This is a genomic window from Marinibaculum pumilum (assembly GCF_042646425.1).
GTDB lineage: Bacteria > Pseudomonadota > Alphaproteobacteria > Ferrovibrionales > Ferrovibrionaceae > Marinibaculum > Marinibaculum pumilum.
In genome coordinates this window covers 90495-148165 of record NZ_JBHRTR010000005.1, presented here as the reverse complement: position 1 = coordinate 148165, position 57671 = coordinate 90495, and the positions used below count along the sequence as shown (strand labels likewise).

47 protein-coding genes (1 of these 47 only partly in view) are annotated in these 57671 nt (G+C 69.9%); 13 read left to right on the top strand and 34 right to left on the bottom strand.

The features are described 5' to 3' along the window. The 12 genes from ACFOGJ_RS01655 to tpiA form a co-directional block, all read right to left on the bottom strand. A protein-coding gene (locus tag ACFOGJ_RS01655) for a type II toxin-antitoxin system RatA family toxin (protein ID WP_379897657.1) crosses the window boundary here: on the bottom strand, window positions 1–26 show its beginning. The gene continues 466 nt to the left of window position 1, outside the view; 26 of the gene's 492 nt are visible here — the first part of the coding sequence; its start codon is at window positions 24–26; its stop codon lies off the left edge, out of view. A 29-nt stretch (window positions 27–55) separates the two neighbouring features. Continuing rightward, window positions 56–1000, bottom strand: coding sequence for a lipoyl synthase (gene lipA, locus ACFOGJ_RS01650; protein ID WP_449288565.1), 945 nt, complete (start codon window positions 998–1000; stop codon window positions 56–58). Between the two features lie 113 nt (window positions 1001–1113). Continuing rightward, on the bottom strand, window positions 1114–2517 hold the full coding sequence (gene lpdA / locus ACFOGJ_RS01645; protein WP_379897656.1) for a dihydrolipoyl dehydrogenase: 1404 nt from the start codon (window positions 2515–2517) through the stop codon (window positions 1114–1116). A gap of 15 nt (window positions 2518–2532) precedes the next feature. Then, a complete protein-coding gene (locus ACFOGJ_RS01640; RefSeq protein WP_379897655.1) occupies window positions 2533–3876 on the bottom strand; it encodes a pyruvate dehydrogenase complex dihydrolipoamide acetyltransferase in 1344 nt (447 codons plus the stop codon). A gap of 11 nt (window positions 3877–3887) precedes the next feature. Continuing rightward, entirely contained in the window at window positions 3888–5324 is a 1437-nt protein-coding gene (locus tag ACFOGJ_RS01635) for a pyruvate dehydrogenase complex E1 component subunit beta (RefSeq protein WP_379897653.1), read from the bottom strand. Window position 5325: 1 nt separating this feature from the next. Then, window positions 5326–6456 carry a pyruvate dehydrogenase (acetyl-transferring) E1 component subunit alpha gene (gene pdhA / locus ACFOGJ_RS01630; RefSeq protein WP_379897652.1) on the bottom strand — a complete coding sequence of 377 codons (1131 nt, stop codon included), beginning with the start codon at window positions 6454–6456 and terminating at the stop codon, window positions 5326–5328. A 271-nt stretch (window positions 6457–6727) separates the two neighbouring features. Continuing rightward, window positions 6728–7048: an FtsB family cell division protein gene (locus tag ACFOGJ_RS01625; protein WP_379897651.1), complete on the bottom strand. Its 321-nt coding sequence runs from the start codon at window positions 7046–7048 to the stop codon at window positions 6728–6730. A 128-nt stretch (window positions 7049–7176) separates the two neighbouring features. After that, window positions 7177–8457, bottom strand: coding sequence for a phosphopyruvate hydratase (gene eno / locus ACFOGJ_RS01620; protein ID WP_379897650.1), 1281 nt, complete (start codon window positions 8455–8457; stop codon window positions 7177–7179). Window positions 8458–8626: 169 nt separating this feature from the next. Continuing rightward, window positions 8627–9475 (bottom strand): 3-deoxy-8-phosphooctulonate synthase, encoded by an 849-nt coding sequence (gene kdsA / locus ACFOGJ_RS01615; RefSeq protein WP_379897649.1) that lies wholly within the window; start codon window positions 9473–9475, stop codon window positions 8627–8629. A 56-nt stretch (window positions 9476–9531) separates the two neighbouring features. Then, window positions 9532–11163, bottom strand: a complete 1632-nt coding sequence (locus tag ACFOGJ_RS01610) for a CTP synthase (protein ID WP_379897647.1) — start codon at window positions 11161–11163, stop codon at window positions 9532–9534. Window positions 11164–11288: 125 nt separating this feature from the next. Continuing rightward, window positions 11289–11729 carry a preprotein translocase subunit SecG gene (gene secG / locus ACFOGJ_RS01605; protein WP_379897646.1) on the bottom strand — a complete coding sequence of 147 codons (441 nt, stop codon included), beginning with the start codon at window positions 11727–11729 and terminating at the stop codon, window positions 11289–11291. A 167-nt stretch (window positions 11730–11896) separates the two neighbouring features. After that, window positions 11897–12676, bottom strand: coding sequence for a triose-phosphate isomerase (tpiA, locus tag ACFOGJ_RS01600; protein WP_379897798.1), 780 nt, complete (start codon window positions 12674–12676; stop codon window positions 11897–11899). 169 nt (window positions 12677–12845) lie between these two features. Between tpiA and ACFOGJ_RS01595 the strand changes: the two genes are divergently transcribed. Continuing rightward, the gene (locus ACFOGJ_RS01595) at window positions 12846–14744 is read left to right on the top strand and encodes a peptidylprolyl isomerase (RefSeq protein WP_379897645.1); all 1899 of its coding nucleotides are present in this window, start codon (window positions 12846–12848) and stop codon (window positions 14742–14744) included. 162 nt (window positions 14745–14906) lie between these two features. Here ACFOGJ_RS01595 and ACFOGJ_RS01590 read toward each other — a convergent pair whose 3' ends face one another. Further along, on the bottom strand, window positions 14907–16211 hold the full coding sequence (locus ACFOGJ_RS01590; protein WP_379897644.1) for a divergent polysaccharide deacetylase family protein: 1305 nt from the start codon (window positions 16209–16211) through the stop codon (window positions 14907–14909). 271 nt (window positions 16212–16482) lie between these two features. Between ACFOGJ_RS01590 and trpD the strand changes: the two genes are divergently transcribed. The 5 genes from trpD to lexA all read left to right on the top strand — a co-directional run bounded on the left by trpD (window position 16483) and on the right by lexA (window position 21167). Further along, window positions 16483–17544: an anthranilate phosphoribosyltransferase gene (gene trpD / locus ACFOGJ_RS01585; RefSeq protein ID WP_379897643.1), complete on the top strand. Its 1062-nt coding sequence runs from the start codon at window positions 16483–16485 to the stop codon at window positions 17542–17544. 1 nt (window position 17545) lies between these two features. Next, on the top strand, window positions 17546–18373 hold the full coding sequence (gene trpC / locus ACFOGJ_RS01580; protein WP_379897642.1) for an indole-3-glycerol phosphate synthase TrpC: 828 nt from the start codon (window positions 17546–17548) through the stop codon (window positions 18371–18373). An 11-nt stretch (window positions 18374–18384) separates the two neighbouring features. Continuing rightward, the gene (moaC, locus tag ACFOGJ_RS01575; RefSeq protein ID WP_379897641.1) at window positions 18385–18867 is read left to right on the top strand and encodes a cyclic pyranopterin monophosphate synthase MoaC; all 483 of its coding nucleotides are present in this window, start codon (window positions 18385–18387) and stop codon (window positions 18865–18867) included. Further along, window positions 18864–20117 carry a molybdopterin molybdotransferase MoeA gene (locus ACFOGJ_RS01570; protein ID WP_449288563.1) on the top strand — a complete coding sequence of 418 codons (1254 nt, stop codon included), beginning with the start codon at window positions 18864–18866 and terminating at the stop codon, window positions 20115–20117. Before moaC ends, ACFOGJ_RS01570 begins: the two co-directional genes overlap by 4 nt. A gap of 231 nt (window positions 20118–20348) precedes the next feature. Next, a complete protein-coding gene (gene lexA, locus ACFOGJ_RS01565) occupies window positions 20349–21167 on the top strand; it encodes a transcriptional repressor LexA (RefSeq protein WP_379897640.1) in 819 nt (272 codons plus the stop codon). Here lexA and ACFOGJ_RS01560 read toward each other — a convergent pair. After that, window positions 21161–22030, bottom strand: a complete 870-nt coding sequence (locus tag ACFOGJ_RS01560; protein WP_379897639.1) for an AraC family transcriptional regulator — start codon at window positions 22028–22030, stop codon at window positions 21161–21163. The genes lexA and ACFOGJ_RS01560 overlap by 7 nt on opposite strands. Before the next feature lie 101 nt (window positions 22031–22131). Between ACFOGJ_RS01560 and ACFOGJ_RS01555 the strand changes: the two genes are divergently transcribed. Together ACFOGJ_RS01555 and ACFOGJ_RS01550 are read left to right on the top strand one after the other, a co-directional pair. Beyond that, complete coding sequence (locus tag ACFOGJ_RS01555) at window positions 22132–23328, top strand: MFS transporter (protein WP_379897638.1); 1197 nt, start codon at window positions 22132–22134, stop codon at window positions 23326–23328. 122 nt (window positions 23329–23450) lie between these two features. Then, complete coding sequence (locus ACFOGJ_RS01550) at window positions 23451–25283, top strand: cation:proton antiporter (RefSeq protein ID WP_379897636.1); 1833 nt, start codon at window positions 23451–23453, stop codon at window positions 25281–25283. Here the strand turns inward: ACFOGJ_RS01550 and ACFOGJ_RS01545 are convergent. After that, window positions 25280–27442, bottom strand: a complete 2163-nt coding sequence (locus ACFOGJ_RS01545; RefSeq protein ID WP_379897635.1) for a ComEC/Rec2 family competence protein — start codon at window positions 27440–27442, stop codon at window positions 25280–25282. The two genes, ACFOGJ_RS01550 and ACFOGJ_RS01545, sit on opposite strands and share 4 nt — an antisense overlap. A gap of 203 nt (window positions 27443–27645) precedes the next feature. Here ACFOGJ_RS01545 and gltX point away from each other — a divergent pair, with 203 nt between their 5' ends. The 3 genes from gltX (at window position 27646) to ACFOGJ_RS01530 (ending at window position 31158) form a co-directional block, all read left to right on the top strand. Then, complete coding sequence (gene gltX / locus ACFOGJ_RS01540) at window positions 27646–29058, top strand: glutamate--tRNA ligase (protein WP_379897634.1); 1413 nt, start codon at window positions 27646–27648, stop codon at window positions 29056–29058. Between the two features lie 451 nt (window positions 29059–29509). Further along, window positions 29510–30826: a citrate synthase gene (gene gltA, locus ACFOGJ_RS01535; protein WP_379897633.1), complete on the top strand. Its 1317-nt coding sequence runs from the start codon at window positions 29510–29512 to the stop codon at window positions 30824–30826. Window positions 30827–30930: 104 nt separating this feature from the next. Then, complete coding sequence (locus ACFOGJ_RS01530) at window positions 30931–31158, top strand: hypothetical protein (protein ID WP_379897632.1); 228 nt, start codon at window positions 30931–30933, stop codon at window positions 31156–31158. 77 nt (window positions 31159–31235) lie between these two features. Here the strand turns inward: ACFOGJ_RS01530 and lpxB are convergent, their stop codons facing one another. From lpxB to dnaE, 16 genes are all read right to left on the bottom strand, one after another. Then, the gene (lpxB, locus tag ACFOGJ_RS01525; RefSeq protein ID WP_379897631.1) at window positions 31236–32498 is read right to left on the bottom strand and encodes a lipid-A-disaccharide synthase; all 1263 of its coding nucleotides are present in this window, start codon (window positions 32496–32498) and stop codon (window positions 31236–31238) included. Then, the gene (locus tag ACFOGJ_RS01520) at window positions 32482–33348 is read right to left on the bottom strand and encodes an LpxI family protein (protein WP_379897630.1); all 867 of its coding nucleotides are present in this window, start codon (window positions 33346–33348) and stop codon (window positions 32482–32484) included. Before ACFOGJ_RS01520 ends, lpxB begins: the two co-directional genes overlap by 17 nt. After that, on the bottom strand, window positions 33338–34141 hold the full coding sequence (gene lpxA, locus ACFOGJ_RS01515) for an acyl-ACP--UDP-N-acetylglucosamine O-acyltransferase (protein ID WP_379897629.1): 804 nt from the start codon (window positions 34139–34141) through the stop codon (window positions 33338–33340). Before lpxA ends, ACFOGJ_RS01520 begins: the two co-directional genes overlap by 11 nt. Window positions 34142–34202: 61 nt before the next feature. Beyond that, window positions 34203–34709, bottom strand: a complete 507-nt coding sequence (fabZ, locus tag ACFOGJ_RS01510; protein ID WP_379897628.1) for a 3-hydroxyacyl-ACP dehydratase FabZ — start codon at window positions 34707–34709, stop codon at window positions 34203–34205. Next, window positions 34706–35734 (bottom strand): UDP-3-O-(3-hydroxymyristoyl)glucosamine N-acyltransferase, encoded by a 1029-nt coding sequence (lpxD, locus tag ACFOGJ_RS01505; protein ID WP_379897626.1) that lies wholly within the window; start codon window positions 35732–35734, stop codon window positions 34706–34708. Before lpxD ends, fabZ begins: the two co-directional genes overlap by 4 nt. Further along, window positions 35734–36348 carry an OmpH family outer membrane protein gene (locus ACFOGJ_RS01500; protein ID WP_379897625.1) on the bottom strand — a complete coding sequence of 205 codons (615 nt, stop codon included), beginning with the start codon at window positions 36346–36348 and terminating at the stop codon, window positions 35734–35736. Before ACFOGJ_RS01500 ends, lpxD begins: the two co-directional genes overlap by 1 nt. A gap of 1 nt (window position 36349) precedes the next feature. Next, entirely contained in the window at window positions 36350–38761 is a 2412-nt protein-coding gene (bamA, locus tag ACFOGJ_RS01495) for an outer membrane protein assembly factor BamA (RefSeq protein ID WP_379897624.1), read from the bottom strand. 20 nt (window positions 38762–38781) lie between these two features. Further along, a complete protein-coding gene (gene rseP / locus ACFOGJ_RS01490) occupies window positions 38782–39915 on the bottom strand; it encodes an RIP metalloprotease RseP (protein ID WP_379897623.1) in 1134 nt (377 codons plus the stop codon). 52 nt (window positions 39916–39967) lie between these two features. Then, on the bottom strand, window positions 39968–41260 hold the full coding sequence (locus ACFOGJ_RS01485; protein WP_379897622.1) for a 1-deoxy-D-xylulose-5-phosphate reductoisomerase: 1293 nt from the start codon (window positions 41258–41260) through the stop codon (window positions 39968–39970). 124 nt (window positions 41261–41384) lie between these two features. Then, complete coding sequence (locus ACFOGJ_RS01480) at window positions 41385–42284, bottom strand: phosphatidate cytidylyltransferase (protein WP_379897621.1); 900 nt, start codon at window positions 42282–42284, stop codon at window positions 41385–41387. A gap of 52 nt (window positions 42285–42336) precedes the next feature. Further along, window positions 42337–43077, bottom strand: coding sequence for an isoprenyl transferase (locus ACFOGJ_RS01475; protein WP_379897796.1), 741 nt, complete (start codon window positions 43075–43077; stop codon window positions 42337–42339). Between the two features lie 165 nt (window positions 43078–43242). Next, window positions 43243–43803 (bottom strand): ribosome recycling factor, encoded by a 561-nt coding sequence (gene frr, locus ACFOGJ_RS01470; protein WP_379897620.1) that lies wholly within the window; start codon window positions 43801–43803, stop codon window positions 43243–43245. Between the two features lie 98 nt (window positions 43804–43901). Continuing rightward, a complete protein-coding gene (pyrH, locus tag ACFOGJ_RS01465) occupies window positions 43902–44660 on the bottom strand; it encodes a UMP kinase (protein WP_449288562.1) in 759 nt (252 codons plus the stop codon). 111 nt (window positions 44661–44771) lie between these two features. After that, window positions 44772–45689 (bottom strand): translation elongation factor Ts, encoded by a 918-nt coding sequence (tsf, locus tag ACFOGJ_RS01460; RefSeq protein WP_379897619.1) that lies wholly within the window; start codon window positions 45687–45689, stop codon window positions 44772–44774. Between the two features lie 48 nt (window positions 45690–45737). Continuing rightward, window positions 45738–46562 (bottom strand): 30S ribosomal protein S2, encoded by an 825-nt coding sequence (gene rpsB / locus ACFOGJ_RS01455; protein ID WP_379897617.1) that lies wholly within the window; start codon window positions 46560–46562, stop codon window positions 45738–45740. 512 nt (window positions 46563–47074) lie between these two features. Further along, window positions 47075–50545, bottom strand: a complete 3471-nt coding sequence (gene dnaE, locus ACFOGJ_RS01450) for a DNA polymerase III subunit alpha (RefSeq protein WP_379897616.1) — start codon at window positions 50543–50545, stop codon at window positions 47075–47077. Between the two features lie 310 nt (window positions 50546–50855). Here dnaE and ACFOGJ_RS01445 point away from each other — a divergent pair, with 310 nt between their 5' ends. After that, a complete protein-coding gene (locus ACFOGJ_RS01445; protein ID WP_379897615.1) occupies window positions 50856–51674 on the top strand; it encodes a hypothetical protein in 819 nt (272 codons plus the stop codon). 251 nt (window positions 51675–51925) lie between these two features. Here the strand turns inward: ACFOGJ_RS01445 and ACFOGJ_RS01440 are convergent, their stop codons facing one another. From ACFOGJ_RS01440 to ACFOGJ_RS01430, 3 genes are all read right to left on the bottom strand, one after another. Next, the gene (locus ACFOGJ_RS01440) at window positions 51926–52348 is read right to left on the bottom strand and encodes an acyl-CoA thioesterase (RefSeq protein WP_379897614.1); all 423 of its coding nucleotides are present in this window, start codon (window positions 52346–52348) and stop codon (window positions 51926–51928) included. Between the two features lie 126 nt (window positions 52349–52474). Next, the gene (locus ACFOGJ_RS01435) at window positions 52475–54655 is read right to left on the bottom strand and encodes a TRAP transporter permease (protein WP_379897613.1); all 2181 of its coding nucleotides are present in this window, start codon (window positions 54653–54655) and stop codon (window positions 52475–52477) included. Window position 54656: 1 nt separating this feature from the next. Beyond that, entirely contained in the window at window positions 54657–55703 is a 1047-nt protein-coding gene (locus tag ACFOGJ_RS01430) for a TAXI family TRAP transporter solute-binding subunit (RefSeq protein WP_379897612.1), read from the bottom strand. 237 nt (window positions 55704–55940) lie between these two features. Between ACFOGJ_RS01430 and ACFOGJ_RS01425 the strand changes: the two genes are divergently transcribed. Then, the coding region (locus ACFOGJ_RS01425) for an FUSC family protein (RefSeq protein WP_379897611.1) at window positions 55941–57671 on the top strand (1731 nt) is incomplete at its 3' end.

Below are 57671 nucleotides of genomic sequence, written 5' to 3'. Positions count from 1 at the left end.
CTGCGGCGTTCCTTGTGGACAGGCATGGGCGGCGGTCGAACTCGTGCTCTTGCGTCTACTCGGCGGCGGCGGCCAGACGTGCCTGGCGGGCGGCACGAAGGCGGGCAAAATCCTCGCCCGCATGATGGCTGGAGCGGGTCAGCGGCGAGGCGGAGACCATCAGGAAGCCCTTGGCATAGGCGGACTTCTCGTAGGCGCCGAACTCCTCCGGCGTTACGAAGCGATCGATGGCGGCATGCTTGGCCGTCGGCTGCAGGTACTGGCCGATGGTGATGAAATCGATCTCGGCGCTGCGCATGTCGTCCATCACCTGGCCGACCTCGCCCTTGTCCTCGCCCAGGCCGACCATGATGCCGGACTTCGTGAACATGCCCGGATCGAGCTCCTTCACCCGCGCCAGCAGGCGCAGGGAATGAAAATAGCGGGCCCCGGGACGGATCGCCGGATAGAGCCGCGGCACGGTCTCCAGGTTGTGGTTGAACACGTCGGGCCGTGCCGCCACCACCTTTTCCAGCGCACCGGGCTTGCGCATGAAGTCCGGCGTCAGGATCTCGATCGTCGTGTCCGGGGATTCGCGACGCACCGCCTCGATGGTGCGGACGAAATGGGCCGCGCCGCCATCCTCCAGGTCGTCGCGGTCGACGGAGGTGATGACCACATGCTGCAGGCCGGTATGCGCCACCATGGTGGCGACATGCTCCGGCTCCAGCGGGTCCAGCGCGAAGGGCCGGCCCGTCGCCACGTTGCAGAAGGCGCAGGCCCGGGTGCAGATTGCCCCCATGATCATCACGGTGGCGTGCTTCTTCGCCCAGCACTCGCCGATATTGGGGCAGCCCGCCTCTTCGCAGACGGTGGTCAGGTCGAGCTCCCGCATCAGCTTGCGGGTCTCGTTATAGGCGGGCGAAACCGGCGCCTTGACCCGGATCCAGTCCGGCTTGCGCTGGATCGGGTTGTCCGGGCGGTGCGCCTTCTCCGGGTGGCGCCGCGCCGGATCCTTCAGACGGTCTGGGTCCTTCAGGCGATCCGGGTCCCTCAGATGCTCCCGATCCTGCAAGATCTTCTCCCGGAAGGATGCACATGCGGCGCCCGCAACGGGCCGGCGCCGCCTCTGCCCTAGAAGTGTATGACCCGCCCGTAGGCGTCAAGCACCGACTCGTGCATCATTTCCGACAGGGTGGGATGCGGATAGATGGTCTCCATCAGCTCCGCCTCGGTGGTTTCCAGAGTCTTTGCCGTGACATAGCCCTGGATCAGTTCGGTCACCTCCGCCCCCACCATATGCGCGCCCAGAAGCTCGCCGGTCTTGGCGTCGAACACCGTCTTCACCATGCCTTCCGGCTCGCCCAGGGCGATCGCCTTGCCGTTGCCGATGAAGGGGAAGCGGCCGACCTTCACCTCGTGGCCGGCCTCTTTCGCCTTCGCCTCGGTCAGGCCGACGGAGGCGACCTGCGGCATGCAATAGGTGCAGCCCGGGATATTGCCGAGGTTCAGCGGATGCACCTCGTTGCGGCCGGCGATCTTCTCGACGCAGATCACGCCTTCGTGGCTCGCCTTGTGGGCCAGCCAGGGCGGCCCGACCAGGTCGCCGATGGCATAGACCCCGGGCTCGCCGGTGCGGCAATACTCGTCGATCACCACATGGCCGCGATCGACCTTCACGCCGGTGCCGTCCAGGCCGAGATTTTCCACATTGCCGGTGATGCCGACCGCCAGAATCGCCCGATCGACCTTCAGTTCCGCGCTCTTGCCGTCCTTGCCCTTCAGCACGGCGGTGACGGCATTCCCCTTCGCCTCCAGCTTCTCGACCGTGGTGGCGGTGTGGATCTTCATGCCCTGCTTCTCGAACTGCTTGCGGGCGAAGGCGGAGATCTCCTCGTCCTCCACCGGCAGCACCCGGTCCATTACCTCCACAACCGTCACTTCGACACCCAGGGTGCGGTAGAAGCTGGCGAACTCGATGCCGATCGCACCGGAGCCGATGACCAGGAGGCTCTTCGGCATCTCCTTCGGCACCATCGCCTCCTTGTAGGTCCAGATCAGCTTCCCGTCCGGCTCCAGGCCCGGCAGGGTGCGGGCGCGGGCACCGGTGGCCAACACGATATGCTTGGCCGACAGGCTGGCGACGTCCTTGCCGTCCTTGGTGACCGCAAGCTTGCCCTTGCCGGCCAGCGCCCCCTGCCCGTCGAACACCGTGACCTTGTTCTTCTTCAGGAGGTGCTTCACGCCGCCGGACAGCTGGCCGGCCACCTTGCGGGAGCGGTCGACGATCTTCCCCAGGTCCATGCTGGCGCCCTGCACCTTGAAGCCGAAGGCATCGGCATGCTGGATCAGGTGCCAGACCTCGGCCGAGCGCAGCAGCGCCTTGGTCGGGATGCAGCCCCAGTTCAGGCAGATGCCGCCCAGATGCTCGCGCTCCACGACCGCGGTCTTCAGGCCCAGCTGCGCCGCCCGGATCGCCGCCACATATCCGCCGGGGCCGCCACCCACGACGATCAGGTCGAAGCTTGTCTCCGCCATCGCGCGCCCCTCCGCTCAGAGCATCATCGTCATCGGGTCTTCGACGAAGCCCTTGAACGCCGCCAGGAGCTGGGCGCCGAGGGCCCCGTCCACCACCCGATGGTCGGTAGACAGGGTGCAGGTCATGACGGTCGCCACCGCCAGGGCGCCATCCTTCACGACGGGCCGCTGCTCGCCCATGCCGACGGCGAGGATACCGCCATGCGGCGGGTTCACCACCGCGGCGAAGTCCTTGATGCCGTACATGCCCAGGTTGGAGATCGCGAAGCCGCCGCCCTGATACTCCTCCGGCTTCAGCTTGCGCTCGCGGGCGCGGCCCGCCTTCTCCTTCACCTCTTCGGAGATCGCGGCCAGGCCCTTGGTATCGGCCTTGAAGACGATCGGCGTGATCAGCCCGTTGTCCGGCAGCGCCACCGCCACGCCGATATCGGCATTGTGGTAGCGGATGATGCGGTCGCCGGCGAAGGAGGCATTGGCATCCGGCACCCGTTTCAGCGCCAGCGCCATCGCCCGGATGACGAAGTCGTTGACCGACAGCTTCACCCCCTCCGGCGCCTTCGCGTTCAGCTCCTTGCGCAGGGCCAGCAGGGCGTCCAGTTCCACGTCCACCGTCAGGTAGATATGCGGGATCGTCTGCTTCGCCTCGGTCAGGCGGCGCGCGATGGTCTTCCGCATCGACGACAGCGGGACCTCGTCGTAGCCGACGCCTTCGGGGATGACGATCTCCGCCGGCGCGGCGGCGGCCGGCGCCGCGGCCGCCGGCTTCGCGGCGGCAGCCTGTTTCGCGGCCGGCTGCGCCTCGGCGCCCTCGACGTCGCGCTTCACGATCCGGCCATGCGGGCCGGAGCCCTTGATGCCCGAAAGATCCAGCCCGGCCTGCTTCGCCAGGCGACGGGCCAGCGGCGAGGCGAAGATCCGGCCATCGCCCTTCGGCGCGGCCGGCGCCTTGCCGTCGCCGCCAGACGGGGCGGCGGCCGGTGTCGCCGCCGCGGCCTTCGCCGGCTCCGGGGCCTTCTCGGCCTGGGCGCCGCTATCGCCCTCTTCCGCCGGCGGCGGGCCGACCGGCGCGCCCTCTCCCGCCTTCATGGCGTCCAGGTCGACATCCTCGATCTTCTCGCCCTCCTCCAGGAGGACGGCGATCGGGGTGTTCACCGCGACGCCTTCGGTGCCCTCGGCCACCAGGATCTTGCCGAGCACGCCTTCGTCGACCGCCTCGAACTCCATGGTGGCCTTGTCGGTCTCGATCTCGGCCATCACGTCGCCGGCGCTGACCGTATCGCCCTCCTTGATCAGCCAGGCGGAGAGCTTGCCTTCCGTCATCGTCGGCGACAGCGCCGGCATCAGGATCGGGATCGCCATCTCCGCCTCCCTCAGCGGTAGCAGACGGCGCGCGCCGCCTGCACGATTTCGTCGACGCTGGGCAAAGCCAGCTTCTCCAGGTTCTCCGCATAGGGCAGCGGCACGTCCTTGCCGCTGATCCGGGTCACCGGCGCGTCCAGATAGTCGAATGCCTGTTCCATCAGGATCGCCGAGATCTCCGCACCCACGCCGCAGACCGACCAGCCCTGTTCCACCGTGACGCAGCGGTTGGTCTTCTGCACCGAGGCGACGATCGCCTCCCGGTCCATCGGCCGGATCGTGCGCAGGTCGATCACCTCCGCGTCGATGCCGTCCTCGGCCAGGATCTCCGCCGCCTGCTCCGCCATGCCGACGCACAGCGAGTAGGAAACGATGGTGACGTCCTTGCCCGGCCGGGCGATCCGCGCCTTGCCGATCGGCACCAGGAAGTCGTCCATCTCCGGGATCTCGAACTCGCGGCCGTAGAGAATCTCGTTCTCCAGGAAGATGACCGGGTTCGGGTTGCGGATCGCGGATTTCAGCAGGCCCTTGTAGTCGGCTGCCGTGTAGGGGGAGATCACGGTCAGCCCGGGCACATGAGCATACCAGCTCTCGTAGCACTGGCTGTGCTGGGCGGCGACCCGGGCGGCGGGCCCGTTCGGGCCGCGGAAGACGATCGGGCAGCCCATCTGGCCGCCGGACATGTAGAGGGTCTTCGCCGCCGAGTTGATGATCTGGTCCATCGCCTGCATGGCGAAGTTGAAGGTCATGAACTCCACGATCGGTTTCAGCCCGCCGAAGGCCGCGCCGACGCCGAGGCCGGCAAAGCCATGCTCGGTGATCGGCGTGTCGATCACCCGCTTCGGCCCGAACTCGTCCAGCAGGCCCTGGCTGACTTTGTAGGCGCCCTGATATTCGGCGACCTCCTCGCCCATCAGGAACACCGTCTCGTCGCGGCGCATCTCCTCCGCCATGGCGTCGCGCAGCGCGTCGCGGACATGGATCTTCACCAGCTTCGCGTCGTCCGGCCAGTCGGGCGCGACCGGTGCGGCCTTGGCCTTCGGCGGCGCCGGCTGGGAGGAGGCAGCGACATCGGCGGCATCGTCCGGCGCCGGATTCTGCGGCGGTTCGGCCGGCTGTTCGCGCGGCGCTTCCTCCTCCGCCGCGGCAGGCGCGGCCGGCGCGGCATCGCCGAGCCTGTCGAGATCGACATCCGCCATGCTCTCGCCGTCCTCCAGCAGGACCGCGATGGGCGTATTCACCGCCACGCCTTCGGTGCCTTCCGACACCAGGATCTTGCCGAGCACGCCTTCGTCGACCGCCTCGAACTCCATCGTCGCCTTGTCGGTCTCGATCTCGGCCATGATGTCGCCGGCGGCGATCTTGTCGCCTTCCTTCACCAGCCAGGCGGACAGCTTGCCCTCGGTCATCGTCGGCGAGAGCGCCGGCATCAGGATCGGGATCGGCATCTCAGGCGTGCTCCTCTACCGGCCGCAGCACATCGGTCCAGAGCTCCTCGGGGTCGGGCTCCGGGCTCTCCTGCGCGAACTTGGCCGCCTCCGCGACCAGGTCCTTCACCTCGCGGTCGATCTCCTTCAGGTCGTCCTCGTTGGCCAGCTTGTCGTGCAGCATGCGGTTGCGCACCTGATCGATCGGATCATGCTCGGTGCGCATCTTCTGCACCTCTTCCTTGCTGCGGTACTTCGCCGGGTCCGACATCGAATGGCCGCGATACCGGTAGGTCTTCAGCTCCAGGATGATCGGCCCCTTGCCCGACCGGCAATGCTCGACAGCCTCGCGGCCGGCGTCGCGGACCGCCAGCACGTCCATGCCGTCGACTTCCATGCCGGGGATGTTGAAGCTGGCGCCGCGCTTGTAGAAATGCGTCTCCGCCGAGGCCCGCTTCACCGAGGTGCCCATGGCGTACTGGTTGTTCTCCACGCAGTAGACCACGGGAAGCTGCCAGAGCTCCGCCATGTTGAAGCTCTCGAAGACCTGGCCCTGGTTGGCGGAGCCGTCGCCGAAGAAGGTCAGGGTGACGTTGTCGGTATCGTTGTACTTCTGCGCGAAGGCCAGCCCGGTGCCGATCGGCACCTGGGCGCCTACGATGCCGTGGCCGCCGAAGAACTTCCGCTCCTTGCTGAACATGTGCATGGAGCCGCCCTTGCCCTTGGAATAGCCGCCGGCGCGCCCCGTCAGCTCCGCCATCACCCCCTTCGGATCCATGCCGGTGGCCAGCATGTGGCCATGGTCGCGATAGGAGGTGATGACCGCGTCCTCGCCGGCGCGGATCGCCGCCATCATGCCGACAACCACCGCCTCCTGGCCGATATAGAGGTGGCAGAAGCCGCCGATCAGGCCCATGCCGTACATCTGGCCGGCGCGCTCCTCGAAGCGGCGGATCAGCAGCATCTCGCGGTAGTAGGTCTTCAGTTCCTCGGCGCTGGCCTTGCGGATCTCGCCTTCCGGCGTCACGCCGGCCGTGGCTTCCGGCGCCGGCGTCGCGGCGCTGCGTTTGCGGCCGCCGCCGCTGCGTCTCGCGGTGCCGCCGGCTGTCCCCTTTCGGCTGGAACCGCTACCGCTGGTGGCCTTTTTCGCCATGGATCCCCTCCCGGTCAGCACATTCGCAACTGCATCCCGGAGTATACGCGGCTGCGTATGCACGACCATGCGGCCGCCATCGGGATGCCGGACGGGCAACAGGCCGGACTGCGCCTGCACTGCCGTCGCGACCGGACCCTAACGCGAAATGCACGCCTCGTCTTCACTGCATGATGACGGCATCGGCGGCATGACGGCCGCAGCGACCCTCACTCGAGGCCGCGACGGGCGGAGCATGGCGCGTGGCGGCGGGCAGGCCGGAAGCAGGGGATCAGTTCTGTTGCGGCAGGAGGATCACGACCTCGTTCTCGCGCACGAGACCGAGCATCAGGCGCGCCTCTTCCTCCAGCAGATCCGGATCCAGGCCATCGGCATGGAACAGGTTCACCCGCCGCTCGAGGCGTTCGCGTTCGGCCACCGTCTTGGCAAGGGCCGCCTCGGCAATCTCGATCTCCGTCTCCAGCTGGCGATAGCTGTGGACGCCGCGGTCACCCACGACGGCGTGGTAGCCGAAATAGGCAATGGCACCCAGGCAGACCACCGGCATGACAGCCTGTGTGGCACGGCGGCGGATATCGTCGAGAAAGCGCATGACCGAATCGAATCACGGGCGAGTCGGCCGGTCAATGCGAATCGTCGGGAATCAGAAGGGGCATGCGGCCCGCCCGCATGCCCTTCCGTAAAATCAAAAGCTTAGAGAGAAAGTTCTCAGATTCCGCCTCAAGCCTGCGCGAAGGCGCGGATGCCGGGATAGCGTGCGGAGGGGCCCAGAGCCTCTTCGATTCGCAGCAGCTGGTTGTATTTCGCCAGCCGATCGGAACGGGCAAGCGAACCGGTCTTGATCTGGCCGCAGCCGGTCGCGACCGCCAGGTCGGCGATGGTGGAATCCTCCGTCTCGCCGGACCGGTGGGACATCACCGCCCGGAAGCCGGCCCGGTGCGCCATGTCGACCGCCTCCAGCGCCTCGGTCAGGGTGCCGATCTGGTTCACCTTCACCAGGATCGCGTTGCCGGCATTGCGGTCGATGCCGTCGGCCAGGCGCTTCGTGTTGGTGACGAACAGATCGTCGCCGACCAGCTGCACCCGGCCGCCCAGCGCCGCCGTCAGGGCGGTCCAGCCGTCCCAGTCATCCTCCGCCAGGCCATCCTCGATGGAGCGGATCGGATAGTCGCGGACCAGTTCCTCGTAATAGGCGACCATGCCGGCGGCATCGAGGCTGCGCCCCTCGCCCGCCAGGGTGTAGCTGCCCTCGGCGAAGAACTCGGTCGCCGCGGCGTCGAGCGCCAGCACCACATCCTCGCCCGGCTTGCGGCCGGTATCGGCGATCGCCTGCATGATCAGGTCGAGCGCGCTGCGGGTATCCTTCAGGTTCGGCGCATAGCCGCCCTCGTCGCCGACATTGGTGGCGTGGCCGGCCTTCTTCAGGCGCTTGCCCAGCGCGTGGAACACCTCCGCGCCGGCACGCAGCGCCTCGCCGAAACTCTCGGCGCCGACCGGCATGATCATGAATTCCTGGATGTCGATCGGGTTGTCGGCATGGGCGCCGCCGTTCAGGACGTTCATCATCGGCACCGGCAGCACCCGGGCGGAGACCCCGCCGACATAGCGCCAGAGCGGCTGCTCCAGGTCCGCCGCCGCCGCCCTGGCCGCCGCCAGCGACACCCCCAGCAGGGCATTGGCGCCCAGCCGGCCCTTGTTGTCGGTCCCGTCCAGGGCGATCAGGGTGCGGTCCAGGTGCAGCTGGTCGGCAGCGTCGAAGCCGGAGATCGCGTCGAAGATCTCCCCGTTCACCGCCGAGACCGCGCGCAGCACGCCCTTGCCGCCGAAACGGCCGGCATCGCCGTCGCGCAGCTCCACCGCCTCATGCGCGCCGGTGGAGGCGCCGGAGGGGACGGCCGCCCGGCCGGTGATGCCGCTCTCCAGGACGACATCGACCTCCACCGTCGGATTGCCCCGGCTGTCCAGGATCTCGCGGGCGCAGATGTCGATGATGGCGGTCATGGCTCACTCCTGCATCGGTCGCACGGGTCCGCAGCCGGGCAGTGCCGGCGCCTGGACCGCTGGCATGCGGTTCGGTCGGGATGGTGCCGGTCCTTGGCCGGCCCGGCGGGTCAGGGTTTAGCCGGTCCGGGCCGGAATTGCATCCCCGGATCGCACCGGCAGCGGCGGGTCACGTGGCGCTGGACTTGGCGACCCGGTCGAAGGCGATCAGCCGCCGCAGCAGGCCTTCCATCTGGTCCAGCGGCACCATGTTGGGGCCGTCGGACGGGGCATTGTCCGGGTCCTGGTGTGTCTCCATGAAGACCGCCGCCACACCCACCGCCACGGCGGCGCTGGCCAGCACCGGCACGAACTCCCTTTGGCCGCCCGAGCGGTCGCCCTGCCCGCCCGGCTGCTGCACCGAATGGGTGGCGTCGAACACCACCGGATAGCCGGTCTGGCGCATGATCGGCAGGCCGCGGAAGTCGGTCACCAGGGTGTTGTAGCCGAACGAGGCGCCGCGCTCGCAGAGCAGGATCCGCTCATTGCCCGCATCGGCCAGCTTCGCGGCCACGTTGCGCATGTCCCAGGGGGCCAGGAACTGCCCCTTCTTCACGTTCACCGCCCGCCCGGTCCGCGCCGCGGCGACCAGCAGGTCGGTCTGCCGGCACAGGAAGGCGGGGATCTGCAGCACGTCGACCGCCTCCGCCACCTCCGCGCATTGCTCGGGCAGGTGCACGTCGGTCAGCACCGGCAGGTCCAGTTCCCTGCGCAGGTCCTGGAAGATCGGCAGCGCCGCCTCCAGGCCGATCCCCCGCTCGGAACCGGCGGAGGTCCGGTTCGCCTTGTCGAAGGAGGTTTTGTAGACGAGGTTCAGGCCCAGCCGGCCGGTCAACTCCTTCAGCGCGCCTGCCATGTCGAAGGCATGGTCGCGGCTTTCCAGCGCGCAGGGCCCGGCGATCAGCGCGAACGGCCGGTCATTGCTGACCTCGAAGCCGGGACCGCCGGCCGCGCCGATGCGGACATGCTTGTCTGTCATCGAAGGATTCCTTCCTGGAAACATCCTTGCGGCCCGGCGGCAGGGCCCATGGCCGGTCAGACCAGGCGCGACTGCTCGATCGCGGCGCGGATGAACGAGCTGAACAGCGGATGCGGGTCGAACGGCTTCGACTTCAGCTCCGGGTGGAACTGCACCCCGATGAACCACGGATGGTCCGGCCGCTCGACGATCTCCGGCAGCAGGCCGTCCGGCGACACGCCGGAGAAGTTCATGCCGGCGCCTTCCAGCGCGAAGCGGTAGCGGGTGTTGACCTCATAGCGGTGGCGGTGCCGTTCGGAGATCTGCTGGCTGCCGTAGATCTCCGCCACCCGGCTGCCCTTGCCCAGGATCGCCGGATAGGCGCCCAGGCGCATCGTGCCGCCCAGATCGTCGCCGACATTGCGGCGCTGCAGTTCGTTGCCCTGCATCCATTCCGTCATCAGGCCGACGATCGGGTTCCTGCACTCGCCGAACTCCGTAGAGCCCGCATCCTCGATCCGGGCCAGGTGGCGCGCCGTCTCGATCACCGCCATCTGCATGCCGAAGCAGATGCCGAAATAGGGCACCTTCTGCTCGCGGGCAAAGCGCGCGGCGGCGATCTTGCCCTCCGCGCCGCGCTCGCCGAAGCCGCCGGGCACCAGGATGCCGTGCATGTCGGTCAGCCGGTGCCGGTCCTTGCCGAACGGGTCGAAATCGTCGGCATCGACCCAGTTCAGCTCCACCTTCACATTGTTGGCGATGCCGCCATGCGCCAGCGCCTCGATCAGCGACTTGTAGGCATCCAGCAGGCCCGTGTACTTGCCCACCACGGCGATGTTCACATGCCCTTCCGGGTGCAGCGCCCGCTGCCGGATATGCTGCCAGGGGGCCAGTTCCGGCGGCGGCGCATCGTCGATCCCGAAGGCCCGCAGCACCTGATCGTCCAGGCCCTGTTCGTGATAGGAGATCGGCACCTCGTAGATCGAGCGCACGTCCAGCGCCTCGATCACCGCCTCCTCCCGCACGTTGCAGAACAGCGCGATCTTGCGCTTCTCCCCCGGCGGCAGCGGCCGGTCGGCGCGGCACAGCAGGATCGTCGGCTGGATGCCGATGGAGCGCAGTTCCTTCACCGAATGCTGGGTGGGCTTGGTCTTCAGCTCCCCCGCCGCCGCGATGTAGGGCACCAGGGTCAGGTGCACGAAGATCGCCTTGGCCGGCCCCAGCTCGATGCCGGCCTGGCGGATCGCCTCGAAGAAGGGCAGTCCCTCGATATCGCCGACGGTGCCGCCGACCTCGACCAGGACGAAATCCTCGTCCTCGACCCCGCCGAGCGCGAATTCCTTGATCGCATCGGTGATGTGCGGGATCACCTGCACCGTGGCGCCCAGATAGTCGCCGCGCCGTTCGCGCGCGATCACGTCCTGGTAGATCCGGCCGGTGGTGACATTGTCGCCCTTGTTCGAGGCGACGCCGGTGAAGCGCTCGTAATGCCCCAGGTCCAGATCGGTCTCCGCCCCGTCATCGGTGACGTAGACCTCGCCATGCTGGTAGGGGCTCATCGTCCCGGGATCGACATTGATGTAGGGGTCGAGCTTGCGCAGGCGCACGCGATAGCCGCGCGCCTGCAGAAGCGCACCGAGTGCCGCCGAGGCGAGCCCCTTGCCGAGGGAGGAAACCACGCCGCCGGTAATGAAGATGAACCGCGCCATGGGCCTTCGTTATACCCAAGCCGCGGGCATGGCAGAAGGGCGCATTGCGCCGGCACGACGGGCAGCTTGCATGTCCGCGGAAAGCCTTCGTTTTCGGTGAGCCGGCCCGCCATGGGCCGGCGGGATCAATTGTCCGGTGTCGACAGCGGGGTCAGCGACTCGCTGCCGCCGCCGGTCCCCGCACCGCCGGATACCGGCGCGGACACGCCACCGTCCTGGCCGGCACCCGTATCGCCAGCCGGGCCGGGCGCCGCGTCGTTGCCGAGCGGCGTCAGGCGCTCCGATGCCGGCCGTGCGCCGCCGGCGCCATCCAGGATCGACCGCGGCGGACCGGCGCTCTGCTGCGCCAGAATCGCCAGCGCCAGGCTGGTTGCGATGAAGCAGGCCGCCAGCGCGCCGGTGGTGCGGGTCAGGAAACTCGCGGCGCCGCGGCTGGAGACCAGGCCACCGCCACCGCCACCGCCGCCGCCGATGCCCAGCGCACCGCCTTCGGAGCGCTGCAGCAGCACGACACCGATCAGGGCCACGGCGAAAATCAGGTGCAGGATCAGGACGATGGTAATCATGAGCGGCGGCTGCGGATCGATCCGTTGAGGAATGCGTCGATCGGGTGCGCACCGGTCGACGGTGCACGCGATCGGCCCCGGCCGCGCCATCCGCGCCGCACCGAGGCCGGGCGGGTTCTACTCCCCACCCGGCCGGCGTGCAAGCGACCCTTGGCCGGCGGCGCCGCTCAGCGCGGCTTCGGGCTGGCCTTTGCGATCCCCCAGAAGTCCTTTGCCAGCAGGCTCGCACCGCCGACCAGGGCGCCGTTCACACCCGCCACGGCCAGCAGGGTCGCCGCGTTGTCGGGCTTCACCGATCCGCCGTAGAGGATGCGCATCCGCGGCGCGCCGACCGCCTTTTCGACGGTGCGGCGGATCGCCAGGTGCATCGCCGCGACATCCTCCGGCGTCGGCGTCCGACCGGTGCCGATCGCCCAGACCGGCTCATAGGCGATGACCGTGTTCGCCGCGGTGCAGCCCGCGCCCAGCGCCGCCCGCACCTGCCGCGCCACCGCCGTGGGGGCATGGCCCGCGTCGCGCTGGCTCAGGGTCTCCCCGACACAGAGAATCGGGACCAGGCCGGCGCGATGCGCCGCAGCCAGTTTTGCCGCGACCGTCGCATTCTTCTCGCCATGGTCGGCGCGACGCTCGGAATGGCCGACGATGACATGGGTCGCGCCGGCATCGCGCAGCATTTCCGCGGCGATGTCGCCGGTATGGGCGCCGGCTTCCGCGGCATGGCAGTCCTGGCCGCCCAGTGCCACCACGCCGCCCAGATCCGCCGCGGCGATCGCGTCGCGGAACGGCGCCAGCAGAACCGCCGGCGGGCAGACCAGGATTTCCGGCAGCGCCGCATCCTTTGCCTTGGCCGCCGCGCGCCCGGCCTCCCGCAGCAGCCGGTCGAACTCCTTCATGGCCGCCGGCAGGCGGCCGTTCATCTTCCAGTTTCCCGCAATAAGCGGGCGAATGCCGTCGTTCGCGGGCGGCCTGCCGGAGCCCGCCTTGCCTTTCTGTGCCAACTTCCCCTCCAAATTCCGGTCCCGGCTTTATATAACGCAGGGTCCGTTTTGACCGGCGGAACAAACCGGGCGCAGGATGGCGCCGCAATCCGGTTCCGTCGATGTGGGGAGAGAATACATGCTGCAGCAGCTGCGGAAATCCGCCGGAACCTGGATGGTGAAAGCGCTCATGCTGCTTCTGGTGGCGAGCTTCGCCACCTGGGGCATCGGCGACTATCTCGGCGGCGGCGGCGAGCAGGTGGTTGCCGAGGTCGGCGGCCAGGAGATCCCGACCGCCAGTTTCCAGGACGAATACCGTCAGCGCCTGGCCGCCGCGCAGCGCCAGTTCGGCGGCCGCCTGGATGCGGACCAGGCCAAGGCGATCGGTTTGCCGGAAGAGGTCCTGAAGCAGCAGATCAACACCATCCTGCTGGAACGTGTCGCCCAGCAGATGAACCTGCGCGCGCCGGACGACGTGGTGCGCGCGCTGATCCTGCAGGACCCGGCCTTCACCTCGCAGGAGGGCGAGTTCGACCGGCTGAAGTTCCAGGACTTCCTGGTGCGCAGCGGCCTGTCTGAGGACATGTTCGTCGACCTTCTGCGCGGCGAGGTCCGCGGCCAGGCGATTGCCCGCACCGTCACCGCCGGCGAACTCCCCGCGCCGGAAAGCCTCACTTCGGCCGTGGTCGACTATGTCGGCACCCGGCGGCGGGTCGCGTACCTGATCGTCGACAAGCAGAGCGTGCCTGCGCCCGAAGAGCCGGCGCCATCGGAACTGCAGGCCTATTACAATGCGCATCCCGACGACTACACCGCGCCGGAGCTGCGCAGCGTCAGCTGGATCAGCCTGAGCCCGGCAGGCCTCCGCGACCGGATCGAGATCTCCGAAGAGACCCTGCGCGCCGCCTACGAGGATCGCCAGGACAGCCTCAACGTCCCGCCGACCCGCACCGTGCGGCAGGTCGCGGCCTTCGACGAGGAGACGGCCCGCGCCGTTTCCGAGGCGGTCGCCCAGGGCGCGAGCCTGGAGGCGGCCGCGCAGCAGGCCGGCGCGGCCCCGCCGGTGGCGCTGGACCCGCTGACCCGTGCCGACCTTGCCGACCTGCTGGGCGACGAGGTTGCGACGGCCGCGTTCGAGCGCAGCGAGCCGGGCATCCTGCCCGCCATGGAATCACCCCTGGCCTGGCATGTCGTGGAAGTGACCGAGGTGAAGGACGGCAGCGCCCCGAGCTTCGAGGCTGCCCGGGAGCAGCTGGCCGACACCCTGGCACAGGAGGCGGCGATCGACCGGCTCTACACCCTTGCCAACGAGGTCGAGGACCTGATCGCCGGCGGCGCCCGCCTGAAGGAGATCGGCGAAACCATCGGGCTGCCGGTGCAGAGTCATGACGGCATCGATGCCAGCGGCCGCGACATCGACGGCAATCCGGTGGATCCGGTGCCCGGCCTCGCCACCCTGCGGCGGGAGCTCTGGCGGATGGAGGCCGGCGGCGAGCCGGAGACTTTCGAGAACGACAATGCCGAGGGCTTCACCGTGGTACAGCTCGACGCCGTGTCGCCCCCGCGCCTGCGCAGCTTCGAGGAAGTCGAGGACAGGGTACGCGCCGACTGGACCGACAGCCGCCGCGCCGAACTGGCGATGCAGGAGGCCGAGGCGCTGGCCCGCGACATAAGCGGCGGCACCGACATGCAGGATGTCGCCGCCGGCTCCGGACTTGCGGTCAGCGAGCCCGCCCCCTTCACCCGCTTCGGCGACGGTGCCCGGCTGCCCTGGGGGCAGCCGATGATGGAGAAGCTGTTCGCCGCGCCGGCAGGCGAGGTCGTGACCGGCAGCATCGCGAATGGCAGCGCCGTCGTGGCGCGGATCGAAGAGGTGCTGCCGGTGGAGCGGAACGAGGCCGCTGAGCAGCTGCAGGCAAGGCTGTCGGAGCGCTGGTCCGATGGCTTCCGGCAGGATCTCACCGGAGCCTTCCTGGAGGGCCTCGCCGGCCGGGTCGGCGTCACCATCAACCAGCAGGAGCTGGACCGGGCCATCTGAGCGGCCGGCCTTCCCCGGACACGGTTCGCCGGCCAGTCGACAGGCTGGCGTTCCGTTCGTCCGGGGGCTCTCCGCCGCGCCGGCGATCCGCCAGACGTTCGGTAGGCGTGGCGCATGGTTGGCCTGGTGCTCGGTTGGCCTGGTGCTCGGTTGGCCGGGCGTTCAGTTCGCGAGGGGGCCGCCGCCGCTGCGTGCCGCCGGCCCCGTCAGGCCGGCCGCCGCGGCACCGGTCTTGCGCACCGTGGCCGGTTGCCGTGCCGGCACCAGGTCCGAGATCCCCACCAGGACATAGCCCCGTGCCTGCGCCTGCGGCATCCAGCGTTCCAGCACCGCCAGGGTCTCCGGATAGGGATGGCCGATGGCGATGGCAGAGCCCTCGCGGGCGGCCACCGCTTCGGTGTGGCGGAGCTGCCGGAGGATCGTGTCTTCCACCGGGTCGTGGTCCAGGAAGATGTCGCGCTGCAATGCCGGCATCGGCAGTTCGCGGGCAACCTGGTAGCCGACGCTGCGGCCGGAGGTGCGGGAATCCAGGTAGAACAGCTGCGCATCATTCGCCGCTTCGAGGACGGGCCGCATCTGCGCGGCATCGGCGGTAAAGCGGCTGCCCATGTGGTTGTTCAGGCCGATTGCCCCCGGCAGGCGCGCCAGATGCCATTTCAGGCGGCGCAGATTCTCTTCCGCCGTGTTGCCCACCAGCAGGGCGTTGGGGCCTGGGTTCTGCTCCCCCTGCGGCTCCATCGGCATGTGCAGCATCACGTCCAGGCCCGCCGCGGCCACCATGCGCGCCTGGTCCGGCGTACCCGCATTGGCGGTCAGGAAGGCATAGGTGACCGGACCCGGCAGCGCCATCAGCCGACGGACCGCCTCCGCGCTGCCGCCCAGATCGTCGATCACGATGGCGATCCGCGCGAAACCGGCCTCGCCCGACGGCCCGGCCCGGTCCGGCCAGGTCTCCTCCGGTTCCGGCGGCAGGGCGGCCAGGACCTCATCGTCGGCGCCTTCCGCATTGCCGCGCGGCACCTCGCCACGCTCGAGCTGCTGGATCAGGTCGCCGATCGCATCCGGGCCGGCATCCGCAGGCTGTGCCTCCCCGGCCGCCGCCATCCTGTCCGGATCCTGCGCCGCCTGTGCGGCCGGTGGCTCGCTGTCGCGGCCATTCAGCCGCGGGATGCCGGTGATCGCCGTCGGCGCCGGCCTGTTGACGGCCATGGTCAACCCGTCCGCGCCCGGCTCCGGCGCCCGGTCCAGCCAGGCGGTGCCGAGCCCCGCCAGGGCCACCACCACGACCAGCGCGGCAAGGGCCGCCAGCCCGTAGCGGATGCGGGCGGCACCGGTGCGTGCCTTCGCGCCGGTGCGAGAGCGACCGTCGGATGTCTTCCTGCCCGCGCTCCTGCCACCCGGGGTCCTGCCACCCGGGGTCCTGCCGTTCGCGCCTGCGCCGCGCCTGTTGCCGCTGCCCTTTGCCATCCCGGCACTCTAGCACCGGCGCGCAGCGCATGCCGGTCTGCCCACGTTCCCCGTCGGCGGACCGAGACTGTGCGCGGCCGGCCGGGCGGCGCGCAGCCGGGTCGCCGCGCGGGGGCCCCGTGCATGGGCATGCGAATCGGCGGCAAAGCGGCCATGTTGACGCGACGCGGCCGGATCTGATTACTGTTCCGGCCGCTCCCCCTCGAATTCCGGGCCGGCGGCCGTTTCCTTCCGCCATCAAGGTTCCGTCCCGACCCATGAAAGTCTTCGCATGACCGCCGACCTCGAGGATTTCAAGAAGCTCGTCGCCGAGGTCGCCACCGGCCGCACCCTCTCCATCTCGGAGGCGGAAGCCGCGTTCGACATCATGATGTCGGGCAATGCCACGCCGGCGCAGATGGGCGGCTTCCTGATGGCTTTGCGGGTGCGCGGCGAAACCGTCGACGAGATCACCGGCGGCGCGCGGACATTGCGCGCGAAGGCGACGACGATCGACGCCCCGCCGGGTGCCGTGGACACCTGCGGCACCGGCGGCGACGCCAAGGGCACCTGGAACGTCTCCACCGGCGCCGCAATCGTCCTGGCCAGCCTGGGCGTGCCGGTGGCCAAGCACGGCAACCGCGCACTGTCCTCGAAGACCGGGGCGGCGGACGTGCTGGCGGCACTCGGCGTCAATATCGAATGCGACATGAGCCTGGTGCGCCGCTCGCTGTGGGAATCCGGCATCGGCTTCCTGATGGCGCCGCGGCATCACGGCGCGATGCGGCATGTCGGCCCCACCCGGGTCGAGCTGGGTACGCGGACGATCTTCAACCTGCTGGGCCCGCTGTCCAACCCCGCCGGCGCGAAGCGTCAGCTGCTGGGCGTGTTCTCCGCCGACTGGGTGGAACCGCTGGCGCAGGTGCTGCGCAACCTGGGGTCGGAGCGGGTCTGGGTGGTCCATGGCAGCGACGGCATGGACGAGTTGACCACCACCGGCCCGTCCATCGTCGCCGAGCTGAAGGACGGCGCCGTCAACCGCTTCGAGGTGACACCGGAGGATGCCGGCCTGCCCCGCGCCGCGCCGGAGGATCTGCGCGGCGGCGATCCGGCCCGCAACGCCGCTGCCCTGCGCGGCGTGCTGATGGGCGAGACGGGCGCCTTCCGCGACATCGTCTGCCTGAATGCGGCGGCGGTGCTGATGATCGCCGACAAGGCGGCCGATCTGAAGACCGGGGCGCAGATGGTGGCGGCGGCGCTGGACGACGGCCGGGCGATGCGCACCCTGGAGGCGCTGATCGCGACCACCCATGGCAATCCCGCAGAAGGCGCCGGCGGCGGAGAGGGACGCTGAGATGTCGGACACTCTTGCACGCATCGTCGCCGACAAGCGCGCCCATGTCGCCGACCGCAAGGCGGCGGTGCCGGAGGCCGCGCTGCGCGCACGGGCGGATGCCGCGGACCCGCCGCGCGGCTTCCGTGCGGCGTTGGCGCGCCAGGCGGCGCAGCGGCGGCCCGCCCTGATCGCGGAACTGAAGAAGGCCTCGCCGTCCAAGGGGCTGATCCGGGCCGATTTCGACCCGCCCGCTCTGGCCCGGGCCTATGCCGCCGGCGGGGCCGCCTGCCTGTCGGTGCTGACCGACACGCCCTATTTCCAGGGCGAGGATGCCTTCCTGCCGGCAGCCCGCGACGCGGTCGACCTGCCGGTGCTGCGCAAGGACTTCATGGTCGACCCCTACCAGATCGCCGAGAGCCGGGCGCTGGGCGCGGACTGCATCCTGCTGATCCTGGCGGCACTGGAGGATGCCCTGGCGGCAGAGCTGATGGCCGCCGCCGGCGCGCTGGGCATGGATGTCCTGGTGGAGGTGCATGACCGGCTGGAGCTGGACCGCGCGCTGGCGATGGGCGCCGGCATGATCGGCATCAACAACCGCAACCTGAAGACCCTGCAGGTCGACCTGGCCACAGCGGAGAGCCTGGCCCCAGCCCTGCCGCCCGAGGTCCTGGCCGTCGGGGAAAGCGGCCTGGGCGTGCCGGCGGACCTGGAGCGGCTGATGCGCGCAGGCGTCTATGCCTTCCTGATCGGCGAGAGCTTCATGCGCCAGCCCGACGTGACTGCGGCCGTGCGCGACCTGATCGGCCCCCTGCAGCCGGGCGCAGCCGCCTCCGGCTCCGCCGCCTGAGGGACTGGCCCGTGAGCGAGCAGAAACTTACCCACCTGGACGCCCAGGGACGGGCGCAGATGGTCGATGTGTCCGAGAAGCCGGCCACCGCGCGGCGGGCCGTCGCGGAGGCACGGGTGCTGATGCAGCCGGAAACCCTGGCGCTGATCGAGAGCGGCGGCGCCGCCAAGGGCGATGTCCTCGGCGTGGCCCGGCTGGCCGGGATCATGGCCGCCAAGCGCACCGCCGACCTGATTCCGCTCTGCCACCCGCTGCCGCTGTCCAAGGTGACACTGGATCTGGCCTGCGACCCCGAACTGGGCGGCGTCCTGATCACCGCGGAATGCCGCACCACCGGCCCGACAGGGGTCGAGATGGAAGCCCTGACCGCCGCATCCGTCGCCGCCCTCACCGTCTATGACATGTGCAAGGCGGTGGACCGGGGCATGCGCATAACGGAGGTCCGGCTGCGTCACAAGTCCGGCGGCAAGTCCGGCACCTTCGAGGCGGAATGACGATGGCCAGGGGCGCCATCGACCTGCTGCCGGTCGCCGAGGCCCGGCAGCGGATCGTCGCGGCGCTGGCGCCGGTGACGGCGGAGTTCCTGCCGCTCGCGTCCGCGCATGACCGGGTGCTTGCGGAGGCCGTCGCCGCCCGCCGCACGCAGCCGCCCTTCGCCGTCAGCGCGATGGATGGCTGGGCGGTACGGGCGGCGGACATTGCCCGCCTGCCCGCCCGCCTGACCCAGGTCGGCGAGGTCGCCGCCGGCGCCGCTCATGCCGGGACCCTCGCCGCGGGCGAGGCGGTGAGGATCTTTACCGGCGCGCCGCTGCCCGATGGTGCCGACACCGTGGTGCTGCAGGAGGATTGCGAGGCCGGCGACAGCATTGTCGAGGTCCGCGATGGTGGCCCGCAGGGGCGCTGGGTCCGGCCCGCGGGCCTGGACTTCGCGGAGGGAGAGGCCTTGCTGCCGGCCGGCCGCCGGCTGAGCGCGCGCGACATCGCGCTGGCGGCGGCGATGAACCAGGCATGGCTGCCGGTGCGCCGCCGGCCGCGCATCGCCGTGCTGGCGACCGGCGACGAACTGGTCCGCCCCGGCGAAACCCCGGGCCCGAACCAGATCGTGGCCTCCAACAGCTACGGCATCATGGCCTGGGCGGCCCGCTTCGGCGCCACGCCGGTGGACCTGGGCATCGCTCCCGACGATGTGCATGCGCTGGCAGGCTGCGCGGCGGGTGCCGCCGGCTGCGACCTGCTGGTGACCCTGGGCGGTGCCAGCGTCGGCGAACACGACCTGGTGCAGCGGGTGCTGGCCGCCGACGGGCGCGACCTGGACTTCTGGCGGATCGCCATGCGGCCCGGCAAGCCGCTGATGTTCGGCACCGCGCGGGTGGGCCCCGCGCCAGGCAGCCCGGTGCCCCTGCTGGGCCTGCCGGGGAACCCCGTATCCGCCATGGTCTGCGCGATGCTGTTCCTGCGGCCGGCCCTGGAGCGCCTGCTGGGCCTGCCGGACCGCGAGGGACCGCTGGAGACCGCGCGCCTGGGTGCCGACCTGCCGGCAAACGACCGGCGCGAGGACTTCCTGCGCGCCCGGCTGGAGACGGCCGCCGACGGGGAGCGGGTCGCCACCCCCTTCGGCAAGCAGGACTCGTCGATGCTGCGCCTCCTGGCCGAATCCGAGTGCCTGGTGCGCCGCCCGCCTCACGCGCCGGCGGCCGCAACCGGATCGCAAGTCGAGATTGTCCGATTCGATTACGGTTTCTGACCCCTAGTCTTGGCTCCGGCAGGGTATTTCACCGGATATTGCCAGGATTTCGGATTGAATGGCCGCCAAGGCTTGACCCGAGTCAAAAACAAAAATAGAACGTTCTCACGGGTTTTCACTCCGTTCCCGTATTTCCCCTTTGCCGACCAGGATCCGGGCATGGGCCGAACCGGGAACGGAGCGGGACGACGGCAACCGGCGGGACAGCAGGAACGCACGCAAGGGACCGACATGCTCACGAGAAAACAGCACGAACTGCTCCTCTTCATCCACGAGCGCCTGAAGGTCTCCGGCATTTCCCCCTCGTTCGACGAGATGAAGGAAGCGCTGGGCCTGCGCTCGAAATCCGGCATCCACCGGCTGATCACCGGATTGGAGGAGCGCGGCTTCATCCGCCGGCTGCCGCACCGGGCCCGCGCGCTCGAGATCCTGAAGCTGCCGACCGACATCGTGCCGGCCGGACGCCGCGCGGCACCCGTCCATGGCGCGGGCACAGATGGCGAGGTCGAGGGCGGCAACGGCTTCACCCCGCGGCTGGTGCATGGCGGCGCCACCGGAGAGGTGCGCGGCCTGCCCCAGGCCGGAGCCGCCGCCGGAGCCCCGGCCGGAACCACTGCCGGAAGCTATGGGGGGCTGCGCGGCCGCGGCGCCGACCGGGCGCCGGAGATTGTGGAGCTGCCGCTCTATGGCCGCATCGCGGCGGGCACCCCGATCGAGGCGCTGCGCGACCTGTCGGCCCAGGTCGAGGTGCCTTCCGGCATGCTGAGCGGCGGCGGCGACTTCTATGCGCTGGAGATCGCCGGTGATTCGATGGTCGATGTCGGCATCCTGGATGGCGATACCGTGGTCATCCGGCGCTGCGAGGATGCGGAGAGCGGCACCATCGTGGTGGCCCTGGTCGACGACAACGAGGCGACCCTGAAGCGTCTCCGCCGGAAGGGCAAGACCATCGCCCTGGAGGCCGCCAACCCGAAATACGAGACCCGAATCTTCGGCGCGGACCGGGTCAAGGTGCAGGGCCGCCTGGTCGGCCTGCTGCGCTCCTACTGAGCGGCCGCGGCGGGCTCCGCGCTGCCGCCGCCTTCGCGCAGATACGCCTTCGGCGTCGTGCCCAGCGCTCGGCGGAACATCGCCGAAAAGGCACTGGCGCTGGCATAGCCGGCGCGCGCGGCCGCGCGCGCCACCGGCTCCCCGGTCGCCATCTGCGCGACCGCCTCCGCCAGGCGCACCTGTTGGCGCCAGGCGCCCAACGACATGCCCAGTTCCTGACGGGCCAGCCGGGCCAGGGTCCGGGCACTGGCCCCGACCTCCGCCCCCCATTCCTCCAGGCTCCGCTCCGCTGCCGGTTCCGCCAGGATGGCGGCGCAAAGCCGCGACAGCCGCGGATCGGCGGGCATCGGGATGCGCAGCGGCACAACCGGCACCGTGCGCAGTTCATTCCGGATCAGTGCGGTCAGAAGCCGCCGACGCCTGCGGGCCGGCGGCGTGTCGCCCGACATGTCGACCTCGACCATCGCCAGGATCAGTTCACGCAGCAACGGCCGCACCGCCACCACCGCGCATTCCCGGGGCATCGCGGCGGCCGCCGGCGCGCGCAGGTAGAGGGTGCGCATCGCCACCGCGCCGACCATATCGATCCGGTGCTCGATCCCGGCAGGCATCCAGACGGCACGCTGCGGCGGCGTGATCCAGGTTCCCGACGCTGTCGAAACCCGGAGTACGCCGGTCGCGGCATAGATCAGTTGCGCGCGCCGGTGGCGGTGCGGCGGAATGCGGTGGCCAGGTGCGAAATCGCGCGCCATGGCCGCAACCGGCGGCCCGCCTTCCGCTTCCGCGGCCATGGCCAGCACGCGCGCGGCAGCGGCGTCGATCGGCCCGGCGGACCGCATGGCGGTCGCTATGTCCCGGCCCATCCCGAATATCCGTTCTGTTGAATGTCTGCTTTGAGACAGAAATCGGCATACAGCCTCTCACCGGCCAGTCTAGGCTGCGCCGGTCGCGGGAGGAAACCGTCATGGCGCCGCAGAGCCGTACCCTTGCCTTCATCAATCTGGCCCATCTGCTTGACCATCTTTTGATGCTGGTCTTCCCGACCGCCGTGCTGGGCATGGGCCCCACCTTCGGCCTGGACTTCGCGGAACTCCTGCCGCTGGCGACCGGCGGCTTCATCGCCTTCGGCGCCGGCTCGCTTCCGGCCGGCTGGCTCGCCGATCGCTGGAACCGGCGCGACATGCTGGCGGTCTTCTTCCTGGGCAGCGGCCTGGCGGCGATCCTCACCGGCCTGGTCCAGTCGCCCTGGCAGCTGGCCGGCGCGCTGACCCTGCTCGGCCTGTTCGCCGCGATCTACCATCCGGTCGGCACCGCGCTGCTGGTCGACACCGCGCCCCGCCTCGGCCGCGCGATCGGTCTGAACGGCGTCTGGGGCAATGTCGGCGTTGCCGGCGCCGCGCTGCTGACCGGGACGATGGTGGAACTGGCCGGATGGCGAGCGGCCTTCATCCTGCCCGGCCTGGCTGCGATCGCGGCCGGACTCGCCTTCCTGCTTCTGGTGCCCCGGCAGCCGGCCGCCGGGCGGCCCGTCCTCGGGCCGACTGCCGCTGCGGCAGCGGCGCCATCCCGGGCGGCAGTGAAGCGCGCCTTCGCGATCCTGGCCCTGACCACCCTGGCAGGCGGCGTGGCGTTCAGCGCGACCACGGTGTCGATGCCGAAGCTGTTCCAGGAGCGCCTGTCCGACCTCGTCGCCTCCCCGGCCACCCTGGGCCTGATCGTGGCGGCCGTGTTCCTGTTCGGCGCCGTCTCGCAGCTGATCGTCGGCCGCTGGATCGACCGCCTGTCGCTGCGGGCGGTCTTCCTGCCGCTCGCGCTGGTGCAGGCGCCCTGCCTGCTGGCCGTCGCCTTCGCCCAGGGCTGGCTGCTGCTGCTGCCGGCCGCGGGCCTGATGTTCGGCCTGTTCGGCCAGGTGACGGTCAACGACGCGCTGGTGGCCCGCTATGCCAGCGCCGGCTGGCGCGGGCGGATCTATGCGCTGCGCTACCTGCTGTCCTTCACCGCCAGCGCCAGCGCCCTGCCGCTGGTCGCCTGGCTGCATGGCGGCGCCGGCGGCTTTGCCGCCACCTTCCAGGTCCTTGCCCTGTTCGGCCTGGCGGTACTGGCCGCCGCGCTGTTCCTGCCCGGCGGCGGCCGCGCGGCGGCACCCCAGCCGGCGGTCTGAGCGCCATCCGCTTCCGGACCGGGCTGCCTTTGCGCTAGGGTCACCGCCATCAGGGCCGAGAGCCGGCATCGGGGGGCACCCGACGGCCCGGTTTCGGGCAGCAGGGGACTGAAGCAGCACAAATGGAGGATCTGGTCGCCAAGGCGGCGCTTGTCCTGGCGCTGGGCATCGCCGCCCAGTGGCTGGCCTGGCGCTACCAGTTTCCCGCCATCGTCCTGCTTGCCCTCGCCGGCATCGCGGTTGGTCCGGTCGGGAGCCTGCTGCACCCGGTCGAGGATTTCGGCCCGCTGCTGTCGCCCGTCATCGCCCTGGCGGTCGCCATCATCCTGTTCGAAGGCGGCATCAACCTGCAGCTGCGGGAGCTGCGCGGCACCGCCGCCGGGGTGCGGCGGCTGACCCTGGTCGGCGCGCCTCTGGGCTGGCTGCTCGGCGCCGGTGCGGCGCACTGGATCGGCGGCCTGTCCTGGCCGACATCGGCGGTCTTCGGCGGCATCCTGGTCGTCACCGGCCCGACAGTCATCGCCCCGCTGCTGCGGCAGGCGCGGCTGGACCGCAAGCCGGCCACCACCCTGAAATGGGAAGGCATCGTCAACGACCCGCTGGGCGCGCTGTTCGCGGTCCTGGCCTACGAAGTGACCCTGGCGCTGGACGCCGGCGGCAACGGCGTCTGGGGCGCTCTGGCGCATGTCCTGCTGGGCGCCGTGCTGGCCGCGGCACTGGGTGTGCTGGCCGGCCTGGGCATCGCCTGGGCGTTCCGGCGCGGGCTGGTCCCGGAGTTCCTGAAGGCGCCGCTGGTCCTGGGCACGGTGCTGGCCTCCTTCGCCCTCGCCAACGCCTATGTCGAGGAGACGGGCCTGGTGGCGGTGACCGTGCTGGGGCTGACCATCGGCAATGCCCGGATCGCCGCCTTCGAGGAGATGCGCCGCCTGAAGGAAGTGCTGGCCACGGTACTGGTCTCCGGCGTCTTCATCCTGCTGACCGCCACCCTGGACACGGGCACCCTGCTGGTCCTGGACTGGCACCACCTGCTCTACCTCGCCGCCGTGCTGCTGCTGGTGCGGCCGGCCACCGTGCTGCTGAGCCTGGCCGGCACCGGCGTGCCCTGGCGGCACCGCGCGCTGCTGTCCTGGATCGCGCCGCGCGGCATCGTCGCGGTGGCGATCTCCGGCCTGTTCGGCGCCAAACTGGCGGAGGCCGGCCATGCCGACGGCGCCCTGCTGGTCCCCCTCAGCTTCGCCATCGTCCTGCTGACGGTGCTGCTGCACGGCTTCAGCCTGCGGCCGCTGGCGCGGCTGCTGGGCCTCGCCTCCGCCGAGCCGCCGGGCCTCCTGCTGGTCGGCGCGAACAGCGTCACCACGGCGCTGGCGGAAGCGCTGGCCGCCATGCAGGTGCCGGCGATCCTGGCCGACACTTCCTGGCAGCGGCTGCGCCCCGCCCGGCATGCCGGCCTGCGGATCTATCACGGCGAGATGCTCTCGGAGGTGACCGAACATCACCTGGACTTCGCCAATATCGGCACCGTCCTCGCGGCAACGGAGAACGATTCCTACAACGCCCTGGTCTGCAGCGACCTGGGGCCGGAGATCGGCCAGACCGCGGTGTTCCAGGTCGGGCCGGAAGAGCCCGGCAGCAATCCGGCGCGACTTGCCCACGACCTGGGCGGCGCCGTTCCGCCCGCTTTCAGCCCCGGCCTGCATGTCCTGCGCGACCGGCTCTGGCAGGGCTGGAGCTTCCAGAAGACCCGGCTGACCGAGAAATACGACGCGGCGGCCTATCTGGCCGACCGGGCGGACGAGGCGGTGACCGTGCTCGTCGTCCGCCAGGACGGCCGGATCCAGATCGCGCGCGACGAACAGGCGGCGGAGAAGGCCGGCATCGGCGACATCGTGCTGGCACTGGTCCCACCCGATGCGACAGGACGCAGGCGTCGGGGCGGCAACGGCGGCGCACCCTAGTCCGGCGACCCGGCGCCGCTCCACGGACGGCGGCCGCGGCGCGCCGCCACGGTCTGCCGCTCGATCCCGCCCTCCGGGGTGATCCGCAACGCGGTGGCGCCCTGCCAGGCCAGGCTGCGGATGTCGACCAGCAGCTCCGGCCCCGGACAGCGCTGTCGCAGGGCGAAATCCGCTACCACCGCATCCGCCTGCCGGCAGTCGCGGACCAGCGCGTCGGGATCCGACGGAATCGCGATGGCGACCTCGCCGCGCCGGTACAGGCATCCCTGCGGGTCGCAGAGCAGCGCGGTGCCGGCATCCGTGCCGGCCGGATCGCCCCGGACCAGCCCGCTGCGCGGCCAGGGCGCGTCGGCCTGCAGGCCGGTCTGCCGGGCCCAGGTCGCCGCCTCCCGACGGCGCAGGGCGGTCTTCTCGCGGAACAGCAGCCGGTCGTCGATCCGCACGGCGACGCTCCGCCCCTCGCCGTCCACCAGCAGGTCCGGCGGCGCCACCGCCAGGGTCAGCCAGATCCCGGCAGCGATCGCGAGCAGCCCGGCCAGGCGCCAGGGGCGCCGCCAGAGAGCCAGCCAGAGGCCGCCCAGCGCCATCGCCACCACGGCCGCGACAGGCATCGCCGGGACATGCGTCACGGCCCCAGGCCAGCCGGCGACGGCGGCGGCGACCCGGTCGACCAGCGCGATCCCCCAGCCCATCGGCTGCAATGCCAGATGTTCCAGCCCCAGCGGCATCAGGAGATAGCCCAGCAGGCCCAGGGGCATGATCCAGAACGAGGTCAGGGGCACGGCCACCAGGTTGGCCACCAGGCCGTAATCCACCACCCGCTGGAAGTGGAAGGCGGCGATAGGGGCGGTGGCCAGGCCCGCGATCACCGTCGTGGTGAAGACGGCGCCGCCATAGAGCAGCAGCCGCCCGGCCTGGCCCGGCCAGCCGCCCCGTTCCGCCAGGCTGCGGCCCAGGCCCGCACCGCGCAGCCCCTCATAGGCGGCGATCAGGGCGATCACCGCGGCGAAGGACATCTGGAAGCCGGGCGACAGCAGGCTTTCCGGTGCCAGGGTCAGGACCACGAACGCGGCCCAGGCGACGGACCGCATCGACAGCGCGACCCGGTCCAGCAGGACGGCGAGCAGCACCAGGGCCGCCATCAGGGTCGCACGCTGTGTGGAAACCGCGGCACCGGTCAGGATCAGGTAGCCGAGGGCCGCCAGCAGCGCGCAGGCGGCCGCCCATTTCTTGATCGGCGCCTGCAGGGCCAGGTGCGGCCAGAGCGCCAGCAGGCCCCGCAGGCCGACGAAGACCAGCCCCGCCACCAGTGCCAGGTGCAGGCCGGAAATCGCCAGCAGGTGCGCGATGCCGGAATCCCGGTAGTCCTGCACCACCTTCTCCGGGATCGCCCCCCGCTCCCCCGTCAGCAGGGCCGCCGCGATCGCCCCCTCCGGCGCCGGCATCGCCGCCGCGATGCGTTCCGCCAGATCGCGCCGCAGCCGCGCCACGGCATGTTCCAGGCGCTGCCGCAGCCCCGGCGCCGGCAGGCCCCCGGCCGGCCCCCCTTCTGGCCCCCCTTCTGGCCCCCCTTCTGGCAACGCGGCAAGCGGCGCGACGGCGATGCCGACCGCGCCCAGCCCCTGGAACCAGGCGAGGCGGCCGAAATCGAAGCCGCCCGGCAGATCCGGCGGGCCGGGCGGGAACAGCACCGCCAGCCCCGACACGACGGCGCCGGCGACCGGCTGCACGCCGCCGCTGCGCACGGTCAGCCTGGCTAGCGCCAGGTCCGGCAGAGACCGGCCCCGGTCCCGCAGTCGCAGGTCCGACAGGGTGACCCGCCAATGCCCCGCCCGCTCCTGCGGCTCCACCGCCACGATACGGCCGGTGAAGCGGACCGGTCCGGTCTCCCGCTCCAGGACCGGCGCGGCGACCGCCTGGGCGCGCCATTGCGCGACGCCGAAGCCGGCCACAAGCAGCAGGCAGGGAAGAAGCAGGACCGGCAGGATCGCAGGCAGGCGCTGGCGCAGCACGAGGAGCGCCAGGAGCAGGACAGCGGCCGCCACGAAGAGGACCCGGCCGAGCCAGGCCGGCGGCTCCGCCGGCAGCAGGAAATAGCCACCGATCCCGATGCCGTAGAATACCGGCAGCCAGAGCACCCAGCGGTCCTGCTCCGCCATCAGAAGCGCATGCAGCGGCCGCAGCGGCCAGGACCGGAGGGCCCTCGACCGCGGTCGCAGCCAATCGTTGCTTTCCTGCGTCGTCACCATGGCGGGCATATGCTACAACCCGCCGCCGCGGCTGGCGCCCCGGCCGCAGCGGCGGAATTGTCGCCGCGGCCGGGCGCCGGTTCATCTGTGCAGCGTCCAGCATCCATGAGGCCATGACCGTCGTTACCCGCTTCGCGCCCTCCCCGACCGGCTTCCTCCATATCGGCGGGGCCCGCACCGCCCTGTTCAACTGGCTCTTCGCGCGGCATCACGGCGGCCGCTACCTGCTGCGCATCGAGGATACCGATCGCGCGCGCTCCACGCCGGATGCGGTGCAGGCGATCCTGGACGGGCTGGACTGGCTCGGCCTGTCCGGCGACGAGGCCCCCTGGTACCAGCACAGCCGCCTGGACCGGCACCGCGAGGTCGCGCTGCGGCTGCTGGCGGAAGGCCGCGCCTATCGTTGCTGGGCCACGCCCGAAGAACTGGCGGAAATGCGGGAGCGCGCCCGCGCCGAGGGCCGCGCCCCCCGCTATGACGGCCGCTGGCGGGACCGCGACCCGGCGGAGGCGCCGGCCGGGATCGACCCGGCGATCCGGCTGAAGGCGCCGCAGGAAGGCCAGACGGTGATCGAGGACCTGGTCCAGGGCCGGGTCACCATCGACAACGGGCAACTGGACGACATGGTCCTGCTGCGGGCCGACGGCACACCGACCTACATGCTGGCCGTGGTCGTCGACGACCACGACATGGGGATCACTCATGTGATCCGCGGCGATGACCATCTGACCAATGCGGCCCGGCAGACCCAGCTCTACCTGGCCTGCGGCTTCGACCTGCCGGCCTTCGCGCATATCCCGCTGATCCACGGTCCGGACGGCGCGAAACTGTCGAAGCGCCACGGCGCGCTGGGTGTCGACGCCTATCGGGACATGGGCTATCTGCCGGAGGCCTTGCGCAACTACCTGCTGCGCCTGGGCTGGGCGCATGGCGATGACGAGATCATCTCCACCGAGCAGGCGGTCGACTGGTTCGACCTGGATGCGGTGGGCCGTTCGGCGGCCCGCTTCGACTTCGCCAAGCTGGAGAGCCTGAACGGCCATTATATCCGCCTGTCCGACGACGACCGGCTGGTGGCCGCCGCCCGCCCATTCCTGGAACGCCAGCTGAGCCGCAGCCTGAGCGCCGATGAGCTGACGCTGTGGCAGCGCAGCATGCCCGGCTTCAAGGAACGGGCGAAGACCGTGACCGGCCTGGCGGAGGCCTCCGCCTTCCTGTTCCTGCCGCGGCCGATCCCGATCGAGGCCGCCGGCGCGAAGCTGCTGGGCGAGGATGCACAGGCGCTGCTGCGCAGCTTCCGGCCGGCGCTCGCGGCACTGGATCCCTGGACCGCAGAAGCGCTGGAGGCCCTGGCCCGCGATTTCGCCGAACAGGCCGGTCAGAAGCTGGGTAAGCTGGCGCAGCCCTTGCGCGCCGCGGTGACCGGCAGCAATGCCTCGCCACCGATTTTCGATGTCCTGGTCGCCCTGGGCCAGTCGGAAACGCTGGGCCGGATCGACGACGTCCTGGCCGGGCAGCCGGCGTGAACGCAGGCATGCACGATCGGGCGCTTAGCGCGCCGGATGGCTTCGGCTATACTCCGCGCCGCCGGCCGGACGCCCTGGCGGGGGCGCCCGGATGGCCTGTGCCGCAGGCCCTTTCCAGGCCCTGGCGGTACCTTCATCCGCCTGGGCGGATGCCTGCAGAAAATTGCCTGGTAACAGGACGGGATCTGGGAGCGCAAAGGGATCGGGACATGGCACCGGGCCGGCCAGATGGTCCGGTGAACCGTGACCGATGGCAGTTGCCGGAGCGCCTGCGCTCCGGCCGAGCCCATGCAGCCGGACATCGAGATCCGGACCCGAAAGCAGGGGCAGGCCGGGAACGACCCGGCCGGTGGCGGGATTGATGCCGGGGGCGTTGTCGCCCGGCCCTATTCAACCGGCGCAGAGCGCGCCGAGATCCGACTCAACGCGTGACACGAGGGGTGGTTGACCGATGAACGACACGACGAAGAACGACAAGGCGGCGGTAAGCATCGTCGAAGCGGGCGCCGAGAAGACGGGCAGCTACCCGCTGATGAAGGGCACCGTGGGCCCCAGCGTCATCGATATCCGCAAGCTCTATGGCGAGACCGGCTATTTCACCTACGACCCGGGCTTCACCTCAACCGCCTCCTGCGAGAGCAAGATCACCTATATCGACGGTGACGAGGGCGTGCTGCTGTACCGCGGCTATGACATCGCCGACCTGGCCGAGCAGAGCGACTTCATGGAGACGTCCTACCTGCTGCTGTTCGGCGAACTGCCGGATGCCAAGGAACTGAAGCAGTTCAAGTACGACGTCCTGCACCACACGATGCTGCACGAGCAGCTGCGCAACTTCTATTCCGGCTTCCGCCGCGATGCCCATCCGATGGCGATCATGTGCGGTGTGGTCGGCGCCCTGTCGGCCTTCTACCACGACTCCACCGACATCAACGATCCGCACCAGCGCAAGATCGCCTCCTACCGGCTGATCGCGAAGATGCCGACCATCGCCGCCTGGGCCTACAAGTACTCCGTCGGCCAGCCGTTCATGTATCCGCGCAACGACCTCGATTACGCGGAAAACTTCCTCTACATGACGTTCGGCGTGCCCTGCGAGACGTTCAAGGTCAGCCCGACCCTGTCCAAGGCCATGGACCGGATCTTCATCCTGCACGCCGACCACGAGCAGAACGCCTCCACCTCCACGGTGCGGCTGGCCGGCTCCTCGGGCGCGAATCCCTTCGCCTGCATCGCGGCCGGCATCGCCTGCCTCTGGGGCCCCGCCCATGGCGGCGCCAACGAGGCGGTGCTGAACATGCTGAACCAGATCGGTTCGGTCGATCACGTGTCCGAATACGTCAAGAAGGCGAAGGACAAGGACGATCCGTTCCGCCTGATGGGCTTCGGCCACCGGGTCTACAAGAACTACGACCCGCGCGCGAAGGTGATGCGCCAGACCTGCCACGAGGTGCTGGACGAACTGGGCGTGAAGGACGAGCCGCTCCTGAAGCTGGCGATGGAGCTGGAGAAGATCGCCCTCGAGGACGATTATTTCGTCGAGAAGAAGCTGTACCCGAACGTCGACTTCTATTCCGGCATCATCCTGCGGGCCATGGGTTTCCCGACCACGATGTTCACCGCGCTCTTCGCCCTGGCCCGCACCGTGGGCTGGATCGCGCAGTGGAACGAGATGGTGGAGGATCCGTCGCAGAAGATCGGCCGCCCGCGGCAGCTCTACACCGGCCCCGACAAGCGGCCGTTCGTGGCGGTGGACAAGCGCGGCTGAGCGGGCTGATATAGGGCGGTGGTGCCAAGGGGCATCACCGCCCGCATCGCGGCGCAGGCCGGCGGCAACAAGCCGGTCGCTGCCTCGAGGGAGGATCCAGAGGGATGTTGCACCAGAAGAGCCGGATTGCCGGCAGTCCGACCGTCCAGGCCGCCCGGCGCAAGGCGTTCCGCCCAGCGGACAGCCGCGCCAGGGTCGTGCGTCGGCTGCCTGCCCAGCGTCCGGCGAATGACAATCACGGCCTTCCGGGCATACTCAGGCTGCGGCGCCCGGTCGGCACACTGATCGTCGCGACAGCGATCGTCACCGCTGCGCTCGCCCTGCTCTACTGAGCAACCCTGACCGCTCGCGGCCCTGAACCGCGTATGGCCGGTGCAACGCCTGGCCGCAGACCGGGATCAGCTCCGGTTCAGCGCCGGGCCCATGCCCAGCCGGCACCGGCCTGAGCCGGCCGGACCGGCGTCATCCGTCCCTGGTCCGGCAGGCGCCCCCCCAGGAACACCGCCCGCAGCGCCTCGGCGGCGCGCCGGCTGGGCGGCACGGGCGCGGAACCGCCCAGCATCTCCCGCACCATCTGCGCGGCATCGTGCTGCACCGCCCGCGCTTGCGGATCGCGCAGCAGACGGCCGATCGCCTCTGCCAGGCGGTCCGGCCGGCAGTTCTCCTGCAGCAGTTCCGGCACCGCGGGGCGTTCCGCGATGATGTTCACCAGGCAGGCATAGGGGATCCTGATCAGGCGCCGGGCGATCGCGGCGCTGGCCGGGTTCACGCGGTAGGCGATCACCATCGGGATCTGCGCCATCGCCAGTTCCAGGGCCACGCTGCCCGATGCCGCCAGGGCGACATCGCCGGCCGCAAAAGCGTCCCACTTGCCCTGCTCGCCCTGCACCACGATCGGCGCCGCGGGCCAGCCGGCCACCTCCCGCTCGAGTTCCTCCGCCAGATGCGCCACCGCCGGGATGGCGACCCGCAGACCCGGCATCGACCGGGAGAGCAGCGCCACCGTCTCCGCGAACGGCTGCAGCAGGCGCCCCAGTTCGCTGCGGCGGCTGCCGGGCAGCACCACCAGCAGGGTCGCATCGGCGGCGATGCCGTGGCGGGCGCGGAACCCCGCCCCGTCGCCTTTGCCGGCACCGCCCTCCACCACGGAATGGCCGACGAACGTCGTCGGCAGGCCCCAGGGTTCGAAGAAGCCGGGCTCGAAGGGCAGCAATGCCAGCAGATGGTCGAACCGTTCGGCCACGATCCGCGCCCGCCCCTGCCGCCACGCCCAGACCTGCGGGGCGACGTACTGCACCACCGGGAACGGCGCATCCTTCAGCCGCTGGCCGATGCGCAGGTTGAACGCCGGCGCGTCGATGGTCACCACGATGTCGGGCTGCGCGCTGCGCGCCGCCTCGACCGTCTGGATCAGGCGCCTGCGCAGCTGCGGCACGCGGGGCAGGATCTCCAGGATCCCCATCACGCTGAGCTCCCGCATCGGGAACAGGCTCTGCAGGCCCTGCGCCTCCATCAGCGGACCGCCGACACCCGAAAACCGCGGCGCCGGATGACCCAGATCCCCTGCCAGCCCGCCCAGGGCGGACATCAGGCGCGCGCCGAGCTGGTCGCCGGATGCCTCCCCGGCCACCAGCATCACATGGCGCAGCGGGCGCTCAGAGTCGGAAGCCATGGACGAACAATCCGCCGGCATCGGCATCGGCGCGGGTGCGGTCGCGGTCGAAGACCAGGGTGGCGCCGGCCGCGATCGCGATGCCGGCCAGCCGGGCCCGTGCGGCCCCGGCCACGGTGCGCGGCCCGATCGCCGGCAGGTCCGCGCGGGCCTCCTGCCCCGGCTTCGGCATCTTCACCAGCACCCCCTCCAGCCGGTCGTTCCGGTCGCCCGCCGGACCATCGACGGCCAGGACTGCGCAGCGCTCCAGCATCGCATCCGTGCCCTCTGCCGCCTCGAGCGCCAGCACCCGCCCGCCGCGGACCACGGCCGCCTGGCCGATGTCCAGCGCGCCGATCGCCCCCACGGCGCGGATGCCCAGGGCAATGTCCCGCTCTGCCGCCGCATCCGGCCGGTGGCGGCCAAGCGCGCCTTCCGCCGCCAGCAGCCCGCCGGCGACGGCGTCGGTCCCGACCGGCCGGAAACCCTGCTCCTGGAAATAGTCCAGCACGGTGCGCAGCAGCGCATCGTCGCCCTGCCCGCGGGCGCCGAGGAGGCGCCGCAGCAGGGCGGCCCCCTTCAGGTCCCGCGGCACCAGGCTGCGGAATTCCGGCCGGGCCATCGGTCCGGCCAGGGTGACCTCCTCGCAGCCCTGCCGACGCATCGCGTTCAGCAGGCGGCCGACCTCCACCAGGTCGAACCAGTCGTGCGGCACGCCTTCCACCGTCGCCGGCTCGCAGGCGCCGCGGATCGCCGCGACATAGAACGGACGACCGGAAGCGCGACAGGCACGGATGATGTCGCGCGGCATCTCCCCCATGCAGGCTATGATCGCCAGTTTGGCCGGCCCGACCGGGTCGTCAGGCGACATCGCCTTCCGGCTGCGGCTGGCAGACCCCCCTGCTGGAGGCATTCCGCACGAAGGTGACGACGTCCTGCACCAGGGTATTGCTGGAGAACATCTCTCCCACATCCTCCAGCCGCTCCTGCAGGGTGCCTTCCTGCGCGAACAGCAGGCGATAGGCAGTGCGAAGGGTGTGGATGTCGTCGCGGGCGAACCCGCGCCGCTTCAGGCCGACCAGGTTCAGGCCCGACAGGTGGGCGCGGTTGCCCATCACCGAGCCGTAGGGGATGACATCCTGCTCCACCCCCGACATGCCGCCGATCATGGCGTGCTTGCCGATGCGGACGAACTGATGCACCGCGGCCAGCCCGCCGACGATGACGAACTCTTCCAGCACCACATGGCCGCCCAGGGTGGCATTGCTCACCAGGATGACATTGTCGGCGATGATGCAGTCATGGGCGACATGGCTGCCGGTCATGAACAGGCAGTTGTCGCCGATGGCGGTCAGCATGCCGCCGCCCTCGGTGCCCGGGTTCATGGTCACGTATTCGCGGATCGTCGCGTTGCGGCCGATCTCCAGCCGCGACGGCTCGCCCTTGTACTTCATGTCCATCGGCCGGTGGCCGATGGAGGCGAAGGGGAAGACATGGCCCTTCGCACCGATCCTGGTGCGCCCGGTGACCACCACATGCGATTCCAGGCGCACCCCTTCGTCGAGCACGACATGCTCGTCGACGATGCAGTACGGGCCGACTTCCACATCGGCAGCGATCTCCGCTTTCGGCGAGACGATTGCGGTCGCGTGGATCTGAGGCATTCGAGCTGCTTTTCCTGCCGCTGGGACGTTGCCGGGCCTGCCGGCCCGGCCGATTTCGGATCTACTTGTCGAGGATCATGGCGGCATACTCGGCTTCCGCCACCAGAGTATCCCCCACCTTCGCCTTCGCGGCGAACTTCCAGACCGGGCCGCGGTTCCGCACCTTCTCCACATGCAGGAACATCTGGTCGCCCGGGATCACGGGACGGCGGAAGCGCGCCTGGTCGATCGTCATGAAGTAGACCAGCTTGCCTTCCGAATCCGGCCCCAGGGTCTCCACGACCAGGACCGCCGCGGTCTGTGCCATCGACTCGATGATCAGCACACCCGGCATCACCGGCCGCTGCGGGAAATGACCCTGGAAATACGGCTCGTTCGCCGTGACGTTCTTGATACCGACGGCGCTGACATCGCGCCTTATGTCGACCACCTTGTCCACCAGCAGCATCGGAAAGCGATGCGGCAGCATCTCCATGATGCGATGGATGTCGGCGGCGCCGACCTCGGAGGCGGCAGCGTCGGCGACGCGATCCCTGCCGTCATCCTTGCTGTCGGATGCGTCATTCATCCCTTCTCGACCTTCTGCTCTCCCAGCTTCTCGAGCGTCTTCAACATCCGGAAGTACCGCTTCAGCGGCATGGCGGGCGTCCCGCCCCAGGTCTCTCCGGCAGGAATGCTGTGCATGCTACCGGACCGCGCCGCAAGCCGCGCGCCGTCGCCGACGGTCAGATGTCCCGCCACCCCGGATTGTGCCGCGATGGCGACGAAGTTGCCGAGCTTGGTCGATCCGGACAGGCCGCACTGGGCAACCAGGATGCAGCCCTGCCCGGTCTCCGCGTTGTGTCCGATCTGAACCAGATTGTCGATCCAGGTGCCTGCGCCGACCACCGTGTCGGGCCCCGCGCCGCGGTCGATGGTGGTATTGGCGCCGATTTCGCAGCCATCGCCGATTCGCACCCGGCCCAACTGCGGTACCTTCACATGGCCGCGGGGGTCTGGGTGAAAGCCGAAACCGTCCTGGCCGATCCGCACCCCGGGATGCAGGGTCACCCTGTCGCCGATGATGCAGTGGCTCAGCGTGCAGTTCGGCGCGATCCGGCAGTCCGCGCCGACCTCCGCATTCTCGCCGATAACGGTGCCGGCACCGATACTGCTGCCGGCACCGATCCGGACGCCGGCCTCGATGACGGCGCAGGGACCGATCCAGGCCCCCTCCCCGATAAGCGCGGTCTCGTGCACCACGGCGCTGGGATGGCGCCCCGGCATTACCGGCGGTGGCGGGTAGAAGAGCTGCGCGATCCGCGCATAGGCACCATAGGGCGCCGGGCTGATCAGCAGCGCCGTTCCGGGAGGCGCCTTGCCCGCATGTTTTTCCGCCGTCACGCAGGCGGCGGCCCCGGTCTCGCGGTACTGTCCCAGATAGGCGGGGTTGTCGAAGAAGGTCAGGTCTTCGGGGCCGGCGCGATCCAACGGCGCCACGTCGTGGATCAGCATCTCGCCCGCCGCAGGGTCGAGCAGCCGTGCCCCGGCATGCTCCGCCAGTTCCTGCAGCCGGAACGGGCCGCTCCTTCGGAAAAAGCGCGGGTCCGCCATTACTGGCCGGTCTGCGGCGCCGGCACCGTCACCGTCGGCAGCTTCTGGTCCAGCCGGCGCAGCACCTCCTGGGTGATCTCCATCTGCTGGTTCACGATCGCGGCCACCTGGGTCCGCTCCAGGACCAGGTCGAACGCCATCTCGCGCGCCAGTTCCTTCAGGATCTCCTCGATCACCCGGAAGATCTGCTGGTTGCCCTGCGCCATCGACTGGTCGAGGGCGATCTTGCGCTGCTGGACCTGCCGCTGCATGTCGCCGACATCCTTCTGGAAGCTCTGCGCCTCCCGCTGGAAGGCCTCCTGCGACAGCACATTGCGCTGCCCGGACAGGGTCTCCTCCTTCTTGCGCAGCGACTGCTCCTTCGCGGCGATCTCCTTCTGCGCGTCCTGGCTGTACTGCTCCACCTGCCGGGCGACCGCCTGGCCGGCCTTGGACTGCCGCAGGATCTTCGGCGTGTCGATGATCGCGATGACGGTGGGCGGCAGCTTCTGTGCCAGTGCCGCAGGTGCCGCACCGGCGACGAGGACCGCGCCCAGGCAGAGCAGCACTGTCAGGTGCAGAAGCGCCTGCCGGATGGCGGCGGGATGCGGTCTGTGAAATCGACGGAACAACATGTCAGAACCTGGTGCCGAAGCTGAAGTTGATGAGCTGCGTCTTGTCGTAATCCTCTTCCTTCACCGGGAAGCCGAAATCCACCCGGATCGGTCCGAACGGCGACTTCCAGGACAGGCCGAAGCCGACGGCGGCGCGCAGCGCGTGCTGGTCCACGATATTGGCCCCCGTGCTGTCGACATTGAACACCGAGCCGGCGTCGGTGAACACCGCGCCCTTGATGCCGAACTCGTTCGGCAGCCCGACCGGGAAGGTGGCCTCCACCGTACCCTTGTAGAAGGTGTTGCCGCCCAGCGAGTCGTTGCTGGTCAGGTCGCGCGGGCCGACGCCGCCATATTCGAAGCCGCGGAGCGAGGAACCGCCGAGGAAGAAACGGTTGTTGATGGTGATGTCCTGGCCCAGGCCGAAGACATTGCCGGCGCCGATGCCGGTCTTCAGCACCACCTCGTCCATCACCGGGATGTAGTAGTCGACGCTGCCGGACAGGGTGAAGAAGCGCTCGCTGCCGCCGAACCCGGCGAGTTCCGTGGACGCACGCGCCAGGTAGCCCGAGGTCGGCTCGATCCGGTCGTCCCGCCGGTCGTAAGACAGGGTCTGGCCGACCGCGGATGTGACGCGGCCGCCCTCCTGCTCCTTGATGACGATCGACGCCGTATCATCGACATCCTCGATCACGTCGTGCTGCAGGCGGTAGGAGACCTGCTGCGACAGATGCTCGGTGACCGGATAGGTGGCGCGCAGGACCAGACCGGTGGACAGCTGGGTGAAACCGGAGATGTCCTGTTCGTCGGTCCGCCGGCGGAACACGTCGAAGCCGGCGGCAACCTCGCGGCCCAGGAAATAGGGTTCGGTAAAGCCGATGTCGAACTGCTGCCGGCGGAACGACAGGGCCAGGCCCACCCGCAGATCCTGCCCCCGACCCAGCAGATTGCGTTCGCGCAGGCCGACATCGCCGATGATGCCGTCGCGGGTGGAGAAGCCGCCGCCCAGGCTCAGCTCGCCGGTGGACTTCTCCTCGACCTCGACGTCGATCACCACCTTGTCCGGCGTGGTGCCGCGCTGCTGGGTGATCTCCACCTTGTTGAAGAAGTTGAGGCCGCGGATCCGACGGCGGGATTCGTTCAGCCGGGTGGAGTTGAAGGCATCGCCCTCCGCGAGGCGGAACTCGCGCCGGACCACCTGGTCCAGGGTGCGGACATTGCCGCTGATGTTGATGCGCTCGACATAGACCCGCGGCGCCGGCTCGATGACATAGGTCACGCCAACAGTCAGCGCCTCGGCGTTGCGGTTCAGCTCCGGCCGGATATCGACGAAGGCATAGCCCAGATTGCCGAGCTCGAAGGTCATCGCCTCGATCGAGGTCTCGATCGCGCCGGCGTCGTAGGTCTCGCCCTTCTTCGTGGTGAGCAGCGGCACCAGGGTTTCCGGATCCACCGCATTGATCTGGGAGGCCACGTCGACCGCGCCGAAATTGTACTTGTCGCCTTCCGACACGGTGAAGGTGATGTAGAAGCTCTCCCGGTTCGGGGCGAGTTCGGCCGTCGCGGAGAGGACGCGGAAATCGGCATAGCCGCGTGACAGATAGAAGCGCCGCAGCAGCTCCCGGTCGAAGGTCAGACGGTCCGGGTCGTAGGTGTCGTCGGAGGTCAGGAACCGCCACCAGGCCGATTCCTTGGTCGAGATCGCCTCCCGCAGCCGTGAATCGGAGAACACGCGGTTGCCGATGAAGCGGATCGACGAGATTTCCGTCAGGCCGCCCTCGTCGATCTCGAACACCAGGTCGACCCGGTTCTGGGGCAGCTGGATCACCTTCGGCTCGACGGTGGCGTTGAAGCGACCGGCCCGGCGATAGATCTGCAGGATCCGCTGCACGTCCTGCTGCACCCGCGCCCGGGTATAGACCTGCCGGGGCTTCAGCTGCACCTCCGACTGCAGGGTCTCGTCCGGCACCCGGCGATTCCCCTCGAAGGCGAGCTGGTTGATCACCGGGTTCTCGACCACGCTGATCACCAGATCCTCGCCCTGGCGGCGGATCACGACGTCCGCGAACAGCCCGGTGCCGTACAGGCGCTTGAGCGACTGGTCGACCCTGCCGGCATCGAACGTGTCGCCGGGCACCACGGTCAGGTAGGACAGCACGGTGGCCGCCTCGATCCGCTGATTGCCCTCGACCAGGATCCGTTCGATCCGGGCTCCCGTGGCCGGCCCGGGGGCCGCCGCGGTGGCCGGTGCCGCAGGCAGGGCCGCCGGCTGCGCCACGGCTGGACCGCGCGTCTGGGTCCGCAAGTTCTGCGCATCAGCCGATGCCAGCGGCAGCAACAGCATCAGGCCGAGCAGCAGGGCCAGCACCCCCTGCCCCCGCACAACGGCGGGCAATCGGGCATGCAGCATCGCCGCGATGCGCCGGACAGCCATGCAGGCCGTGGCCGTCCGGCTCACGAGAACAGCTTGTCGAAGAAGCTGAAGACTTCCAGGCGGTTCAGATCGTTCCACGTCGCGAACACGAACAGGCAGAGAATCAAGGCGAGGCCGATACGGAAACCGTATTCCTGGGCGCGCTCGCCCATGGGCCGCCCCCGCACGGCCTCAACCGCATAGAACAACAGATGCCCGCCGTCCAGCATCGGCACCGGGAACAGGTTGATCAGACCGATGGCGACCGACAGGGTGGCCATCAGCGAGACCACCGCCAGCACCCCGATCTGCGCCACGTCGCCGGAGATCTTGGCGATCCCGATCGGGCCGCTCAGCTGGTCGCCGCTTTCCCGCCCGGTGATGATCCGCCAGACATAGGTCAGCGAATTCTCCGCCACGTTCCAGGTCTCGCCCACGCCGAGCCAGACGGCGGAGACCGGATCATGGCGCACCAGTTCGATTCCTTCGGCCTGGATGCCGATCACGCCCAGCTCCGCCTCGCCGCCCGCCCCGGTATCGACCGTCGTGCGCCGCGGTGTCACGGTCAGGTGCAGCGGCTGGCCGTCGCGTTCGACCACCAGGTCGATCGGCGTTTCCGCCCGCAGCGCGACATGGTTCCGCAGTTCCTGGAAGCGCTCGATGGTCACGCCGTCCGCCGACACGATGCGGTCGCCGACCTGGATGCCGGCGGCTGCGGCCGGCATGTCCTCCATCACCCGGGTCACGACCGGATCGGTCTTCGGCTGGCCGACGGTCGAGAACAGCACCGCATAGACCAGGATCGCGAACAGGAAGTTGATCCCCGGCCCCGCGGCGACGATCGCCGCGCGCTGCCAGAGCGGCTTGTGATGAAAGCAGACCGCGCGTTCCTCGGGTGTGAGCCCGTCCAGCTCACCGCCCGGGTTGGAGGCGGCGCCCGCATCGCCGAAGAACTTCACGTAGCCGCCCAGCGGGATCGCCGCCACCCGCCAGCGGGTGCCGTGGCGGTTGGTCCAGCCCAGCAGTTCGCGGCCGAAGCCGATCGAGAAGGCGTCGATGCGCACCCCGCATGCCCGCGCCACCCAGTAATGCCCCATCTCGTGAACGAAGATGATCACGGAGAGCACAACCAGGAACGGCAGGATGAAGTCGATCAGAGTGTTCAGGATCGGCATGTTGCAGGTCCGGTCTAGGTGCGGCAGTGCCGCGGATACGCACGCGAAGCCATCACGACATCGACGCGACGGCGGATGGCTTGGATGAAGGTACCGGCTGCCCGGCGCCCGCGCCGGCCCTGCTGTCCTCGCGGACCAGCATGGCCTGTGTCGCCAGTGTACGGGCCCTGCGGTCGACCGCCCAGACCTCTTCCAGGCTGCCGGCAGCGTCCGTCTCCGCGCGCTGCAGGGTTTCCTCCACGATCGCCGCGATGTCCAGGAAGCCGATCCGCCGCGCCAGGAAGGCGGCGACGGCAACCTCGTTCGCGGCGTTGAGGATGGTCGGTGCCGTGCCGCCGGCGGCCATCGCCTCCCGTGCCAGGCGCAGGGCCGGAAAGCGGGCCTCGTCGGCCGGCTCGAAGGTCAGGCTTCCGATGCGGGCCAGGTCCAGCGGTGCGACCGGCGCGGCCATGCGTTCCGGCCAGGCCAGGGCGAAGGCGATCGGTGTCCGCATGTCCGGCGTGCCGAGCTGGGCCAGCACCGAGCCGTCGCGATAGGCCACCATCGAATGGACGATCGACTGCGGATGGATCAGCACCTCGATCCGGTCCTGCGCCACCGGGAACAGGCAATGGGCCTCGATCAGCTCCAGCCCCTTGTTCATCATCGTGGCGGAATCGATGGAGATCTTGTCGCCCATGCTCCAGACCGGGTGGTTGACCGCCTGCTCCACGGTCACGTCCCGCATTTCCGCAAGCGAGCAGCGGCGGAACGGGCCGCCGCTGGCGGTCAGCACGATCCGCTCGACATTCTCCGGCCGCTCATGGTCGAACACCTGGAAGATCGCGTTGTGCTCGGAATCCACCGGCAGCAGCGCGGCACCGCGCTCCGCCGCCAGCGCGGTCATCAGCGGGCCGGCGCAGACCAGGCATTCCTTGTTCGCCAGCGCCACCGCGCGGCCATTGCGCACCGCCTCCATGGTGGGGGCCAGGCCGGCCGCGCCGACGATGCCGGCCACCACCAGGTCGGCCGGCTCCGCCGCGGCCGCGATCAGCGCGGAGGCGCCGGCCTCGCTGCGCACGCCGCTGCCGCGCAGGCCCTCCGCCAGCCGATCGTGCAGGTCGGGATCGCCGATCACCGCCAGTTCGGGGCGCAGGTCCAGCGCCTGTGCGATCAGCTTCTCGACATTGCGGAAGGCGGTCAGCGCCACCACCCGGTAGGCATCCCGGTTGCGCCCGATCAGGTCCAGGGTGCTGTCGCCGACGGAACCGGTCGATCCCAGCACCGTGACCCGGCGCGTGCCGCGCGCCGCGCCGCCCGGATGCCGGGCGGCGCGGACGGGCGCGGGCGTCCCGCGTCCTGGCATCGTCGACTCAGTCATTCTAAGGCGTCGTCCAATGTCGGTTGCCGCGCGGCAGTCGCGCGTCGTGGGTGACCTGCCCCGGGATCGCCCTGTCCAGGAATACCGCCCGGACAACTGCCCGGACATACTACCCGATCAGCCACAGGAGCAATGCCCCCGGCGGGGCCACGAAGATCACCCCGTCCAGCCGGTCCAGCAGCCCGCCATGGCCGGGTATCAGGCCCGAATAGTCCTTTACCATGTAGTGCCGCTTCACCGCCGAGGCGACCAGGTCGCCGAACTGTGCGACGCAGGCCAGCGCGCCGCCCAGCACCGCAGGCAGCGGCGGCGGCAGGCCAAGGTACAGCGCCGCCAGCACCCCCACGGCGATGCCGCCGACGACGGCGCCGAACAGTCCGGCCCAGGTCTTCTTCGGGCTGATCCGCGGCGCCAGCCGTGGCCCGCCGATGCTGCGGCCGAACATGAAGGCCAGGCTGTCGGCGGCCCAGACGATTGCAAGCATTGCGAAAGTTGCCACCTCGCCGTCGAGCTCCGGCAGGCCGGCGGCCTGCGGGTAACCGGTCCGCAGCCAGGCCAGCGACAGGCAGGGCAGGCCGATATAGGCCACCCGCACCGCGGCCCAGGCCGGGTTGCGCCGGGTCGCCAGGGCCACCACGGCCGCCGCGGCGGCCACGGCCACCAGGAGGCCGTAAGCTGCCGGCCAGCTGTTGAAGCCCGCCAGCAGCAGGGTGCCGCTCAGCCCGGCCGTGACCACGCCGAACTCCCGGCGCAAGGCGCCGCGCTCGGGCAGCCGCCCCGACGGTGCCGGACGCTGCGTCCGTTCCGCGGGCGCCAGCGCCGCCGGCCAGGGCAGGCGATAGAGCTCCCACAACATCAGCAGGCCCGCCAGGGCCACGGCAGCCAGGAACAGCCATCCCCCGGCCCAGATCAGCAGCAGCGCCACCGGCAGCATCACCGCCGCCGCGGTCAGCCGCTGTGCCAGCCCGCCCGGCGGCAGGATCCGGCGCCAGAACTCCTCCGCGCGCATCAGGCGGCCTGCGCCGCGGGCGACAGCGGACCGCGCCTTGGGTCCGGGCGGGTCAATCGACCGACACTGCGCCGAACCGCCGTTCGCGCCGGTGGAAGTCGTAGACCGCGTCGGCCAGGCTCTCGCGCGTAAAGTCGGGCCAGAGCAGGTCCACGAAGACCAGCTCCGCGTAGGCGGCCTGCCATAGCAGGAAGTTCGACAGCCGCTGCTCGCCACTGGTGCGGATCACCAGGTCCGGGTCGGGAATGTCGGCGGTCTGCAGGTAGGTGCGGAACCGCGCCTCGTCGAGATCGGCGGCCGCCAGCCGGCCGGCGGCGATGTCCAGCGCCGCGGCGCGGGCGGCCGCGACGATCTCCGCCTGGCTGCCATAGCTCAGCGCGATCGTCAGGCGCAGGCCGGTATTGCTCCGCGTCAATGCCTCCGCCCGGTCCAGCAGGTCGACGATGTCCCGCGCCAGCCGGCTGCGGTCGCCGATCACGGAGATCCGGACGGCGTTCTCGTGAAGCTCCGCCAGCTCCTGCCGGATGAAATGCCGCAGCAGGTCCATCAGGTCGATGACCTCGTCCTGCGGCCGCTTCCAGTTTTCCGACGAGAAGGCATAGACGGTCAGGAAGGAGATGCCGATCTCCCGTGCGCCCTTCACCGCCTCCCGCACCGCCTCCGCCCCCTGGCGGTGGCCGAAGGATCGCGGCTGGCGCCGGGCCCGGGCCCAGCGCCCGTTGCCGTCCATGATCACGGCGACATGGCGCGGCGGCGGCGGCGACTGCTGGCCGATCGGCTGCGGCGCGGGCAGCGGGTCGCGCAGAACGTCGCCGGTCCCGGCCCCGGTCCCGATCGCTGTCCCTGGTGCAGTGCCGGTCTCGATCTGTCCCGCCTGTGACAAAGCTGCGCTACTCCTCCTGCAGGTCCACGGTCCGGGATCGACCGACCACTGGCCGGGGCCGGCCGGGGTCGGTCGTCAGACCTGCATGATCTCCTTCTGCTTGTTCTCCAGCGACTCGTCGATCTCCTTGATCGACTGGTCGGTCATCGACTGGATCTCGTCCTGGTAGATCTGCTGGTCGTCCTCGCTGAGATTGCCTTCCTTGTGCAGCCGCTTCAGCGTGTCCATCCCGTCGCGCCGGATGTTGCGCACCGCAACCCGCGCCTGCTCCGCATATTGCGCCGCCACCCGGGTCAGTTCCTTGCGGCGCTCCTCGGTCAACTCCGGGATCGGGATCCGCACCAGCTGGCCGTCGGCCTGCGGGTTGAGCCCCAGGCCGGAATCGCGGATCGCCTTCTCCACCGCCTTCACATTGCCCTTGTCCCAGACCGAGACCGACATCATCCGGGGCTCGGGCACGGAAACGGTGCCCACCTGGTTGAGCGGCATCTCGCTGCCGTAGACGCTGACATGCACCGGGTCCAGCAGGCTGGTCGATGCCCGGCCGGTCCGCAGGCCGCCGAATTCCGTGCGCAGCACTTCCGTCGCGCGTTTCATGCGCCGCTGCAGATCGTCGAGATCGGGTTCGTCCTCCATGGGCCGGAGCCTCCCCTTCTATTGCGTGTTGCACCCTACCGGGCCCCGGCCGGCCGATGCGGACACCGCCGGCCGGTGGAGCCGGCTGCCGGGCCGGATCAGTTGCCGATGACCGTCGCGCGGCCGCCGCCCCGGATGATCTCGGAGAACTGGCCGGCCTCGCCGATCGAGAACACCAGTATGGGAATATCGCTTTCCCGCGCCAGCGAGATGGCGGAGGCGTCCATCACCTTGAGGTCCATGGACAGGACGTCGAGATAGCTGAGCTGCTCGAAACGGGTGGCTTCCGGGTCGGTCTTCGGGTCGCTGGTATAGACGCCGTCGACCTGGGTGCCCTTGAACAGGGCGTCGCAGTTCATTTCTGCCGCCCGGAGGGCCGCGGCGGTGTCGGTGGTGAAGAACGGATTGCCGGTGCCGGCGGCGAAGATCACCACCCGCCGCTTCTCAAGGTGGCGATGCGCCCGCCGGCGGATATAGGGTTCGCAGAGCGAGGCCATCGGGATCGCCGACATGACCCGCGTCTCCACCCCCTGCTCCTCGATCGCATGCTGGACCGCGAGCGCGTTCATGACCGTCGCCATCATGCCCATGCTGTCGGCGGTCGCCCGGTCCATGCCGCGCGCCGCACCCGACAGGCCGCGAAAGATGTTGCCGCCGCCGATCACCAGGCAGACCTCCACCCCCAGGGAGTGGACGGCGGCGATCTCCTCGGCGATGCGTGTGACGGTGGGAAAGTCGATGCCGTAGCCGGAATCGCCCATCAGGGCCTCGCCGGAGCATTTCAGCAGCACACGCTTGAAGCGCGTGCCCTGTGGCCGGGCCATATCGGCACCGCCGGTGCCGCCTGCATCGCTCATCGGCCGTCCGCCTCGCGCCCTGTCGTTCCGATTGTCCTGCGGTCTGCGGGGGCCGCCGCCGCTCCTGGCGCGGGCGGCAGCCCCTGCAGCACCATCAACCTGCCGCCAATGTCAGCCTGCCGCCTTGGCGACCTCGGCGGCGAAGTCCTCTTCCTTGCGCTCGATGCCCTCGCCCAGGGCATAGCGGGCGATCGCCGTCACCTTGATCGGGGCACCGGCCTTCTTGCCCGCCGCCTCGACCGCCTTCTTCACCGGCGTCTCGCCGTCGATGACGAAGGTCTGCTCCAGCAGGACGACCTCCTGGTAGAACTTGCGCAGGCGGCCGTCGACCATCTTGTCGATGATCTCCTGCGGCTTGCCGGAGCCGGCGGCCTGCTGGGTCAGCACGTCGCGCTCGCGCGCGATCGCGTCCGGATCCAGGTCGGCCACGTCCACCGACTGCGGGTTGGTCGCCGCCACATGCATCGCCAGCTGGCGGCCGAACTCGTTCAGCACCGCCTTGTCGCCGGCCGATTCCAGCGCCACCAGCACGCCGATCTTGCCCAGATTGTCGGTCAGCGCATTGTGGATGTAGGGAGCAACCACGCCTTCCGACACGGTCAGGCGGAGGGCGCGGCGCAGGGCCATGTTCTCGCCGATCGTGGCCACCGCATGGGTGACCTCTTCCTCCACCGTGCGGCCGGTGCCGGGAAAGGGCTTGCCGCCCAGCTCCGCGTCGCCCTCCGCCAGCGCGATCTCCGCCACCTTGCGCACCAGATTCTGGAACTGCTCGTTGCGGGCCACGAAGTCGGTCTCGGCATTGATCTCGACCAGCGCGGCGGCATTCTCGCCGACCGCAGCGCCGATCAGCCCCTCGGCCGCGACCCGGCCCGCCTTCTTCGCGGCAGCGGCAAGACCCTTCTTGCGCAGCCAGTCCACCGCCGCATCCAGGTCGCCGCCGCTCTCGGTCAGCGCCTTCTTGCAGTCCATCATGCCGGCGCCGGTCTTGGTCCGGAGCTCCTTGACAAGAGCGGCTGTCACTTCCGCCATTGTTTCACCTCTTTATGAGATCAATCGCGCAAACAGTTGATTTTGCGCTTATTCCCCGGCCGGGGCCGTTGTCGCTTCCGGCGTCTCGGCGGCAGCGGGCTCGCCCTCGGACAGCTCCGTTCCCGGCAGCGGCTCCGCCATCGGGTCCTCCAGCTCGCCCAGGTCGCCGGCGCCCCCCATTTCCGCCTGGATGCCGTCGAGGACGGCCGCGGAGAACAGGTCGCAATACAGATGGATCGCCCGCAGCGCATCGTCGTTGCCGGGGACCGGATAGGTGATGTCCTCGGGATCGGTGTTGGTGTCGACCACCGCGATCACCGGGATGCCCAGCTTCTTCGCCTCGGCAACGGCGATGTCCTCGCGCTGCACGTCGATGATCACCAGCACGTCCGGCAGGCCGCCCATCTCCTTGATGCCGCCCAGCGAGCGCTGCAGCTTGTCATGCTCACGGCTGAGCTGCAGATGCTCCTTCTTGGTCAGACCCAGCGCATGCGGATCCTCGGCCATCTTGCCCTCCAGCTCCTTCAGGCGCCGGATGGAGTGGGAGATGGTCTGCCAGTTGGTCAGCATGCCGCCGAGCCAGCGATGGTTGATGTAGTACTGGCCGCAGGCCTCCGCGCACTTGGCGATCGGCTCCGCTGCCTGGCGCTTGGTGGCCACGAACAGGACCCGGCCGCCGCCGGCGGTGATGTCACGCAGCACTTCCAGAGCGCGGTGCATCAGCGGCACGGTCTGGCGCAGGTCGATGATATGGATGTTGTTCCGGTCGCCGAAGATGAAGGGCTTCATCCGCGGGTTCCAGCGATGCGTCTGGTGCCCGAAATGGACACCGGCCTCGAGCAGTTGCCGCATGGTGAATGTCGGCAGGGCCATGGAAACTCTCCTTTTCCGGTTCGGCCGCCGCGAGGGTTCATCGCGCGCCCTGCCCGGTCCGGGATGGACCTGCGGCAGCGACGGCGACACCGGAGGGACCGGCCAGGATGTCTCCCCGAACCGCCCCAGGCCTCGCGTGAGGTTTTAGTGCGGGGGCGTTGTACGGAAGCCCGCGGCCGAATGCAACCGCGCTCTGGCCCCTGCCGGGTGGCACCCCGTCACACCCGCGCCGAACCGATCACGAGAACGGAACAAAAAGAGAATTTATCCCTTGCGCCGAGCGCGTGTTCTCTTTATGTTCCAATCATACGCACGCGACGCCCGGTCGCCCGGCCCGCCGGCCCCGCTGCCAGCCGGCCGGTATCCGACCACGCGATCGCACCCTGGTGGCCAGGGCGGGCGGCCTACGGGCGGCCCGCCCGCCCCCCGCAGCGGACGGAAGGCTGGACCGCTCAGCAGGACCGGGTTGCCGGGCTGCCTTGCCGGGCTGCCTTGTGCGACGGGGCCTGCGGTTACGGAAGCTGCGCCATTTCACGCACGTCCAGTACGCCGCGAACCGATTTCAGGGCACCCCGCACCCGCGGCGACAGGGCATAGCCGCCCGGCAGGGCGATATCCGCCTCATGCCCCTGCTCGGCCAGATGCAGGGTCAGGACGATCCTCCCCTTCCCCTTCGCGGTCTGCGCCAGGACGCCGTCCAGCCCGCCGACGGCACGCTGGTCGCCGACGAAGACCTGCAGGCAGGTCATGCCGCGGGCCTCCGCCCGGGCGGCGGCGATGTCCAGGTCGTCGACCGACTGCACCATCAGCCGCGGCTGGTCGCGGTCGTCGATCCGCCCCTCGACCCGGAACAGCACCGACCGGCCCGGCTCCAGCAGGTCGAAATGCGCCGACAGGATCTCGCTGAACACGGTCACCTCGAACATGCCGGTCGGATCGGAGCATTGGATGAAGGCGAAGCGGTTGCCCTTCGCCGAACGGCGCACCTGCTTGGAGATCACGGTGCCGGCGATGAGATGGCTGCTGGTCGACCGGCTCAGCCGCCGCATCACGTCGGCATAGGCCTGCACCCCCAGCCGCTCCAGGGTCTTGGCATAGGAATCCAGCGGGTGGGCGGAGAGGTAGAAGCCGATGGCGTCGAACTCCTGCGCCAGGGTCTCCATCGGCGTCCAGGAATCGACATCCGGCGCGATCTGCATCGCCGCCGCCGGCTCCGCGCCGCCGAACAGCGAGGTCTGCGCCGAGGCCCGTGCCTCCGACGCCACTGCGGCGAAGCGGATCACGTTCTCCACCGCGCCGAAGGCGCGCGCCCGGTCGGGCTCCAGCCCATCGAAGGCACCGGCGCGGGCCAGGTTCTCCAGCATCCGCTTGTTAACCATCGAAGGATCGACCCGGTCGGCGAAATCCGACAGGTCGCGGAACGGCCGGCCCTCCGCCTCCCGCGCGCGGACGATCGACCCCATCGCGCCCTCGCCCACATTCTTCACCGCCGCCAGGGCGTAGCGGACCGCCGCGCCCTCCCCCTCTCTCTCCACGGAGAAGTTCACCTGCGACCGGTTCACGTCGGGCGGCAGCAGTGGCACCTTCATCCGCGCCAGCTCCTGGCGGAAGACCGTCAGCTTGTCGGTGTTGTGGCGGTCGAAGCTCATCGACGCGGCGAGGAACTCCACCGGGTGGTTCGCCTTCAGCCAGGCAGTCTGGTAGGCGACCAGGCCATAGGCCACCGCATGGCTCTTGTTGAAGCCGTAGCCGGCGAACTTGTCGACCAGGTCGAAGATATAGGCGGCCCGGCCGGCATCGACGCCGCGCTCCTTCGCGCCGTCGACAAAGCGCTCCTTCTGCGCCGCCATCTGGGCCTTGTCCTTCTTGCCCATCGCGCGCCGCAGCACGTCCGCCTCGCCCAGGCTGTAGCCGGCCAGCACCTGGGCGATCTGCATCACCTGTTCCTGGTAGACGATGATGCCGTAGGTCTCCCGCAGGATCCCCTCCAGCTTCGGATGCAGGTAGTCGGGCACCTCCTCGCCATGCTTGCACTTGATGAAGCGCGGGATGTTGTCCATCGGGCCGGGGCGGTACAGCGCCACCATCGCCACCAGGTCCTCGATCGTGTCGGGCCGCAGCACCCGCAGGCTGTCCCGCATGCCCGAACTTTCAAACTGGAACACGCCCACCGTCTCGCCGCGCGACAGCATCTCGTAGACCTTGCGGTCGTCCAGCGGGATCTGCGCCAGGTCGATGTCGATGCCGCGCTCCGCCACAAGCCGCACCGCCAGGTTCAGCACCGACAGGGTCTTCAGGCCCAGGAAGTCGAACTTCACCAGGCCCGCCTGCTCGGCATATTTCATCGAGTACTGGGTGGCCGGCATCTCCGCCCGCGGATCGCGATAGAGCGGCACCAGTTCCTGCAGCGGCCGGTCGCCGATCACCACGCCGGCGGCGTGGGTGGAGGCGTTGCGGTACAGCCCCTCCAGCTTCAGCGCCGCGGTGACCATCTCGTCCACCCCGTCCTCGTCGCGGCGGAACTGGGCGATCTGCGGTTCCTGCTCCACCGCCTGGGCCAGGGTCATGGCGCTGCCCGGTGCGTTCGGCACGGTCTTCGCCACCCGGTCGACCAGTGTATAGGGCAGCTGCATCACCCGGCCGACATCCTTCAGCGCAGCCCGCGCCTGCAGGGTGCCGAAGGTGATGATCTGCGCGACCTGGTCGGCACCGTACTTGTCGCGGACATAGGCGATCACCTCGTCGCGGCGTTCCTGGCAGAAGTCGATGTCGAAGTCCGGCATCGAGATCCGCTCCGGGTTCAGGAAGCGCTCGAACAGCAGCCCGAAGCGCAGCGGGTCCACATCAGTGATGGTCAGCGCCCAGGCGACCACGGAGCCGGCACCGGAGCCGCGGCCCGGGCCGACCGGGATGTCGTGCGCCTTCGCCCACTGAATGAAGTCGGCGACGATCAGGAAGTAGCCGGGAAAGCCCATCTTCTCGATCACGTCGAGCTCGTAGTCGAGCCGGGTGCGATAGGGCTCCTGCTCCGCCTCCGGCCGGTCGCCGATGCGCCCCGCCAGGCCCTCATGCGCCATGCGGCGCAGCTGCTCCGGCTCGCTCTCGGCCGCGCTGCCGAAGTTCGGCAGGATCGGGTCGCGCTTTTCCGCCATCACCGCGCAGCGCTGAGCGATCACCAGGCTGTTCGCCACCGCCTCCGGCAGGTCCTCGAACAGGGCCGCCATTTCCTCCGGCGGCTTGAAATAATGTTCCGCCGTGACCCGCCGGCGATCCTCCGCGTTCACATAGGTGCCGTCGGCGATGCACAGCAGAATGTCGTGCGCCTCGTACATCTCCCGCTCGGGGAAGTAACAGTCGTTGGTAGCGACCAGCGGCACCCCGGCCTCGTAGGCCAGCTCGATCAGTGCCGGCTCCACCTTCCGCTCGAAGGACAGGCCGTGGCGCTGCAGCTCGATATAGAGGCGGTCGTCGAACAAGGCCTGCAGCCGCGCCAGCTCCGCCCGTGCCTCCGCCGCCTTGCCCTCCCCCGCCAGGCGGGCGAGCGCGCCGCTGGGACCGCCGGTCAGGCAGATCAACCCGTCGCTGCGGCCTTCCAGCTGGTCGGGCGTCAGCCGTGCCGCGGTGCCCGCCGGCGTCTGCAGGTAGGCGGCCGAACTCAGCGCCATCAGGTTCAGGTAGCCGGTCTCGTCCTTCGCCAGCAGGACAAGATGGTCGGGATTGCGCAGCCGGCCGGCCGGTCCGCGCAGGCCGTCGCCTTCCTCGGTGACGGCGATGCTGAACTGGCAGCCGATGATCGGCTGGACGCCGGCCCCGGCAAGGGTCTGCGACAGGTCCAGCGCCCCGAACATGTTGTTTGAATCGGTGACCGCCACGGCCGGCATGGCATGGCGCGCCGCCATCTCTGCCAGCTTCTTTGGACGGATCGCTCCCTCCGCCAGCGAATAGGAGGTGTGGACCCGCAGATGAACGAACTCCGCCGGCATGCGCCTGCTCCTTCCACGGGAAAGTCGAGGGAACCGCCGCGCAGCAGGGCCACGCGGCACCTCAATAAGACCATGTCACTGGTATGAGCCGAAGAATGCCACACCAGATCTTGCCAGAGCTACCCCGAAACACCTTATCATCCGACGCGCTTCGGGGCTCGTCCATCGCGGCCCGGCTCGCGGGCCCCGTCCTGAGGGCCGGCCCTGTCGGCGGAACGGGCAAGATGGCAGAATGCGGTCGAACGAAGGCTCATGCCTTCGGCGCCGCTGCCGGAAACAGAGTGCAGGGTGAGTGATCGTGAACGGCACGATGAGGTTGGATCGCACGAGGCTGGCCAAGGTCCTGTCGATGCTGCAGTCGAGCCATCCGGGCGAGGTGGTGGCCGCGGCCAACAGGGCGGTCTCGATGCTGCGCGACGCGGGGCTGGAGTTCGACGATATCGTCGGCCGGCCCGAGCCGCTGGACCTCGACGCGATCGAGGAGCGCCACCGGCGCGCCTGGCATCGGCCGGCCCCCCCGCAGGCCGAGCTGCGCGAGTACGAACAGACCATCGCGGACCTGCGGAACCAGCTGTCGGAGCATGAGGACTGGCGGAACCGTGCCGCCGCACGGATCGCCGATCTGGAGGATGAGCGCCGGCAGCAGAACGGCCGCCTGCGCGCCCTCGCGGCAGAGGCGGAAGAGGCCCGCCAGACCCTGTCGTCTGCGCATGAGGAACTGCTGCGGGTCCGCATGCAGCTGGCGGAACTGGACAGCGAGCGTCGCCGCCTGCGCGACCTGGTGGAGACGGCCGGCTCGGCCGCGCCGGCCTGGCGCCACAATGCCGACAAGCGCGCTGCGGTGCTGATGCTGCTCAACGACCCGGAGACGTCCGGCCTCTCCGACCGGGAGATCGCCCGCCGCGCCGGGGTCAGCCCGCAGACGGTGGGCAATGTGCGCCGCGACCATGCCGCCGCGACGGGCTCTGCCGTCCTGGCCAAACCGACCGAGCGCACGGTGACGCGCAACGGCAAGGCCTACACGATGCGGGTCGCCCATATCGGCAAGAAGCCGCAGCGCAAGCGCCGGCAGTCCGGCAGCCGGCGGCGCAAGGCGGATGCCGACCTGCTCGACGGACTGGAAGTCTAGGAGCCGGTTCCCGTCGCCGGTCCCGAACTCCGGCGCAGGCCCCGAACGAACCGGGGACGACTCCTGGATCTGGTCGGAACGTAGCCGGAAGCCCCCAAAATCTCGCCTCTCCGCCCGGCCAGTGCCGCGCGCAGCCGCTGTCGTGCCCCCGGCGGGACCGGGAACAAAGGGAGACGACTCCCAGATTTCGTCGGAACGCATCGTGACTGCGACGAGGTCTGGCCGCCGCTTCGCTCCTGCCGCGGCCGGAATCAGCCTTCCAGGGCAGCGCGGAACGCCGCCGGCACTGCCACCGCCCGGCGGCGGCCAGGCTGCTCCGGATCCTCCGCCAGGAAGACGCGGATCTCCCATCCCTCGACGGCGGGGGCGCCGTTGCGGCTGAGCAGATGCGCCATGCGGAAGCTCTTAGAGGACCAGGTCTCCACCCGCGTCTCCAGCTGCAGCACGTCGCCATAGCTGGAGGGCTGCCGGAACTTGGCGCCGGCATCGACCAGCGGCGTGCCCAGGACGCCGAAGCGCTCGATGATCTGGCGCTGGCTGAAGCCGGCCCCGCCCAGCAGGCCGTGGGTGCCGTCGTCGAACCAGGAGAAGTAGTTGGGGTAGTAGACGATGCCGAGGGGGTCGCAATCCCCCCAGCCGACCAGGATCTCCGTCCGGAACACAGGCTGCGCCACGCTTCGACCTCCGCTGTCCTCGCACCCGCCGCACCACGCGCCTGACAGGCGCCCGGCGGGCGGGCGGATCCTAACAGAGCCGCCGCGGCCTGTGTCCGCGGGTCCGGCCGGCGCCGGCCGCCCCGCTCATGCATGCTTCCCGGGTATGAAGCGCTTGGCCATCATCAGCGCCAGGAAGATCACCAGGCCCGCCAGGTTCACCCGCAGGTCGCTGGGCCAGACCAGGACCACGCCGGCCAGGGCGCAGATCGCCCGCCCCGGCAGGCTCAGCGGCCGTTCGGCATGGCCCTCGAACGCCGCCGCCAGGGCGTAGAGCCCGACCATCGCGAAGAAGAAGATCTCCAGACTGTGCAGGGAGAAAGGCGCCAGGAACGGCGTATAGGCGAACAGCACCGGCATCAGGTACAGCCCCTTGGCGATCTTCCAGGCCGCGAAGCCGGTCGCCATCGGATGCGAGCGCGCGATCGCCGCCGCCGCGAAGGCGGTCAGGCAGACCGGTGGCGTCACGTTGCTGTCCTGGCTGAGCCAGAAGATGATCATGTGCGCCGACAGGAGCGACAGGGTCAGGATCGACGGGTCGAGCGCCTGTTCGCTGGCCAGGTTCAGCACTTCCTGCGGCGTGTTCGCCACCAGCGCGGCGGCGGCTTCCGGATCCATCGGCGCGGCCAATGTCTGCAGGGCGTTCGGGTCGGCCAGCATGAACACCGCGCGCGCCGCCTCCGGCACGGTGCCGGCGGCGATCATGTCGACCAGGTACATGTTCTCGATCAAGCCCCGCAGCGCCGGCGCCGACAGGGTGGCGAGCACGATATAGGCGGCGGTCACCGGCAGCCCCATCCCCAGCACCAGGCTGGCCAGCGCGATCAGCACCAGCGCGATCAGCAGGTTGCCGTCCGCCCAGCCGGCGATCATCAGGGAGAAGGTGTTGCCGATCCCGGTCATCGCGATGACGTTGACCAGCAGGCCGATGGTGATCAGCAGCACCGCGGTGAGGATCATGTTGCGCGCGCCCAGCGCCAGCGCCTCCACCACCGCCACCGGCCCCATCCGGTTCGGCGACAGCCAGGAGGCGACGATCACCACCGCGATCGCCGCCCCGGCGGCGAAGGTCGGCGTGTAGTTCGCCATCAGCATGCCGATCAGCACCGCGATCGGCAGCAGGAAGGACGGCCCGCCGCGCTTCAGCACGTCCAGCAGGCGCGGCACATCCTCGTCCAACACGCTCAGCCCCTCGCGCTTGGCGCGGATCCGCACGAAGAAGGCGACGGACAGGAAGTACAGGATCGCCGGCAGAACGCTGACCGCGACGATCTCCAGGTAGGGGATCTGGGTGTAGCTCGCCATCACGAAGGCGCCGGCACCCATGATCGGCGGCATCAGCTGCCCGCCGGTGGAGGCGGCGGCCTCGACGCCGGCGGCGAACCGGGAGGGAAAGCCGGAGCGCTTCATCAGCGGGATGGTGATCACCCCGGTGGAGACGGTGTTGGCCACCGCCGAGCCGGAGATCGTGCCGGTCAGGCCGGAGGCCAGGACCGCGACGAAGCCCGGCCCGCCGACGAACCGCCCGGCCACGCAGCGCGCCAGGTCGACGATGAACTCGCCGGCGCCGGAGCGCACCAGGAAGGCCCCGAACAGGATGAACATGAAGACATAGGTGGCGGAGATCCGGCCGATCGAGCCGAACATCCCCTCGTCGGAGAAGATCGAGCGGAAGACCAGGGTCTCCCAGCTCAGGCCGGCGAACTTGAAGACGCCGCCGATCAGTTCGCCCCACCAGCCCACATAGGCCAGCGCGACGATGACGATCACCGGAATGATCAGGCCGGAGACCCGGCGGGTCAGCTCGATCGCGCCGAAGATGGTGATCGCCGCCAGGATCCAGTCCGGCAGCGACAGGTGGACGCCGCGATCGTAGATCGCGTTCTCCTGCTCGATCAGGATGATGGTGGCGGCCGGCAGGATGACGGCCAGCGCCAGGTCCAGGACCAGCGCCGTGCGCCGCCAGAACGGCCGTTCGCTGCGCCAGATCGGATAGCGCAAGGCGCAGAGCAGCGCGAAGCTGGCGAAATGCAGCCCGCCGAGCCAGAGGTCGGAGAGCGTGGCGAACATGTTCGCCCACAGATTGACGAGGGCCGCGAGCACCGCCAGCGGCAGGAACAGACGTCCCAGCCAGCCGCTGTCGGTGTCGCGGACCGGGGCGTCGTAGTCGCGCTCGGCGTCGCCGACCGGTGCGGATGGCGCAGCCTTCCCCGCGCCATCCTGCCCTTCGGAGCCGGGCGGCTCGCGTCCGTCCGGCGCGGTCGTCACCTCAGTTCTTGGCCTTCAGCCGGTCGGGAACCGACAGGCCCTGTTCCTCGAAATAGCGCTGCGCGCCCGGATGCAGCGGCACCGGCAGGCCGGCGATCGCGGCATCCAGCTTCATCTCGCTGGTCGCCTTGTGGATCCCCTGCAGGAACGGCAGGTTCTCGTAAATGGTCTTGGTCAGCAGGTAGACCGTCTCTTCCGGCAGGTCCTGGCGCACCGCCAGGAAGTTCGGCTGCGCGATGGTCATGATCGGCTTGTCCTGGCCGGGATAGGTGCCGGCCGGGATCTCGAAGCGGGTCCACAGATCCTCGAAGCGGCCGTTCGCCTTCTTCATCTGCTCGTCGGTGAAGTCGAGCACCACCAGGTCGTCGCCCATCGCCGCCAACGCGCGGGTGACGGCGGTCACCGGCGGGCCGGCCGGCGTGCTCATCGCCTCGATCTGGCCGTTCTGCAGGGCCTCGGCACTGGGGTTGTAGCCCATGTAGGCAAGGTCGAAATCCTTGTCCATGTCATAGCCGAGATTGTTCAGGATGGTCCGGTTGGAGCCGATGGTGCCGGAATTCTGCGCGCCCATGGACACCTTCTTGCCCTTCAGCCCCTCCATGTCGGAGATCGTGCCGGAAGCGGCATCGCTCTTCTTTACCACGAAATGCTCGACATTCGGCCAGAGCATGGTGATCGAGCGCAGATGCTCCTGCCGGCCCTCGTCCTTGAAAGGCCCCTCGCCCGCCCAGGCATTGGCGCCGAACAGGCCCTGCAGGATCGCCAGCTGGGCCTCGTTGTCGCGCAGCAGCTTCACGTTCTCGCCCGAGCCGGCGGAGTTGATCGCCGAGACGTTGATCTTCTGGCTCGGCTGCAGCTTGACCTTGGCCAGGGTGGCGAGCGCCACGCCCACCGGATAGTAGGTGCCGCCGGTGGAGGCGGTGGCCAGCAGGTAGTTCTGCTCCTCCTGCGCCTGGCCGCCGGTGGCCATGCCGAAGGTCAGGGCCGCCGCACCCAGCGCGGCGATCGCGCCCCGGCGGGTGATCGCCCAGGTCGTATCCTTGGTCATTCGCTTCTCTCCCTTTCATGAGGCGCGGATTTGCCCATCGCCCGGTCCTGCCCGTCGAGCCGCCACAGGGGGCAGCCGATCCCAGAGGGGCAGACTTTGCCCCAGATCGGCGGAAGCTCCAACCGCGCGCCGCAGCGGGCCGCGCGGCAGCGCCGCCGCGGCGATTGCCCGGCCGTCGCGCCGCACCGATAGTACCGTCCCGGCACGCCAGCAGGCGCGTCGCACAAGGGATGGCGGATGCAACGCAGCGATACGGTCGCCAGAAACGCCCTCGTCGGATACGCCTTCGCCTGGACCGCCGCGCAGGTCCGCGGCGCCTATGAGCCGGAAGCCTTCCGCAAGGGGGTCGTTGCGGGCCTTCTCAGCGCCCTGCCCTTCATCCTGTTCCTGCTGCTGGACCAGCCGGCGCTGGCGGTGTTCGCCAGCCTCGCCGCGGTCCGCATGGGGATGTCGGACCCGGGCCGCGGCCAGGCCTTCCGCCATCGGGCACGTGTGCTCGCCGCCGGCGCCCTTTGCGTGACGGCCGGCACCTTCTTCGGCACCCTGCTGGCCGACGGCTCCCTCTGGACCCTGCCGCTGGTCGCGCTCCTGGTCCTGGCCGCCGCCTATCTGGGCGCCCTGGGGCCGGAGGGGCTGGCCACCAGCCTGACCGTGCTTCTGCCGACGGTGGTCTGCCTCGGCCTGCCGGGCGATCCCGTCGCCCGATCCGCTGCGGTGATCGGGTCCTGCCTGTTCGTGTCCGCCGTGCTGCTCTGCGCCTGGCCGCTGGATCCGGACAGGCCGGCCAGGCAGGCCACGGCAGCCGCGTTGCGGGCAGTGGCCGCGATGGCACGGCTGCTGGCCGGCACCGCGCAGCGGCGTGCCGGCACCGCTGAAGGCATCCGGAACGACGGATCCGGGCAGGCTGCATCCGGGCAGGCTGGCTCAGGGGAGGCCGGTTCTGGGGAGGCCGGTTCTGGGGAGGCCGCGCTCTGGGCGACACGGGTCCGCGCCTATCGCGCGATCGACCAGGCGCTTGCCATCACCGCCGACAGCCTGCCGCGGCACGACGACGGCAGCACCGCCCCCGCCCTGCTGCAGCTCGCCGCCGCCGCGTCGGAGGCCCGGCGCATCGCCCGTGCTCTGACCTCGATGGCGGAGTCCGGCCAGCCTGCCGGCGCCGAGCTGAATTCGGTCGGCTCGGCCGCCGACGAACTGGAACGGCTTGCCGGACAGCTGAGCCGGCTGCCGCCGCCCCGCCTCCGGCATGGCCCGGCCCTCGACCTCGGCCCGGCGCCGCCGGCCGACGCACTTCCACTAGCCCAGGCACCCCCGGCCCAGACACCCCCGACCCAGGCACCCCCGGCCCAGGCACCCCCGGCCAGCCCCGCGGATGCCCTCCGGCAGTCGCTGCAGGCGATCGCGCATTCCCTGTCCGCGGACGGCGTGCCGCCACCGGATGCCGTCGCGACGATCCCGATGCCGCGCCCCGGCCGGACCCGCCGCCTGTTCCGCTGGGCCCTGCCGCTGCTGCGCGACAACCTTTCGGCAGACTCCTCGGCGCTGCGCCATGCCGTCCGGCAGGCCGTGCTGGTGGCAATCGCCACCGGCCTGGTCTGGCACTTCCAGATCCCGCACGGCTACTGGGCGATGCTGGCGATCGTGTTCGTGACGAAGCCCGCCTATGGCGGCACCCGCCAGGCCACCATCAACCGGGTTCTGGCGACCGTCATCGGGGTTTCCGCCGCGGAACTGGTCCTGCTGAACAGCCACGACTTCTGGGTCCTGGCGCCGCTTGCCCTGCTGTTCAACTGCCTGTCCCACGGGGTCGTGACGGTGAACTACCTGATCGGCTACGCGATGCTGACCGCCTATGTGATCTTCAAGATCGAGGCGGCGCTGCCCGGCAGCGACCTGGTGGTGCCGCGCCTGCTGGCGACCCTGCTGGGCTGTGCCCTTGCCGCCGCCAGCCTGGCGGTCTGGCCGCCG

Excerpts from the sequence above, each read along its gene's own strand:
- lpdA (WP_379897656.1), bottom strand. The coding sequence starts at position 2,517 with ATGGCGGAGACAAGCTTCGACCTGATCGTCGTGGGTGGCGGCCCCGGC.
- ACFOGJ_RS01640 (WP_379897655.1), bottom strand. The coding sequence starts at position 3,876 with ATGGCGATCCCGATCCTGATGCCGGCGCTGTCGCCGACGATGACGGAA.
- ACFOGJ_RS01635 (WP_379897653.1), bottom strand. The coding sequence starts at position 5,324 with ATGCCGATCCCGATCCTGATGCCGGCGCTCTCGCCGACGATGACCGAG.
- pdhA (WP_379897652.1), bottom strand. The coding sequence starts at position 6,456 with ATGGCGAAAAAGGCCACCAGCGGTAGCGGTTCCAGCCGAAAGGGGACA.
- ACFOGJ_RS01625 (WP_379897651.1), bottom strand. The coding sequence starts at position 7,048 with ATGCGCTTTCTCGACGATATCCGCCGCCGTGCCACACAGGCTGTCATG.
- eno (WP_379897650.1), bottom strand. The coding sequence starts at position 8,457 with ATGACCGCCATCATCGACATCTGCGCCCGCGAGATCCTGGACAGCCGG.
- kdsA (WP_379897649.1), bottom strand. The coding sequence starts at position 9,475 with ATGACAGACAAGCATGTCCGCATCGGCGCGGCCGGCGGTCCCGGCTTC.
- ACFOGJ_RS01610 (WP_379897647.1), bottom strand. The coding sequence starts at position 11,163 with ATGGCGCGGTTCATCTTCATTACCGGCGGCGTGGTTTCCTCCCTCGGC.
- secG (WP_379897646.1), bottom strand. The coding sequence starts at position 11,729 with ATGATTACCATCGTCCTGATCCTGCACCTGATTTTCGCCGTGGCCCTG.
- ACFOGJ_RS01595 (WP_379897645.1), top strand. The coding sequence starts at position 12,846 with ATGCTGCAGCAGCTGCGGAAATCCGCCGGAACCTGGATGGTGAAAGCG.
- ACFOGJ_RS01590 (WP_379897644.1), bottom strand. The coding sequence starts at position 16,211 with ATGGCAAAGGGCAGCGGCAACAGGCGCGGCGCAGGCGCGAACGGCAGG.
- trpD (WP_379897643.1), top strand. The coding sequence starts at position 16,483 with ATGACCGCCGACCTCGAGGATTTCAAGAAGCTCGTCGCCGAGGTCGCC.
- trpC (WP_379897642.1), top strand. The coding sequence starts at position 17,546 with ATGTCGGACACTCTTGCACGCATCGTCGCCGACAAGCGCGCCCATGTC.
- ACFOGJ_RS01570 (WP_449288563.1), top strand. The coding sequence starts at position 18,864 with ATGACGATGGCCAGGGGCGCCATCGACCTGCTGCCGGTCGCCGAGGCC.
- lexA (WP_379897640.1), top strand. The coding sequence starts at position 20,349 with ATGCTCACGAGAAAACAGCACGAACTGCTCCTCTTCATCCACGAGCGC.
- ACFOGJ_RS01560 (WP_379897639.1), bottom strand. The coding sequence starts at position 22,030 with ATGGGCCGGGACATAGCGACCGCCATGCGGTCCGCCGGGCCGATCGAC.
- ACFOGJ_RS01555 (WP_379897638.1), top strand. The coding sequence starts at position 22,132 with ATGGCGCCGCAGAGCCGTACCCTTGCCTTCATCAATCTGGCCCATCTG.
- ACFOGJ_RS01550 (WP_379897636.1), top strand. The coding sequence starts at position 23,451 with ATGGAGGATCTGGTCGCCAAGGCGGCGCTTGTCCTGGCGCTGGGCATC.
- ACFOGJ_RS01545 (WP_379897635.1), bottom strand. The coding sequence starts at position 27,442 with ATGGCGGAGCAGGACCGCTGGGTGCTCTGGCTGCCGGTATTCTACGGC.
- gltX (WP_379897634.1), top strand. The coding sequence starts at position 27,646 with ATGACCGTCGTTACCCGCTTCGCGCCCTCCCCGACCGGCTTCCTCCAT.
- gltA (WP_379897633.1), top strand. The coding sequence starts at position 29,510 with ATGAACGACACGACGAAGAACGACAAGGCGGCGGTAAGCATCGTCGAA.
- ACFOGJ_RS01530 (WP_379897632.1), top strand. The coding sequence starts at position 30,931 with ATGTTGCACCAGAAGAGCCGGATTGCCGGCAGTCCGACCGTCCAGGCC.
- lpxB (WP_379897631.1), bottom strand. The coding sequence starts at position 32,498 with ATGGCTTCCGACTCTGAGCGCCCGCTGCGCCATGTGATGCTGGTGGCC.
- ACFOGJ_RS01520 (WP_379897630.1), bottom strand. The coding sequence starts at position 33,348 with ATGTCGCCTGACGACCCGGTCGGGCCGGCCAAACTGGCGATCATAGCC.
- lpxA (WP_379897629.1), bottom strand. The coding sequence starts at position 34,141 with ATGCCTCAGATCCACGCGACCGCAATCGTCTCGCCGAAAGCGGAGATC.
- fabZ (WP_379897628.1), bottom strand. The coding sequence starts at position 34,709 with ATGAATGACGCATCCGACAGCAAGGATGACGGCAGGGATCGCGTCGCC.
- lpxD (WP_379897626.1), bottom strand. The coding sequence starts at position 35,734 with ATGGCGGACCCGCGCTTTTTCCGAAGGAGCGGCCCGTTCCGGCTGCAG.
- ACFOGJ_RS01500 (WP_379897625.1), bottom strand. The coding sequence starts at position 36,348 with ATGTTGTTCCGTCGATTTCACAGACCGCATCCCGCCGCCATCCGGCAG.
- bamA (WP_379897624.1), bottom strand. The coding sequence starts at position 38,761 with ATGGCTGTCCGGCGCATCGCGGCGATGCTGCATGCCCGATTGCCCGCC.
- rseP (WP_379897623.1), bottom strand. The coding sequence starts at position 39,915 with ATGCCGATCCTGAACACTCTGATCGACTTCATCCTGCCGTTCCTGGTT.
- ACFOGJ_RS01485 (WP_379897622.1), bottom strand. The coding sequence starts at position 41,260 with ATGCCAGGACGCGGGACGCCCGCGCCCGTCCGCGCCGCCCGGCATCCG.
- ACFOGJ_RS01480 (WP_379897621.1), bottom strand. The coding sequence starts at position 42,284 with ATGCGCGCGGAGGAGTTCTGGCGCCGGATCCTGCCGCCGGGCGGGCTG.
- frr (WP_379897620.1), bottom strand. The coding sequence starts at position 43,803 with ATGGAGGACGAACCCGATCTCGACGATCTGCAGCGGCGCATGAAACGC.
- pyrH (WP_449288562.1), bottom strand. The coding sequence starts at position 44,660 with ATGAGCGATGCAGGCGGCACCGGCGGTGCCGATATGGCCCGGCCACAG.
- tsf (WP_379897619.1), bottom strand. The coding sequence starts at position 45,689 with ATGGCGGAAGTGACAGCCGCTCTTGTCAAGGAGCTCCGGACCAAGACC.
- rpsB (WP_379897617.1), bottom strand. The coding sequence starts at position 46,562 with ATGGCCCTGCCGACATTCACCATGCGGCAACTGCTCGAGGCCGGTGTC.
- dnaE (WP_379897616.1), bottom strand. The coding sequence starts at position 50,545 with ATGCCGGCGGAGTTCGTTCATCTGCGGGTCCACACCTCCTATTCGCTG.
- ACFOGJ_RS01445 (WP_379897615.1), top strand. The coding sequence starts at position 50,856 with ATGAGGTTGGATCGCACGAGGCTGGCCAAGGTCCTGTCGATGCTGCAG.
- ACFOGJ_RS01430 (WP_379897612.1), bottom strand. The coding sequence starts at position 55,703 with ATGACCAAGGATACGACCTGGGCGATCACCCGCCGGGGCGCGATCGCC.